General features: G+C 72.3%; 51 protein-coding genes and 1 pseudogene (2 of these 52 running past the window's edge). 31 read left to right on the top strand and 21 right to left on the bottom strand.

Annotation, left to right across the window (positions count from 1 at the left end; translation table 11 throughout):
* Both ctaD and coxB read right to left on the bottom strand, forming a co-directional pair.
* Window positions 1-722, bottom strand: partial view of a cytochrome c oxidase subunit I gene (ctaD, locus tag ACH4OW_RS00470; protein ID WP_360137507.1) — the 5' portion only. It extends 1,009 nt beyond the left edge of the window; 722 of the gene's 1,731 nt are visible here — the first part of the coding sequence; it begins with the start codon at window positions 720-722; its stop codon lies beyond the left edge, outside the window.
* On the bottom strand, window positions 719-1,681 hold the full coding sequence (gene coxB / locus ACH4OW_RS00475) for a cytochrome c oxidase subunit II (RefSeq protein ID WP_360137504.1): 963 nt from the start codon (window positions 1,679-1,681) through the stop codon (window positions 719-721). The genes ctaD and coxB overlap by 4 nt, the downstream gene beginning before the upstream one ends.
* 281 nt (window positions 1,682-1,962) lie before the next feature.
* Between coxB and ACH4OW_RS00480 the strand changes: the two genes are divergently transcribed.
* Window positions 1,963-3,342 (top strand): cysteine desulfurase/sulfurtransferase TusA family protein, encoded by a 1,380-nt coding sequence (locus tag ACH4OW_RS00480; RefSeq protein ID WP_398023790.1) that lies wholly within the window; start codon window positions 1,963-1,965, stop codon window positions 3,340-3,342.
* A gap of 60 nt (window positions 3,343-3,402) precedes the next feature.
* Here ACH4OW_RS00480 and ACH4OW_RS00485 read toward each other — a convergent pair whose 3' ends face one another.
* The gene (locus ACH4OW_RS00485; RefSeq protein ID WP_398023792.1) at window positions 3,403-4,377 is read right to left on the bottom strand and encodes a carbohydrate kinase family protein; all 975 of its coding nucleotides are present in this window, start codon (window positions 4,375-4,377) and stop codon (window positions 3,403-3,405) included.
* Between the two features lie 141 nt (window positions 4,378-4,518).
* On the opposite strand from ACH4OW_RS00485, the gene ACH4OW_RS00490 reads away from it, so the two are divergent.
* Together ACH4OW_RS00490 and ACH4OW_RS00495 are read left to right on the top strand one after the other, a co-directional pair.
* A complete protein-coding gene (locus tag ACH4OW_RS00490) occupies window positions 4,519-4,743 on the top strand; it encodes a hypothetical protein (protein ID WP_398023794.1) in 225 nt (74 codons plus the stop codon).
* 111 nt (window positions 4,744-4,854) lie between these two features.
* Window positions 4,855-6,399 carry a hypothetical protein gene (locus ACH4OW_RS00495; protein ID WP_360138846.1) on the top strand — a complete coding sequence of 515 codons (1,545 nt, stop codon included), beginning with the start codon at window positions 4,855-4,857 and terminating at the stop codon, window positions 6,397-6,399.
* A 122-nt stretch (window positions 6,400-6,521) separates the two neighbouring features.
* Here the strand turns inward: ACH4OW_RS00495 and ACH4OW_RS00500 are convergent, their stop codons facing one another.
* Window positions 6,522-6,875 carry an iron-sulfur cluster assembly accessory protein gene (locus tag ACH4OW_RS00500; protein ID WP_003982392.1) on the bottom strand — a complete coding sequence of 118 codons (354 nt, stop codon included), beginning with the start codon at window positions 6,873-6,875 and terminating at the stop codon, window positions 6,522-6,524.
* Between the two features lie 298 nt (window positions 6,876-7,173).
* On the opposite strand from ACH4OW_RS00500, the gene nadA reads away from it, so the two are divergent.
* The 3 genes and pseudogenes from nadA to ACH4OW_RS00515 all read left to right on the top strand — a co-directional run bounded on the left by nadA (window position 7,174) and on the right by ACH4OW_RS00515 (window position 9,057).
* Window positions 7,174-8,361 (top strand): quinolinate synthase NadA, encoded by a 1,188-nt coding sequence (nadA, locus tag ACH4OW_RS00505; protein ID WP_398023797.1) that lies wholly within the window; start codon window positions 7,174-7,176, stop codon window positions 8,359-8,361.
* Window positions 8,362-8,550: 189 nt separating this feature from the next.
* Window positions 8,551-8,809, top strand: a pseudogene (locus ACH4OW_RS00510) (type II toxin-antitoxin system Phd/YefM family antitoxin).
* Window positions 8,806-9,057 carry a type II toxin-antitoxin system RelE/ParE family toxin gene (locus ACH4OW_RS00515; protein ID WP_398023799.1) on the top strand — a complete coding sequence of 84 codons (252 nt, stop codon included), beginning with the start codon at window positions 8,806-8,808 and terminating at the stop codon, window positions 9,055-9,057. The pseudogene ACH4OW_RS00510 and the gene ACH4OW_RS00515 overlap by 4 nt, the downstream one beginning before the upstream one ends.
* A gap of 39 nt (window positions 9,058-9,096) precedes the next feature.
* On the opposite strand, the gene ACH4OW_RS00520 is transcribed toward ACH4OW_RS00515, so the two are convergent.
* The gene (locus ACH4OW_RS00520) at window positions 9,097-9,327 is read right to left on the bottom strand and encodes a hypothetical protein (RefSeq protein ID WP_398023801.1); all 231 of its coding nucleotides are present in this window, start codon (window positions 9,325-9,327) and stop codon (window positions 9,097-9,099) included.
* 343 nt (window positions 9,328-9,670) lie between these two features.
* On the opposite strand from ACH4OW_RS00520, the gene ACH4OW_RS00525 reads away from it, so the two are divergent.
* Genes ACH4OW_RS00525 through ACH4OW_RS00540 form a run of 4 tightly spaced genes read left to right on the top strand, consistent with a single transcriptional unit; the run spans window position 9,671 to window position 11,271 of the window.
* On the top strand, window positions 9,671-10,513 hold the full coding sequence (locus tag ACH4OW_RS00525) for a Scr1 family TA system antitoxin-like transcriptional regulator (RefSeq protein WP_398023804.1): 843 nt from the start codon (window positions 9,671-9,673) through the stop codon (window positions 10,511-10,513).
* Entirely contained in the window at window positions 10,492-10,698 is a 207-nt protein-coding gene (locus tag ACH4OW_RS00530) for a DUF397 domain-containing protein (protein WP_398023806.1), read from the top strand. Before ACH4OW_RS00525 ends, ACH4OW_RS00530 begins: the two co-directional genes overlap by 22 nt.
* A 5-nt stretch (window positions 10,699-10,703) precedes the next feature.
* Window positions 10,704-10,988, top strand: coding sequence for a DUF397 domain-containing protein (locus ACH4OW_RS00535; protein ID WP_398023808.1), 285 nt, complete (start codon window positions 10,704-10,706; stop codon window positions 10,986-10,988).
* A gap of 4 nt (window positions 10,989-10,992) precedes the next feature.
* Window positions 10,993-11,271 (top strand): DUF397 domain-containing protein, encoded by a 279-nt coding sequence (locus tag ACH4OW_RS00540; RefSeq protein ID WP_398023811.1) that lies wholly within the window; start codon window positions 10,993-10,995, stop codon window positions 11,269-11,271.
* Between the two features lie 53 nt (window positions 11,272-11,324).
* Here ACH4OW_RS00540 and ACH4OW_RS00545 read toward each other — a convergent pair whose 3' ends face one another.
* The 5 genes from ACH4OW_RS00545 to ACH4OW_RS00565 all read right to left on the bottom strand — a co-directional run bounded on the left by ACH4OW_RS00545 (window position 11,325) and on the right by ACH4OW_RS00565 (window position 17,904).
* Window positions 11,325-14,474, bottom strand: coding sequence for an efflux RND transporter permease subunit (locus ACH4OW_RS00545; RefSeq protein ID WP_398023813.1), 3,150 nt, complete (start codon window positions 14,472-14,474; stop codon window positions 11,325-11,327).
* Window positions 14,475-14,661: 187 nt separating this feature from the next.
* On the bottom strand, window positions 14,662-15,348 hold the full coding sequence (locus ACH4OW_RS00550; RefSeq protein ID WP_360138871.1) for a response regulator transcription factor: 687 nt from the start codon (window positions 15,346-15,348) through the stop codon (window positions 14,662-14,664).
* Window positions 15,345-16,655 (bottom strand): sensor histidine kinase, encoded by a 1,311-nt coding sequence (locus ACH4OW_RS00555; RefSeq protein ID WP_398023815.1) that lies wholly within the window; start codon window positions 16,653-16,655, stop codon window positions 15,345-15,347. Before ACH4OW_RS00555 ends, ACH4OW_RS00550 begins: the two co-directional genes overlap by 4 nt.
* A gap of 94 nt (window positions 16,656-16,749) precedes the next feature.
* Window positions 16,750-17,028, bottom strand: a complete 279-nt coding sequence (locus ACH4OW_RS00560) for a hypothetical protein (RefSeq protein WP_398023818.1) — start codon at window positions 17,026-17,028, stop codon at window positions 16,750-16,752.
* A gap of 75 nt (window positions 17,029-17,103) precedes the next feature.
* Entirely contained in the window at window positions 17,104-17,904 is an 801-nt protein-coding gene (locus tag ACH4OW_RS00565) for a PspA/IM30 family protein (protein WP_360138880.1), read from the bottom strand.
* A gap of 306 nt (window positions 17,905-18,210) precedes the next feature.
* Between ACH4OW_RS00565 and ACH4OW_RS00570 the strand changes: the two genes are divergently transcribed.
* Together ACH4OW_RS00570 and ACH4OW_RS00575 are read left to right on the top strand one after the other, a co-directional pair.
* Window positions 18,211-18,807, top strand: a complete 597-nt coding sequence (locus tag ACH4OW_RS00570; protein WP_360138883.1) for a DUF3043 domain-containing protein — start codon at window positions 18,211-18,213, stop codon at window positions 18,805-18,807.
* An 86-nt stretch (window positions 18,808-18,893) separates the two neighbouring features.
* Window positions 18,894-19,631, top strand: coding sequence for a methyltransferase domain-containing protein (locus ACH4OW_RS00575; protein WP_360138886.1), 738 nt, complete (start codon window positions 18,894-18,896; stop codon window positions 19,629-19,631).
* Window position 19,632: 1 nt separating this feature from the next.
* On the opposite strand, the gene ACH4OW_RS00580 is transcribed toward ACH4OW_RS00575, so the two are convergent.
* Window positions 19,633-21,264 carry a DUF4157 domain-containing protein gene (locus ACH4OW_RS00580; RefSeq protein WP_398023822.1) on the bottom strand — a complete coding sequence of 544 codons (1,632 nt, stop codon included), beginning with the start codon at window positions 21,262-21,264 and terminating at the stop codon, window positions 19,633-19,635.
* A gap of 217 nt (window positions 21,265-21,481) precedes the next feature.
* On the opposite strand from ACH4OW_RS00580, the gene ACH4OW_RS00585 reads away from it, so the two are divergent.
* Window positions 21,482-23,293 carry an ABC transporter ATP-binding protein gene (locus ACH4OW_RS00585; protein ID WP_360138891.1) on the top strand — a complete coding sequence of 604 codons (1,812 nt, stop codon included), beginning with the start codon at window positions 21,482-21,484 and terminating at the stop codon, window positions 23,291-23,293.
* A gap of 15 nt (window positions 23,294-23,308) precedes the next feature.
* Window positions 23,309-24,406 (top strand): trypsin-like peptidase domain-containing protein, encoded by a 1,098-nt coding sequence (locus ACH4OW_RS00590; RefSeq protein ID WP_360138894.1) that lies wholly within the window; start codon window positions 23,309-23,311, stop codon window positions 24,404-24,406.
* A gap of 57 nt (window positions 24,407-24,463) precedes the next feature.
* Here the strand turns inward: ACH4OW_RS00590 and ACH4OW_RS00595 are convergent, their stop codons facing one another.
* Window positions 24,464-24,670 carry a hypothetical protein gene (locus ACH4OW_RS00595; protein WP_360138897.1) on the bottom strand — a complete coding sequence of 69 codons (207 nt, stop codon included), beginning with the start codon at window positions 24,668-24,670 and terminating at the stop codon, window positions 24,464-24,466.
* A gap of 233 nt (window positions 24,671-24,903) precedes the next feature.
* Here ACH4OW_RS00595 and ACH4OW_RS00600 point away from each other — a divergent pair, with 233 nt between their 5' ends.
* The 6 genes from ACH4OW_RS00600 to ACH4OW_RS00625 all read left to right on the top strand — a co-directional run bounded on the left by ACH4OW_RS00600 (window position 24,904) and on the right by ACH4OW_RS00625 (window position 30,932).
* The gene (locus ACH4OW_RS00600) at window positions 24,904-26,151 is read left to right on the top strand and encodes a bifunctional adenosylcobinamide kinase/adenosylcobinamide-phosphate guanylyltransferase (RefSeq protein WP_360138900.1); all 1,248 of its coding nucleotides are present in this window, start codon (window positions 24,904-24,906) and stop codon (window positions 26,149-26,151) included.
* Between the two features lie 63 nt (window positions 26,152-26,214).
* Window positions 26,215-26,922, top strand: a complete 708-nt coding sequence (locus ACH4OW_RS00605; protein WP_398023825.1) for a class I SAM-dependent methyltransferase — start codon at window positions 26,215-26,217, stop codon at window positions 26,920-26,922.
* A gap of 10 nt (window positions 26,923-26,932) precedes the next feature.
* Window positions 26,933-27,979 (top strand): nicotinate-nucleotide--dimethylbenzimidazole phosphoribosyltransferase, encoded by a 1,047-nt coding sequence (cobT, locus tag ACH4OW_RS00610; protein WP_360138906.1) that lies wholly within the window; start codon window positions 26,933-26,935, stop codon window positions 27,977-27,979.
* 92 nt (window positions 27,980-28,071) lie between these two features.
* Window positions 28,072-29,841, top strand: coding sequence for a phosphatidylglycerol lysyltransferase domain-containing protein (locus tag ACH4OW_RS00615; protein ID WP_398023828.1), 1,770 nt, complete (start codon window positions 28,072-28,074; stop codon window positions 29,839-29,841).
* Window positions 29,838-30,533, top strand: a complete 696-nt coding sequence (locus ACH4OW_RS00620; RefSeq protein WP_360138912.1) for a hypothetical protein — start codon at window positions 29,838-29,840, stop codon at window positions 30,531-30,533. The genes ACH4OW_RS00615 and ACH4OW_RS00620 overlap by 4 nt, the downstream gene beginning before the upstream one ends.
* Window positions 30,534-30,593: 60 nt before the next feature.
* Window positions 30,594-30,932 carry a hypothetical protein gene (locus ACH4OW_RS00625; protein ID WP_398023830.1) on the top strand — a complete coding sequence of 113 codons (339 nt, stop codon included), beginning with the start codon at window positions 30,594-30,596 and terminating at the stop codon, window positions 30,930-30,932.
* Window positions 30,933-30,976: 44 nt separating this feature from the next.
* On the opposite strand, the gene ACH4OW_RS00630 is transcribed toward ACH4OW_RS00625, so the two are convergent.
* The gene (locus tag ACH4OW_RS00630; RefSeq protein WP_360138915.1) at window positions 30,977-31,714 is read right to left on the bottom strand and encodes a hypothetical protein; all 738 of its coding nucleotides are present in this window, start codon (window positions 31,712-31,714) and stop codon (window positions 30,977-30,979) included.
* Between the two features lie 78 nt (window positions 31,715-31,792).
* Between ACH4OW_RS00630 and ACH4OW_RS00635 the strand changes: the two genes are divergently transcribed.
* Together ACH4OW_RS00635 and ACH4OW_RS00640 are read left to right on the top strand one after the other, a co-directional pair.
* Window positions 31,793-32,611 (top strand): adenosylcobinamide-GDP ribazoletransferase, encoded by an 819-nt coding sequence (locus ACH4OW_RS00635; protein WP_398023833.1) that lies wholly within the window; start codon window positions 31,793-31,795, stop codon window positions 32,609-32,611.
* Between the two features lie 41 nt (window positions 32,612-32,652).
* Window positions 32,653-33,300 (top strand): hypothetical protein, encoded by a 648-nt coding sequence (locus ACH4OW_RS00640; protein WP_398023834.1) that lies wholly within the window; start codon window positions 32,653-32,655, stop codon window positions 33,298-33,300.
* Window position 33,301: 1 nt separating this feature from the next.
* On the opposite strand, the gene ACH4OW_RS00645 is transcribed toward ACH4OW_RS00640, so the two are convergent.
* From ACH4OW_RS00645 to ACH4OW_RS00665, 5 genes are all read right to left on the bottom strand, one after another.
* The gene (locus ACH4OW_RS00645) at window positions 33,302-34,174 is read right to left on the bottom strand and encodes an endo alpha-1,4 polygalactosaminidase (protein ID WP_398023836.1); all 873 of its coding nucleotides are present in this window, start codon (window positions 34,172-34,174) and stop codon (window positions 33,302-33,304) included.
* Window positions 34,171-34,866 (bottom strand): spherulation-specific family 4 protein, encoded by a 696-nt coding sequence (locus tag ACH4OW_RS00650; protein ID WP_360138927.1) that lies wholly within the window; start codon window positions 34,864-34,866, stop codon window positions 34,171-34,173. The genes ACH4OW_RS00645 and ACH4OW_RS00650 overlap by 4 nt, the downstream gene beginning before the upstream one ends.
* A 128-nt stretch (window positions 34,867-34,994) precedes the next feature.
* Window positions 34,995-36,458, bottom strand: a complete 1,464-nt coding sequence (locus ACH4OW_RS00655) for a hypothetical protein (RefSeq protein WP_398023839.1) — start codon at window positions 36,456-36,458, stop codon at window positions 34,995-34,997.
* Window positions 36,458-37,954: a GT4 family glycosyltransferase PelF gene (pelF, locus tag ACH4OW_RS00660; RefSeq protein ID WP_398024421.1), complete on the bottom strand. Its 1,497-nt coding sequence runs from the start codon at window positions 37,952-37,954 to the stop codon at window positions 36,458-36,460. Before pelF ends, ACH4OW_RS00655 begins: the two co-directional genes overlap by 1 nt.
* Before the next feature lie 477 nt (window positions 37,955-38,431).
* Complete coding sequence (locus ACH4OW_RS00665) at window positions 38,432-40,534, bottom strand: hypothetical protein (RefSeq protein ID WP_398023841.1); 2,103 nt, start codon at window positions 40,532-40,534, stop codon at window positions 38,432-38,434.
* 363 nt (window positions 40,535-40,897) lie between these two features.
* Here ACH4OW_RS00665 and ACH4OW_RS00670 point away from each other — a divergent pair, with 363 nt between their 5' ends.
* The 6 genes from ACH4OW_RS00670 to ACH4OW_RS00695 all read left to right on the top strand — a co-directional run bounded on the left by ACH4OW_RS00670 (window position 40,898) and on the right by ACH4OW_RS00695 (window position 50,787).
* Entirely contained in the window at window positions 40,898-42,433 is a 1,536-nt protein-coding gene (locus ACH4OW_RS00670; RefSeq protein WP_398023843.1) for a leucyl aminopeptidase, read from the top strand.
* A gap of 313 nt (window positions 42,434-42,746) precedes the next feature.
* A complete protein-coding gene (gene lpdA / locus ACH4OW_RS00675; protein WP_360138938.1) occupies window positions 42,747-44,135 on the top strand; it encodes a dihydrolipoyl dehydrogenase in 1,389 nt (462 codons plus the stop codon).
* A 52-nt stretch (window positions 44,136-44,187) separates the two neighbouring features.
* Window positions 44,188-45,954, top strand: a complete 1,767-nt coding sequence (gene sucB, locus ACH4OW_RS00680) for a 2-oxoglutarate dehydrogenase, E2 component, dihydrolipoamide succinyltransferase (protein ID WP_398023845.1) — start codon at window positions 44,188-44,190, stop codon at window positions 45,952-45,954.
* Between the two features lie 174 nt (window positions 45,955-46,128).
* Entirely contained in the window at window positions 46,129-46,752 is a 624-nt protein-coding gene (locus ACH4OW_RS00685) for a GntR family transcriptional regulator (RefSeq protein ID WP_360138944.1), read from the top strand.
* Between the two features lie 218 nt (window positions 46,753-46,970).
* On the top strand, window positions 46,971-49,637 hold the full coding sequence (aceE, locus tag ACH4OW_RS00690; protein ID WP_398023847.1) for a pyruvate dehydrogenase (acetyl-transferring), homodimeric type: 2,667 nt from the start codon (window positions 46,971-46,973) through the stop codon (window positions 49,635-49,637).
* A gap of 169 nt (window positions 49,638-49,806) precedes the next feature.
* Window positions 49,807-50,787 carry a YafY family protein gene (locus tag ACH4OW_RS00695; protein ID WP_360134958.1) on the top strand — a complete coding sequence of 327 codons (981 nt, stop codon included), beginning with the start codon at window positions 49,807-49,809 and terminating at the stop codon, window positions 50,785-50,787.
* A gap of 13 nt (window positions 50,788-50,800) precedes the next feature.
* Here ACH4OW_RS00695 and ACH4OW_RS00700 read toward each other — a convergent pair whose 3' ends face one another.
* Window positions 50,801-51,736, bottom strand: a complete 936-nt coding sequence (locus ACH4OW_RS00700; protein ID WP_398023850.1) for an SDR family oxidoreductase — start codon at window positions 51,734-51,736, stop codon at window positions 50,801-50,803.
* Between the two features lie 154 nt (window positions 51,737-51,890).
* On the opposite strand from ACH4OW_RS00700, the gene ACH4OW_RS00705 reads away from it, so the two are divergent.
* Window positions 51,891-52,409 (top strand): DUF4240 domain-containing protein, encoded by a 519-nt coding sequence (locus ACH4OW_RS00705; RefSeq protein WP_360135212.1) that lies wholly within the window; start codon window positions 51,891-51,893, stop codon window positions 52,407-52,409.
* A 13-nt stretch (window positions 52,410-52,422) separates the two neighbouring features.
* Here the strand turns inward: ACH4OW_RS00705 and ACH4OW_RS00710 are convergent, their stop codons facing one another.
* Window positions 52,423-52,914 (bottom strand): GNAT family N-acetyltransferase, encoded by a 492-nt coding sequence (locus ACH4OW_RS00710; protein ID WP_360134964.1) that lies wholly within the window; start codon window positions 52,912-52,914, stop codon window positions 52,423-52,425.
* 38 nt (window positions 52,915-52,952) lie between these two features.
* Here ACH4OW_RS00710 and ACH4OW_RS00715 point away from each other — a divergent pair, with 38 nt between their 5' ends.
* Together ACH4OW_RS00715 and ACH4OW_RS00720 are read left to right on the top strand one after the other, a co-directional pair.
* The gene (locus ACH4OW_RS00715) at window positions 52,953-53,873 is read left to right on the top strand and encodes a TIGR01777 family oxidoreductase (RefSeq protein ID WP_398023854.1); all 921 of its coding nucleotides are present in this window, start codon (window positions 52,953-52,955) and stop codon (window positions 53,871-53,873) included.
* 347 nt (window positions 53,874-54,220) lie between these two features.
* Entirely contained in the window at window positions 54,221-55,447 is a 1,227-nt protein-coding gene (locus ACH4OW_RS00720) for an NAD(P)/FAD-dependent oxidoreductase (RefSeq protein WP_398023856.1), read from the top strand.
* 55 nt (window positions 55,448-55,502) lie between these two features.
* On the opposite strand, the gene ACH4OW_RS00725 is transcribed toward ACH4OW_RS00720, so the two are convergent.
* Window positions 55,503-56,214, bottom strand: the 3' end of a protein-coding gene (locus tag ACH4OW_RS00725; RefSeq protein WP_360134973.1) for a regulator. It continues 812 nt past the right edge of the window; only the last 712 of its 1,524 coding nucleotides appear in the window; its start codon lies off the right edge, out of view — the gene reads right to left on this strand; it ends in the stop codon at window positions 55,503-55,505.

Raw genomic sequence — 56,214 nt, forward strand, 5'->3', positions numbered from 1 at the left:
TTACGGTCCGCCTCCAGGGCGAACAGCGCGGCGGCCAGGACCGGGAAGGCCAGCAGGACCAGCACACCGGTCAGCAGGACGTTCCAGGTGAAGATCGGCATGCGGAACATCGTCATGCCGGGGGCGCGCATGCAGATGATCGTGGTGATGAAGTTGACCGAACCGAGGATCGTGCCGAAGCCGGAGAAGGCCAGACCCATGATCCACATGTCCGCGCCCACGCCGGGCGAACGCACCGCGTCCGACAGCGGCGAGTAGGCGAACCAGCCGAAGTCCGCCGCACCCTGCGGGGTGAGGAAGCCGGCCACCGCGATCAGCGAGCCGAAGAGGTACAGCCAGTAGGCGAACATGTTCAGCCGCGGGAACGCCACGTCGGGCGCGCCGATCTGCAGCGGCATGATCCAGTTCGCGAAACCGGAGAACAGCGGCGTCGCGAACATCAGCAGCATGATCGTGCCGTGCATCGTGAACGCCTGGTTGAACTGCTCGTTCGACATGATCTGCGTGCCGGGACGAGCGAGCTCGGCGCGCATCAGCAGCGCCATCAGTCCGCCGATGCAGAAGAACGCGAACGACGTGACCAGGTACAGCGTGCCGATGGTCTTGTGGTCAGTGGTCGTCAGCCAGCTCACCACGACGGAGCCGGGAGACTTTTTACGTGCTGGCGGTGCTGCCGGAGCCGTTGCGGCGGCGGCACCCTGAGGTTCGTTGAGGATGCTCACTTGTTGTTGGTCTCCGCGTTCCTGGCGTGATCCGTCTGCTTGATGCCCGACGGCAGGTAACCGGTCTGGCCCTTCTTCGCCAGGTCCTTAAGGTGCTCCCGGTACTGCTCGGGGGAGACGACCTTGACGTTGAAAAGCATCCGGGAGTGGTCGACGCCGCAGAGCTCGGCGCACTTGCCCATGAAGGTGCCCTCCTTGTTGGGGGTCACCTCGAAGACGTTGGTGTGGCCGGGGATCACGTCCTGCTTCATCAGGAACGGCACCACCCAGAACGAGTGGATGACATCACGCGACGTCAGGACGAACTGGACGGTCTCGCCCTTGGGCAGCCACAGGGTCGGGCCCGGGTTGCCGGTGTCCGGATTCCGCGTGCCCGGAATGCCCTCGTCGTACACGCCATCGGCGCCGGCGGGGACGTTCTTCTTCCACTTGTCCGGGATCGCGTCGAGTTCCTTGGAGTCGATGTTCGTGGTGTCGGCCTTGCCGTCCACGTTCTCCAGGTAGTTGAACGCCCAGCTCCACTGGAAGCCCACCACGTTGATGACGTGGTCGGGCTTCTTCGAAGTCTTGAGGAGTTCGCTCTCATCGCGCGCGGTGAAGTAGAAGAGCACCGCGATGATGATGAACGGAACGATGGTGTACAACGCCTCGATGGGCATGTTGTACCGCGTCTGTGCGGGGACCTCCACCTTGGTCCGGCTGCGGCGGTGGAAGATCCAGCTCCAGATGATCAGGCCCCACACCAGCACGCCCACTGCAAGGGCGGCGGCCCAGGAGCCCTGCCAAAGGGAGAGGATCCGCGGCGCCTCTTCAGTAGCCGGATTGGGCATGCCGAGGTTGGGAAAGTCCTTGTATGTGCAACCGGTCGAGGTTGCCAGGACCAGTCCCGCAGCCAGCACCTGCGGCAGCTTCCGCCGCATCGGGCGCCGCGACGAGCGGTCGGAGCCGTTGGGACTCACGTAGCGCCTTCCCGAGAGTCTCGCCCGCGAGACCGGCTGCGGCCGTCTCGCTGGTCGGTCGCCGGCCCTGGCACGGGCAGGGGTTTGGATGTTTATGCGGACCAAACCCTACTGGACGCTATTTGGGGTCGCGCGGGGAGGGTGCCCAACGCGCCGCACCGCTCCCCGAAGGGGTGGCTGCGGCATCCGGGGGACGGCCCCCCGGCGGCGGAATGCCGGGCTCCGCCGGTCATCTGACGCCGCGCCCGGCACCCGGATGCGAACGCGCTAGCGTCGGGGGCGTGTCCTACTTCGACGCCGCCTCGGCCGCTCCCCTGCACCCGGTCGCCCGTGAGGCCCTGCTCGCCTCCCTCGACGAGGGCTGGGCCGACCCGGCCCGCCCCTACCGGGAAGGCCGCCGCGCCCGGCTGCTGCTGGACGCCGCGCGGGAGGCCGCGGCGGAGGCCGTGGGCTGCCGCCCCGACGAACTCGTTTTCACTCCATCGGGGACGCAGGCGGTGCATTCGGCGATCTCCGGCACGCTCGCGGCGCGTCGGCGTGTCGGCCGCCGTCTGGTCCACTCGGCGGTGGAGCACTCCTCCGTACTGCACGCCGCCGCGGTCCACGAGGCGGCCGGCGGGTCGGTGTCCGAGGTGGGCGTGGACCGTACGGGCCGGGTGGCCGCGGCGGACTTCGCCGCCGCGCTGCATCCCGGCACCGCGCTGGCGGCGCTCCAGTCCGCCAATCACGAGGTGGGCACCGAGCAGCCGGTGGCGGAGGCCGCCGACGCCTGCCGGGCGGCGGACGTGCCGCTGCTGGTGGACGCCGCCCAGTCGCTCGCCTGGGGGCCCGTCGGCGGCGCCTGGTCGCTGCTGACGGGCAGCGCCCACAAGTGGGGCGGCCCGCCGGGCGTGGGGCTGCTGGTGGTCCGCAAGGGCACCCGGTTCGCGCCGCAGGGCCCGCTGGACGAGCGCGAGTCGGGCCGTGTGCCGGGCTTCGGGAACATCCCGGCGGTGGTCGCCGCGGCGGCGTCGCTGCGCGCCGTACGGGCGGAGGCGGCGGCCGAGGCGGTACGGCTACGGGGCCTGGTGGACCGCGTCCGGGCGCGGGTGGCCGCGTCGGTGCCCGACACGGAGGTCGTCGGCGACCCGGTGAACCGCCTCCCCCACCTGGTCACCTTCTCGTGTCTCTATGTCGACGGGGAGACCCTGCTGCACGAGCTGGACCGCGCGGGGTTCTCCGTCTCCTCCGGGTCCTCCTGCACCTCCAGCACCCTCACACCGAGCCATGTGCTGCGGGCGATGGGCGTGCTCTCGGAGGGCAACGTGCGGGTGTCGCTGCCGCCGGGCACCGCGGAGGCCGACGTCGACCGTTTCCTGGCGGTCCTCCCGGAGGCGGTCCGCTCCGTACGGGAGAAGCTGGGCGCCCCGGCCGCCGGGGTCGCCCCCTCCCCCGCCGCGGAACACGTCGTCGACGCGCTGGGCAAGCGGTGCCCGGTGCCGGTGATCGAGCTGGCGAAGGTGATCGGGGACGTGCCGGTGGGCGCCACGCTGACCGTCCTGGCGGACGACGAGGCGGCGCGGCTGGACATCCCGGCGTGGTGCGGGATGCGGGGCCAGGAGTACGTGGGCGAGCGGGCGGCGGAGCGGGGCACCGCGTACGTCGTGCGGCGCCTCGTGTGACCGCCGGTCACGGCCCGTGGCGCGGCGCCCCCGGCGGGCCGCCGCGCCACGGGGACCGGGTCAGGCCAGGTGGGCCCGGACGTCCTCGGCGGCCTCGTGGCCGTACGCCTTGGTGAAGCGGTCCAGGAAGTGGCTGCGGTGCAGCTCGTACTCCTGCGTGCCGACGGTCTCGATGACCAGGGTCGCCAGCATGCAGCCGACCTGGGCCGCGCGCTCCAGGCCGACATTCCAGGCGAGGCCGGACAGGAAGCCGGCGCGGAAGGCGTCGCCGACGCCGGTCGGGTCGGCCTTGGTCTTCTCCTCGGCCGTGCCCACCACGATGTCCGGCTCGCCGGCCCGCTGGATGCGGACGCCGTCGGCGCCCAGCGTCGTGACGCGGGTGCCGACCTTGCCGAGGATCTCCTCCGCGGTCCAGCCGGTCTTGTTCTCGATGAGGCTGGCCTCGTACTCGTTGTTGAACAGGTAGGCGGCGCCGTCCATCAGGGTGCGGATGCCCTCGCCGTCCATCCGGGCGATCTGCTGGGAGAAGTCGGCCGCGAAGGGGATGCCGCGGGTACGGCACTCCTCGGTGTGGCGGACCATGGCCTCCGGGTCGTCCGCGCCGATCAGGACGAGGTCCAGGCCGCCGACGCGCTCGGCGACGGAGTGCAGCTCGATCAGCCGCGCCTCGCTCATCGCGCCGGTGTAGAAGGAGCCGAGCTGGTTGTGGTCGGCGTCGGTGGTGCACACGAAGCGCGCCGTGTGCTTGACCTCGGAGATGCGGACCGAGCGGGTGTCCACGCCGTGCCGGTCGAGCCAGGCGCGGTACTCCTCGAAGTCGTTGCCCGCGGCGCCGACCAGGATCGGCGAGGTGCCCAGCTGGCCCATGCCGAAGCAGATGTTGGGGCCCACGCCCCCGCGCCGTACGTCGAGTTCGTCGACCAGGAAGGAGAGGGAGATCGTGTGCAACTGGTCGGCGACCAGCTGGTCGGCGAAGCGGCCGGGGAAGGTCATCAGGTGGTCGGTGGCGATGGAGCCGGTGACTGCGATACGCACGACGGGTCTGCTCCTGCGGGAGGCGGAAGGACGGGACGGACGTTGGCCAACGGTACCGGGTCGCCCGATCCGCTCCCACCTGCCAAAACTACCCAATAGTAGGGCTTTCTTCGCGGGGCGCGGGATGCGTACGGTGCCCGTATGACCAACCATGTGAAGGGCGTCACACCCCGCCCTGCCGCCTCGCCCGGTTTCCCCGCCGAACCGGAGTCGATGGACCAGCTGCTGGGCGACTGCGCGCGGATGGCTCCGCACTGGCGCAGCGGCCCCCGGACGCCCCGGACCCCCGCCCGCGAGCTGCACGGCATCCGCGTCCCCGCCTCCTCCGCCGCCCTGGTCAGGGGCATGTCCGAGTACGGGGACTGAGACACCGGCGCCGATCCCGGGGAACCGCGAACGCACCGGGCCCGTCCAACCGGCGTCCTCCCCACGGAGGAGTACACGTCAGTTGTTCAGCGGAGCCGAAGGAGCGATGCGGTGAGCACCGAGGACACTCCCCCCGCGTCCGGCGGGGAGAATTCCAGCCACGACACCCAGGAGACCACCGCACGGCGCCGGCGCAGCCCGCTGATCGTCGCCTCGATGGCCGCGGCGGTCCTGCTGGTCGGCGGCGGCGCGGCGTACTGGGCCTCGTCCGCCTCCGGCGGCGGCGAGAGCGGCGTCGGCGCCGCGGCGAAGAACACGCCGCCGCCGCTGGCCCTGGACGGTTACGCGCAGGGCGGCGGCTCGCGCAGCGGCATCGCGCCCGGCGAGCCCGACCCCACGGGCGCCGGATACCGGGCGACGGGCACCCTGCCCAAGGGGCCCGGGTCGGCGCCCGTCTACCAGCCCAAGGGCGAGGTCAGCCAGGCCGCGGTGGCCCGGCTGGCCGAGGCCCTGGGCCTGGACGGGAAGGTCCGGTCGGACGGCAACTCCTGGAAGGTCGGCGGCCTGACGCGGGACGCGCGCAGCCCCGTCCTCCAGGTGGCCAAGAGCGGTTCCGGCGCGTGGACGTACTCGCAGTACGGCACCCCCAACGGGACCGGCTGCGCGGAGACCGCCCCCGCCAAGGGGGCCGGCGGTTCCCAGGCGAGCGGCCCCGGCTGCCCGTCCCACCAGGGCGGCGACGCCAGCACCCAGGACGACGGCAGCGGCAAGGGCGCCGTCTCCCAGGAGAAGGCCAAGCAGGCGGCGCAGCCGGTGCTGGACGCGCTCGGCCAGAAGGACGCCAAGCTGGACGCGAGCGGCCTGTCCGGCGCCGTACGGACCGTGAGCGCCAACCCCGTGGTGGGCGGGCTGCCCACGTACGGCTGGCAGAGCGACATCCAGGTCGGCTCGGACGGCCAGGTCGTCGGCGGCAGCGGCCAGTTGGCCCAGCCGGTCAAGGGCGACACGTACCCGGTGCAGAGCGCGGCGAAGACGCTGGAGCGGCTCAACCAGACGCACGGCGGCGCGAACTCCGGCACCGGCGGCTGCGCGACGGCCGAGCCGCAGAAGCAGGACGGCAAGGACGCCGAGCCGTGCGCGGGCAGCGCCTCCGCGCGGAAGCCCGCCGAGGTGACCGGCGCGGTCTTCGGGCTCGCGGTGCAGTACGTCAACGGCCGGCAGGCGCTGGTGCCCTCGTGGCTCTACCAGGTGCGGCAGCCCGGCGGCGGTACGGTCACGCACCCCGCGGTGGACCCGGCGTACGTCAAGGGCGGCAACGGGGGCAGCGGCGGCTCCGGCAGCGGGACCGCGCAGCCGCCGGACAGCGGCAAGCCGTCGGGCAAGGCGGGCGCGATGGGCCTGGAGTCGTACGCGGTGAGCCCGGACGGCAAGTCGCTGACGCTGTACTTCTGGGGCGGCGTGTGCAGCACGTACTCGGCGACCGCCGTGCAGACCGGCTCCAGCGTGCAGGCCGAGGTCATCGGCAAGGAGAAGAAGCCGAACCAGATCTGCGTGAAGATGGCGAAACTGTTCACCCAGACCGTGCCGCTCGACAAGCCGCTGGCCGGACGGGACGTGATCGACGCGTCGACGGGCAAGGAGGTGCCGCAGAAGTAGCGGCAGCCTCCGCGGCCCGCGAATACGACGGCCAGCGGATACGACAACGGCGGCGCTCCCCACCGGGGGCGCCGCCGTCGTACGCGCTCTGCTCCTCAGCCGACCCTCGGGTCGGTCGCGGGTCAGTTGAAGGAGTCACCACAGGCGCAGGAGCCCGTGGCGTTCGGGTTGTCGATCGTGAAGCCCTGCTTCTCGATGGTGTCGACGAAGTCGATGGAGGCGCCGCCCAGGTACGGGGCGCTCATCCGGTCGGTGACGACCTTGACGCCGCCGAAGTCCTTGACGACGTCGCCGTCGAGGGACCGCTCGTCGAAGAAGAGCTGGTAGCGCAGGCCGGAGCAGCCGCCGGGCTGGACGGCCACGCGCAGCGCGAGGTCGTCGCGGCCCTCCTGCTCCAGCAGGGCCTTCACCTTCGACGCGGCCGCGTCGGACAGGATGATGCCGTCGCCGACGGTGGTCTCGTCCTGAACGCTCATCTAGATCTCTCCCGGGTTGTACGGACCGCTTGCCCTCGGCTGCAACCGATGGGGCCCCGGATTAATTCCGGCTGGGCGCGACGTGTTGTTGGCCTTCCACGTTCATGCTCGCACACCGGCGGCGGGTCGCGGGGCGGCCCGGGCACGGGGATGCGTCACATCGACGCGATGGCCATCGTCAAACTGACGTGAAGCGGCTATGATAGATAGCGTCAAATAGACGAAAAGGTCTCCGGTGCACGTCCGCACCGGCCCCACCGGTGCGGCTCCGCCGCGCTTATATCTGCGAAAAGAGAGGGTGCGTGTTGTGACCACCGCCCAGCCCTTGGATGTCCAGCCGACCCCGCTCGCGCTGCTGCTCCTCGGCCGCGAGGCCGACCCCAAGAGCGAGCGCGGCGTGGACTGCCCCGGCGACCTGCCGGCACCGTCCGACCCCGGACTCGTCGAGCGCGCCCGCGCCGCCAAGGCGAAGCTGGGCGACAAGGTCTTCGTCCTCGGGCACCACTACCAGCGCGACGAGGTCATCGAGTTCGCCGACGTGACCGGCGACTCCTTCAAGCTGGCGCGCGACGCGGCGGCCCGCCCGGACGCCGAGTACATCGTCTTCTGCGGCGTGCACTTCATGGCCGAGTCCGCCGACATCCTCACCTCCGACGACCAGCAGGTCGTCCTGCCCGACCTGGCCGCCGGCTGCTCCATGGCCGACATGGCCACGGCCGAGCAGGTCGCCGAGTGCTGGGACGTGCTCACCGACGCCGGCGTGGCCGAGCAGGTCGTCCCCGTCTCGTACATGAACTCCTCCGCCGACATCAAAGCCTTCACCGGCAAGCACGGCGGCACGATCTGCACCTCCTCCAACGCCAAGCGCGCGCTGGACTGGGCCTTCGAACAGGGCGAGAAGGTCCTCTTCCTGCCCGACCAGCACCTGGGCCGCAACACCGCCGTACGCGACATGGGCATGTCCCTGGACGACTGCGTCGTCTACAACCCCCACAAGCCCAACGGCGGCCTGACCGCCGACCAGCTCCGCGCCGCCAAGATGATCCTCTGGCGGGGCCACTGCTCCGTCCACGGCCGGTTCTCGCTCGAATCCGTCGAAGACGTACGGGCCCGCATACCCGGCGTGAACGTCCTCGTACACCCCGAGTGCAAGCACGAGGTCGTCGCCGCCGCCGACTACGTGGGCTCCACGGAATACATCATCAAGGCCCTGGAAGCCGCCCCGCCCGGCTCCAAGTGGGCCATCGGCACCGAACTGAACCTCGTCCGCCGCCTGGCCAACCGCTTCGCCGCCGAGGACAAGGAGATCGTCTTCCTCGACAAGACGGTCTGCTTCTGCTCCACCATGAACCGCATCGACCTGCCCCACCTCGTCTGGACCCTCGAATCCCTCGCCGAGGGCAAGGTCGTCAACCGCATCCAGGTGGACCACGAAACAGAGAGCTTCGCAAAGCTGGCCCTGGAACGAATGCTGGCACTGCCGTAGCGGAGCGCGCCTTCGGCGCGCGGAGAGCCGTGGCCCGTGGGGCCCGTACCGGACTAAGGGCCCGGGGCGGGCCCCACGGGAATATTGCTTCCAGGCCCGCTTCCGGACCCGGCGGGGCGGCCCTCGCCCGCAAGCCCTCCCCGGACCAGCGCGAAGCGTACAGTTCTGTGCATGGGTGACACTCTGTGCATGGGTGACACTCTGCCGATCACCGAAGCGCGCGCCCGGTTCGGGTCACTGGTGCGCCGCGCCTCCCACGCGCGCGAGCGGATCACGATCACCGATCACGGCCGGCCGGCCGGCAGCCGTACTGATAAACCCCCAGGAACTCGCCGACCTGGAAGACGCCCTGGCGCTGGCGCGGTATCGCGCGCGGCAGGTATCCGGTGAGGCCGCGAGCGTCCCGCACGACGAAGTACGCGCCAGGCTCGGACTGTCACACAGTTGACGTACGAGATCACCTGGGACCCGGCCGCCATTGACGCGGCTGCCCCGTTCCTGACGGACGATCCCGACGGGCTGCGCCAGCTGATGGACGCCGTCGACCTGCTCGCCGCCCAGCCGCGCCCGGCAGGCACAGCGGAGTACGGCTCACCTGACCTGCGACGCATGCATGTCGGTCGCTACCGAGTGCTGTACGAGGTCACCGAAGCCGCCATCACCATCGTGATCATTCAGCTCGGCCGACTCGGCTGACGCGGCGAACGCTGCCCCGCAGGTCTCAGGCATCAGGTCTCACAGATAGATCTGCCGTCGACACCCACAGCAGAACGTCTTGCCCCCGCACCTCTCAGTCGCCCCGTGCTCGCAAGGCTGCGCTTCCTCCTGCACCAGCCGGGCCCCACGACTGACCGCAATGCGCAGCACGTCACGCAGCGCGCGGCGCAGTTCCCGAGGCCCGGAGTCGCCCGCCACCACCCCCTCCGCGGCCTGCAACAGCTCCTCCTCCGCTTCGTCAGCGATCAAGGACAGCAGACTCTCCGAGTCATCCGTACTGAGGTAGCACGCCCCACCCGCAGGCGTGGTCCACGGCAGGAGGCGCAGCGGCGCACCGCACCGGTTACCGGTCATCACGCCGCCACCCCGGCGACGCGGCGCGGCGCCCGGACAGCGGGCACGTACCGCCCGGCCGGGCGCGACCGGGGCTGTCGGCGCACGATGCGATGAAACATGAATTCTCGCCTTCTTCGGCATCACTGAACACCCGGCGACTACCGTGTGCACCGCCATCGTCACCGTGTGACGTGGATCTCAACAGGGCCGTTCCGTCCCACCGTTGAGAATGGGACGGCAGAGAGGCGCACCCCCCATGAAGTTCACGCCCCGAGACCTGAACCCCTACGTATCCGCCCGCCACTACTTCGGCTCCGAACAACGCCGCCTCCGCGAGACCGCGAAACTGTCGCTGGTGCAGCTGGCTGACGTGGTCAACTCCAGCAAGAGCACACTGGCCCGCATCGAAACAGCGGAACTGATGCCACCCCCCGACCTCCCGTCCAGGCTGGACGCAGCCTTCGGCACGGACGAGCACTTCCACGGCCTGTACCAACTCGCACGACGGGAGGCGCATCCGGACCAGTACCGGCGCTTCATGGACCTGGAGGCACAGGCCGAGACGATCGAGAACTACGAGCCGCAGGTCGTCCCAGGGCCACTCCAGACTGAGGCGTACGCCCGAGTGTTGTTCAAGAGCCTCGACTGCTGGACCGCCGAGCAAATCGAGGAGCATGTTGCTGCTCGGATGTCACGGCAAGCACAGCAGTCTGAGGCGCCTCCCTACCGGTGGGCGATCATCGACGAGTCCGTCATCCGAAGGCAGGCGGGCAGCAGAGAATGCATGTACGAACAGCTGGCTTCACTGTTGGAGCAAGTGGATACTCCACACAGTAAAGTTCAGGTGGTGCCGTTCAATGCAGGCCTGCACACCCTGATGAGCGGCGCACTGACTTTGCTGACGCTCCCCAACGGCTCCTCGGTGGCCTACGAAGAAGGCATCAAAACCAGTCACCTCTACGAGGCGGCGGACGCGGTGAGGTTGTGGCGGCGGCAGTACGAGGTGTTGCGCGCCATCGCCCTCTCGCCGGCGGAGTCGGCCAATCTGATCCGCAAAGCGATGGAGGCTTACCAGCCATGCGAAACACCCCCGAGCTGAGCACCGCTCGCTGGCGCAAGAGCAGCTACAGCAACGCCAACGGGGGCAACTGCGTCGAGATCGCCGACGACCTGCCCGGCACCATCCCCGTACGCGACAGCAAAAACCCCCGCGGCCCCATACTTACCTTCCCAGCCACCTCTTGGACCGCCTTCATCGCAAGCCTCAAAACAACAGAGGAGTGAAGGCCATGCCGCTCCCCCTCGACATCAGCGCAGCCCACTGGCGCAAAAGCAGCTACAGCAACACCAACGGAGGAAACTGCGTCGAGATCGCCGAAGACTTCATCGGCGCGGCCCACTGGCACAAGAGCAGCCACAGCAACACCAACGGTGGCAGTTGTGTCGAGGTCGCCGACGACCTCCCCGGCACCGTCCCTGTACGCGACAGCAAGAACCCCCACGGCCGCATACTCACTTTTCCGTCCACCTCTTGGGGCGCGTTCATTGCCTCCCTCAAGACGGCAGAAGGTTAAGTCCATGCAGCGCCCACTCGATACCGGCGCAGGCCGCTGGCGCAAGAGCAGCTACAGCAATGCCGGCGGGGGCAACTGCGTCGAGGTCGCCGACGACGTTCCCGGTGCAGACCGCTGGCGTAAGAGCAGCCACAGCAACACCAACGGTGGCGAATGCGTTGAGGTAGCCGAGGACTTCCCCGGCACCATCCCCGTACGCGACAGCAAAACCCCCCACGGCCCCATACTCACCTTCCCCGCCGCCTCCTGGGGCGCGTTCATCACGGCCCTCAAGGCAGCCTGACGCGCGTCAGCCCGTCCCAGATGCCTCCTGGGACGGGCTGAGCCGTGTGCGGATCAGACTCCCGCCGCCTCCGGCGTGCGGGTTTCGCCGGATGCGCCGGCCCTTCGGGCCGACCGCTTCGCGGCCCGTCGTTCCTTGCGGAGTTCGATCATCGCGTAGAGCGTCGGGACGAGCAGCAGCGTGAGCAGGGTGGAGGTGATCAGGCCGCCGATGACGACGACTGCCAGCGGCTGGGAGATGAAGCCGCCGTCGCCGGTGACGGCGAGGGCCATCGGGAGGAGGGCCATGATCGTGGCGAGGGCCGTCATGAGGATGGGGCGGAGGCGGTGGCGGCCGCCTTCGATGACGGCTTCGACGATGCCGTAGCCCTGGGCGCGGTACTGGTTGATCAGGTCGATCAGCACGATCGCGTTGTTGACGACGATGCCGATGAGCATCAGCATGCCGATCATCGCCGGGACGCCCATCGGGGTGCCGGTGGCGATCAGCAGGCCGAGTGCGCCGGTGGCCGCGAAGGGGATGGAGACGAGGAGGATGAGGGGCTGGATCAGGGAGCGGAAAGTCGCCACCAGGAGCATGAAGACGATGGCGATGGCGGCCAGCATCGCCAGGCCCAGCTTGGCGAACGCGTCGGTCTGGTCCTGGGAGACGCCGCCGATCTCGGCGGTGGCGCCCTCCGGCAGCTTCAAGTCCTTGATCTTGGACTGGAGCTGGGCGGTGACCGCGCCGGTGTTGTCGCCGGTGGGCTTGGCGGTGACCGTCGCGGACCGGGCGCCGTCGATGCGGGTGCTCTGGACGGGGCCGGCGACCGTACGGATCGTGGCGAGGTCGCCGAGTTTCGCCGGGCCGGCGGGCGTCGGTACGGCCAGGTCGCGCAGGGCGGCCTCAGAGGTGACCGGGTGGGCGGACTTGATGACGATGTCCCGTTCGGTGTCGCCGATCATCGCCTTGCCGCTGGTGGTGCCGCGTACGGCCTGGGCGACGACCTGGCCGAGGGTGGCCTGGCTGTAACCGGCGGCCGCCGCCTGCGCGTTGGCCTGGACGGAGATGCGGGGCACGCTCTGCGCCAGGTCGCTCTGTACGTCGGTGACGTGGTCGAGGCCGGCGACGGTGGCCCGTACTTGCTCGGATGCCTTTTTCAGTACGTCCGCGTCGGCGGCCTTGACGACGACGCTCAGGTCCTGGTTGCCGAAGCCGCCGCCCCCGGTGGAGACGGTGGTGTCGCCGATGTCCTTGCCGAGTTTGTCGAGTTCGGCGCGGAGCTTGTCGGTGACCTTGCCGGAGTCGGCCGATTCTTTCAGCTTGAGCTGGTACGACGCCTGGTTGGCGCCGCTGCCGCCGCCGAAGGCCGCCATGAAGCCGGAGGAGCCGACGGTGACCTGGTAGTCCTCGACCTCGGTGAGGTCCCCGAGGACGCGTTCGATCTTCTTTGCCTGCGCGTCGGCGGCCGCCAGGCTCGTACCGGGCGCCAGTTCCTGCTTGACGCTCAGGGTGTCCTGGTCGCCCTGGTCGAAGAAGTTGGTCTTGAGGAGGGGGGCCATGCCGAAGGTGCCGAGGAGGACGACGACGGCGATGACGACGCTGGTGACGCGGCGGCGGGTGGCGAAGCGGAGTACGGGGACGTACAGGCGCTGGAGCGGGCTGTTGCTCTCCTTGGCCTCGGCGGCCCGGCGCAGCTCCTCGGGGTCGGTGCCCTCGGGGATCTTCGGGGCGCGCAGGAACCAGTAGGAGAGGACCGGGACGACGGTCAGGGAGACGAGGAGGGAGGCGAGGAGGGCCACCGTGACGGTGATGGAGAAGGAGCCGAACAGGGCGCCGACCATGCCGCCGACCACGCCGATGGGCAGGAAGACCGCGACGGTGGTGAGGGTGGAGGAGGTGATCGCGCCGGAGACCTCGCGGACGGCGGTCAGGATGGCCTGCTGCCGTTCCTCGCCGTAGCCGAGGTGCCGTTTGATGTTTTCCAGGACGACGATCGAGTCGTCGACGACGCGGCCGATGGCGATGGTCAGCGCGCCGAGGGTGAGCATGTTCAGCGACAGGTCGCCGGTCCACAGCACGATCAGCGTGATGACGACGGACAGCGGTATGGAGACCGCGGTGACCAGCGTCGAGCGCAGGCTGAGCAGGAAGACCAGGATGACGATCACGGCCATGACCAGGCCGAGGAGACCTTCGGTGGTCAGCGAGTCGATGGACTTGGAGACCGCGGGGCCCTGGTCGGAGACGACGGTGACCTCGGCGCCCTTGCCGAGCGCGGCGCGGATCTTCGGCAGCTTGTCCTTGACGGCGCCGGATATGTCGACGGCGCTGCCGTCCTGGCCCATGGTGACCATGACGGCCAGGCTGGGCTTGCCGTTGGTGCGGGTGATGGAGGTGGGGGCGGCCTGCTCCTCCTTGACGGTGGCGACGTCGCCGAGGCGTACCGGCTTGCCGGCCGAGGCGCCGCCGGGGCCCGCCGCCGGGGTGACCGTCAGGTCCCGGATCTGCTGCGCGGAGGTGAAGCCCGAGCCGACCTGGACGGTGTTGCTCCGGCCCTTTTCGGCGAACGAACCGGCGGGTACGGACGTGCCGTTCGCCTCCAGGGCCTGGCCGAGGGCCGCGGCCGTGAGCCCGGCCTGCGCCAGCTTGGCGTCGTCGGGGGTGACGGCGACGATGCGGTCCCGGACGCCGTCCACGGAGACCTGGCCGACGCCCTCGATGTTCTTGAGGTCCGGCACCACGCTGCGGTCGAGCTGGGCGGCCAGCGCCTGCTGGTCCTTGCCGGTCGCCGAGACGGCGAGCACGACGGCCGGGATGTCGTCCGTCGAGCCGGCCACGACCTGCGGGTCCACGTCCTTGGGCAGCTTGGCGCGGGCCCGGTTGACGGCCTGCTGCACGTCGGCGACCAGCCGCTTGGAGTCGTTGCCGTAGTCGAACCGGGCCATGATGACGGCCGAGCCCTCGCTCGCCGTCGAGGTGACGCCCTTGATGCCGTCGACCGCCTGGATTCCGTCCTCCAGGGGCTCGATCACCTGCTTCTCGACGACGTCGGGCGAGGCTCCCTGGTAGGGCGCCAGCACGGACACCATGGGGAGTTCGATGGTGGGCAGGAGCTGCTGTTTGAGCTGGGGGATCGCGATGGCGCCGAAGGCGATCGCGACGATCGACATCAGCGCTATCAGGCCCCGTTGTACGAGGCTGAGTCGGGACAGCCAGGACATGGGTGGGGTCTCTCTTCTGTTCTGTACGGCGTGGTCGTACGGCGTTCTCGGCGGACGGGCACCACTGGCCCGACTAAACGATCCGCCACGCCCCACCCGGTTTTCCTCGCTCCCAGGTCGGTTTCCGCCCCACCGCCGTACAACGTTCGGAGTACGGCGGTCTCCACCCCCTACTGCACCCGTGGGCCTACCGCACCCGTGGGCGCACCAGCCCCGATTCGTACGCGACGACCACCAGTTGCGCCCGGTCGCGGGCGCTCAGCTTGGCCATGGCCCGGTTCACGTGCGTCTTGACGGTGAGCGGGCTGACCGCGAGCTGCTCGGCGATCTCGTCGTTGGACAGGCCGCCCGCGACCAGCACCAGCACCTCGCGTTCGCGGCCGGTGAGCGTGTCCAGTCCGGCGGCGCCGCGGCGGCCCGGCCCGTCGTCGGCCGTGTCGCCGCCCTGCGCGAGGAACCTGGCGATCAGCCCCTTGGTGGCGGCCGGGGACAGCAGCGCCTCGCCGGCGGCCGCGATCCGGATGGCGTTGAGCAGTTCGTCCGGCTCGGCGCCCTTGCCGAGGAAGCCGCTGGCGCCCGCCCGCAGCGCCTGCACCACGTAGTCGTCGACCTCGAACGTGGTCAGGATGACGACGCGTACGGCGGTCAGGTCCGGGTCCGCGCTGATCATGCGGGTGGCGGCGAGGCCGTCCACGCCCGGCATCCGGATGTCCATCAGGACGACGTCGGCGCCCTTGGCGCGGGTCAGCTCGTACGCCTGGGCGCCGTCGGACGCCTCCCCCACCACCTCCATGTCGGGTTCGGAGTCGACAAGGATGCGGAACGCGCTGCGCAGCAGTGCCTGGTCGTCGGCGAGCAGTACTTTTATGGTCATCCGGTCTCCCCCGTGCGGCAGGTGCGGGCGGGCGCTTCGGCCCGTGCGGTCTGGGTCGTCTGGAGCGGCAGGCGTACGCGGACCCGGAAGCCGCCGGCCGGGCGGGGGCCGGTCTCGACGGTGCCGCGCAGCGCGGTGACCCGTTCGCGCATGCCGATCAGGCCGTGGCCGCCGCCGCGCTCCTCCGTGCTGTCCGGCCCCGCTTCGCCGGCGGGCGTGCCCGTGCCGTCGTTCAGGACGGTCACGGTCAGATCGCCGGGGGAGCGGACGATCCGCACCGTCGCGCGGGCGCCCGCGCCGGCGTGCTTGTGGACGTTGGTCAGCGCTTCCTGGACGACGCGGTAGGCGGTGAGGTCGACGGCGGCGGGCAGCGCGTCCTGCTGCTGCGGGACGTCGAGGTCGACGGGCAGTCCGGCGCGTACGAAACCGTCCACGAGCTGGTCCAGTACGCCCAGGCCCGGCGCGGGTTCGGTGGGCGCCTTCGGGTCGTCGGACTGGCGCAGCAGGCCGACGGTGGCGCGCAGTTCGTCCAGTGCCGAGCGGGATGCCTCGCGGACGTGCGCGAGCGCCTGCTTGGCCTGGTCGGGGCGGCTGTCCATGACGTGCGAGGCGACCCCGGCCTGCACGTTGACCAGGGCGATGTGGTGCGCGACCACGTCGTGCAGCTCGCGGGCGATCCGCATCCGCTCCTCGGCGACCCGGCGCCTGGCCTCCTCCTCGCGGGTGCGTTCGGCGCGTTCGGCCCGTTCCCTTATGGCGGCGACGAAGGCGCGCCGGCTGCGTACCGCGTCCCCGGCCGCAGCGGCCATGCCGGTCCACGCGAAGATCCCCAGGTTTTCCTGGGCGTACCAGGGGCGGGCGCCGAAGAGCATCGCGGCGGCGGTGAGCACGACGACGGTCAGCGCGCCGACGCGCCAGGTGGTGGAGCGGTCGGTGCGGGCCGCGAGGGTGCACAGGGCGATGACGACGGCGCAGGCGACGGGGGCGCGCGGCGCCTGCGCTTCGAGGATCAGTTCGAGGACGGTGCAGCTGCCGGTGACCGCCAGGACGCTGCGCGGGAAGCGGCGGCGCAGCACCAGGGCGCCGCTCGCGGTGACGGCGAGGACCACGGTGGTGGCGGTCAGTTCGCGCTCGCCGAACCGGGGGCCGTGCGGGCCGTGCGGGTGGGCCACCGCGCCGACCAGGATCGCCACGAGGACGGCGAGCGCCAGTACGGCGTCGAAGGCACGCGGGTGGGCGCGGGGCCAGGCGAGCGGCCCGGTGCCCGGACGCGGACCGGCCTGCCCGCGGGCGGCGGAGGGAGTCACGGAGACAAACGGTAGCGCCCCGGACCCGCGCGGGGTCCGGGGCGCTGCCTGCGCTGGAGGTGGTGCGGGCCGCCCGGTGCGTCCGGGCGGCTTCTCAGCCCGGGATCAGGCCGTCGTCGCTGAGCATCTGCCTGACCTCGTCGAGGCTCGCGTCCTCGGCGGGCAGGATCAGCTCGGACGGTTCCAGGGAGTCGTCGGGCAGCGGGGTGCCGAGGCGGCGCACCGCGTCCAGGAGAGCCCCGAGGGTGCGCCGGAAGCCTTCCTGGTCGCCGCTCTCCATCTCGTCGAGCAGCTCGTCGTCCAGCTTGTTCAGCTCGGCGAAGTGCGCGTCGTCGAGCCTCACCTGCCCCTCCCCCATGATCCGTACGATCACGACGGTCTCCTTCTGGTCCGGTGCGACGCTCTTCTCCGGTGCGGCGGTCCCGACGAGGCTAACCGCCGCCGCCGCTCACTGCTTGTCGAAACGCGGCTGCCCCGGCTGCGCCTGCGGGGCCTGCTGCCCCTGGCCCGCCTGGCCGCCCTCGATGGCCTGCTTGTCGGCGCCCGGGCCGGCCAGCTCGGCCTTCATCCGCTGGAGCTCCAGCTCGACGTCCGTACCGCCGGAGAGCCGGTCCAGCTCGGCGGTGATGTCGTCCTTGGCCATGCCGGTCGGGTCGTCCAGCGCGCCGGAGGCGAGCAGCTCGTCGATCGCGCCCGCCCTGGCCTGCATCTGCGCGGTCTTGTCCTCCGCGCGCTCGATGGCCATGCCGACGTCGCCCATCTCCTCGGAGATGCCGGAGAACGCCTCGCCGATCCGGGTCTGGGCCTGGGCGGCGGTGTACGTGGCCTTGATCGTCTCCTTCTTCGTGCGGAAGGCGTCGACCTTGGCCTGGAGGCGCTGGGCGGCGAGGGTGAGCTTCTCCTCCTCGCCCTGGAGAGTCTGGTGCTGCGTCTCCAGGTCCGTGACCTGCTGCTGGAGCGCGGCCCTGCGGGACAGGGCCTCGCGGGCGAGGTCCTCGCGGCCGAGCGAGAGGGCCTTGCGGCCCTGGTCCTCCAGCTTGGAGGACTGGCCCTGGAGCTGGTTGAGCTGGAGCTCCAGGCGCTTGCGGGAGGTCGCCACGTCGGCGACGCCGCGCCGGACCTTCTGGAGCAGCTCCAGCTGCTTCTGGTACGAGTAATCAAGGGTCTCGCGCGGATCCTCGGCCCGGTCCAGGGCCTTGTTGGCCTTCGCGCGGAAGATCATCCCCATCCGCTTCATGACACCGCTCATGGGCCTCGCGCGCCCCCTTCTGACCGAGTTACATCGGGCTTAGGCTCCAGCACATCTACAGACCCCACAGTACGGGCCTTGGTTCCATTACCGCACTGTTCGGGCCCGGATGCGCTCCTCCTACAGGACGATCAGGGACGGGCTCTCCTCCGGCGCAAGGTGTAGGGACGGCTCAGGGGAACTCCTACATGCCCGCTCCGTCCCGATACGTCCCCGACGTGGCGCCGACGGCAGGCCCGCGCCGTTGCCGGATCGTTCCCCATGCCGCTGTGGTCCATGCACCGCCAAGCCGTACCCTTGGGTTTTGTGTTCCGAAGCCGTTCGAAGGATGAGCAGGCCGCGACCACCAAGGTGACCGCGTCCCAGCCCCAGCAGCCCCGTGACCCGCAGGCCCCGAAGGGCCGCCCGACGCCGAAGCGCAGTCAGGCGCAGTCGCAGCGCCGCACGCGCGCGCAGACGCCGGCCAACCGCAAGGAGGCGGCGAAGGCGTCGCGTGAGGCGCGTCGCGCCGACATGGCGCGGCAGCGCGAGGCGCTGGCCAACGGTGACGAGCGGTTCCTGCCGGTGCGCGACAAGGGCCCGGTGCGCCGCTTCGCCCGGGACTTCGTCGACTCGCGCTGGTGCGTGGCGGAGTTCTTCCTGCCGATGGCCGTGATCATCCTGGTGCTGACGATGCTGCGCCAGCCGCAGATCCAGAACATCGCGCTGCTGCTGTGGCTGTTCATCATCGTGCTGATCGTGGTCGACTCCTTCGTGCTGTGGTTCGCCCTGAACCGGCGCCTCAAGCAGCGCTTCCCGAACGAGAACCACAAGGGCGTCAAGCCGTACGCCCTGATGCGTACGCTCCAGATGCGCCGGCTGCGCCTGCCGAAGCCGCAGGTCAAGCGCGGAGAGCGGCCCTGAGCGCGACCCCCGCGGGCTTTGCCGGGGGCGCCGGGCAGTGGCTCGGCAACCTCGGCGGACTGCGCAACACGGTGCGCCAGGAGCTGGTGGCCCGCCAGCTGGAGGAGCAGATCTCCGCGCGCTTCCCGGTCGGGCAGCGGCTGCGGGTCCTCGACGTGGGCACCGGCCAGGGCACCCAGGCACTGCGCCTGGCCCGCGCCGGCCACAAGGTCACCGGCCTGGAGTCCGACCCGGCGATGCTGGCGGCGGCCCGCGCGGCGCTGGCGGAGGAGCCGGCCGGCATCCAGGACCGGGTGGAGCTGATAGAGGGCGACGGCCGGGACACCGGCGTGCACTTCCCGCCCGGCGCCTTCGACGTGGTGCTGTGCCACGGCGTGCTGATGTACGTGCCGGAGCCGGACCCGATGCTGGCCGGGCTGGCGCGCGTACTAGCCCCCGGCGGGCTGCTGTCGCTGCTGGTGCGCAACGCCGACGCGCTGGCGCTGCGGCCCGGCCTGTCGGGCGACTGGGACACCGCCCTGGCGGCCTTCGACTCCCCCGACTACACCAACCGCATCGGCTTGAAGGTGCGGGCCGACCGCCTGGCGGCGCTGACCGCGACGCTGGACGGGATCGGCGCGCCGCTGGCGACCTGGTACGGCGTGCGGGTCTTCACCGACATCGCGGCGGACGACGTGCCGCCCCCGGCCGCCGGCGAGCTGGAACGGCTGCTCGCCGCCGAGGACCGGGCCGGGCGCACCGACCCGTACCGCGCGGTCGCGGCACTGCTGCACCTGTGCGGCGTGCGGGGCGGTCCCGGCGGCGAGGCGCGCCAGGGCGGGTGATTCAGCGGCGGCGCCGGGGCTCGACGGTGACGACGTCGTAGCCCGGGTCTTCCGGTTCCTGGCCGCCGTAGCCGCCGTAGCCGCCGTAGGCACTGTAGGACGACTCGCCGCCGTACGACTGGCCGCCATAGACCTGGCCGCCGTACGACTGGCCGCCGGGCCCGACGGTGACGACGTTCGCGCCGCCGTACGACTGGCCGCCGTAGCCGCCGTACGCCTCGCCCCCGTACGCCTCGCCCCCGTACGCTTCGCCCCCGTACGACTGGCCGCCGGGCCCGACCGTGACGATCTCCGGACCGGCCTGGCCCGCGGCTGCGGGGGCCGCGTACTGCTCGGCCCCGGGACCGTAGTAGGCGCCGCTGGTCCACTGCGGGCCGTACATGTCCATGAAACGGCTCTCGCTGCTGGCCGCCCGGCGGCCGCCGTTGCACTCGTGGCACAGGACGCGGAGGTTTCTGATCTGGCTCCCCGCCGCATTGGCGTCGGCCAAGCTGATCGCCTCGGCATCGCGGTAGATGTTCTCCCCCAGCGGCACGGTCCACTTCATGGGGTCCACCGAGCGGTGCACGTTGGCGATGATGCCTTCCACGTGATCGATCTCGTACCAGTTGTGCTCCTTGATGCTGCGCGCTGCCGCCTTACTGAGGACCTTCTTCCGGCACAGACAGCACTCGTAGCGGTACGTGCCGGTCCGCGAACTCAGCTTGCTGGGCGCCGTCGCCAGTACCGCGGCCACGACGCCCTCCTCCCACTTGAGCCGCTTGCGGGTGCCGTCCCAGAGTTTCTCGCCCCTCGGTCCGCGGCGCGGCGGGGGGAGCCGGTTGGCCGCTTGCAGGGGATCCACTTGGCGGGTGCTGCCGGCAGCACCCGCGCGGGTGCGTGAGTGGGTGCGCGGCTCGTTCTCGGCCTCGATCCGCTCTCTCTCGCGCTGGGCGTGCGAACGGCCGGAGCGCCGGAACATGCGCTGGACGGGCACGTCGGCGCCCGGAGCGGCCGCGGGCGCCGTGACAGCGGGGAGCAGCCGCTGTATGTCGGCCGTCGGCGCACTGGCGTTCTCCATGGCGGCGGCCTGCATCTCCTCCGGCGAGTGCGGGTCCGAGATGCTCATCCCGTTGGCCTGTTCGACGCCCGATACGGGCCCTGCCACCTGCTGGATGGTGTGCGCCACCTCGTGCAGCACCTTCCTCCGCGTCATGGCGCCGTCGAAGACCATGTGGTTGCCGTGCGTGTACGCCTCGGCTCCGATGTCCCGTGCGGACTGCCGGGCCTGCGCGTCGGTGTGCGTGACCAGGTGGGAGAGGTCCACGCCGTAGACCGATTCCGCCTCCTTGCGCAGCGGGCCGTCGAAGCGCCGGCCGGCCGAGTTGAGGACGTTCGCGACGGTCGAACGCTGGATGTGCGGTGCGTGGCCGCACCCGTCTCCGCACCCCGCGTGCTGGTCCTGGTCCTGGGCGAGCCGCTGCACGACGGCGGCATTGCCCGCGGTCTGCTGGAGTCGCGCGACCTGCGCGGCCGTCAGCGGCCCCGTCGCCGCGACGGCCCGCCGGACGGCCGGAACGTTCCGCGCGGCTCCCGCCGGTCGTACGGGCCGGCCGGGAGCATCGCGCTGGTTCCGCTCTCGCTCTGCGTGCATACGTCCGTCCACTCCGTCGCTGCCCAAGGGGCGTCCTGCGTCGATCGCCTCGGCCCTCTGTCTACGACAGGGAGGAGTCGCGCGTGAAGAGCCTTAAGGGCAGTCCTGCCGCCCTTGCGTGCCAGAGGGATTGGGGCAGGAGACAGGACGATCGAAGAGGACACGGAAAGTCCGGGTAAAGGTAAGGTAATCGCCGCTTTCCCGCGTCCTGTCCTACGTGACCACCGAACCCGCCCCCGAAGGGCCACCGCCCCCCAGACTGCCCGTCCGCAGAACCTGGCAGGTGCTGTACGGCCACATCCGGCCGCACCGCCCGGCCATCGCCCTGGGCGGCTTCCTGACCCTGGTCGGCACGGCCACCGGCCTCGCCCAGCCGATGGCCGCGAAGGTGCTGGTCGAGCGGCTGGGCGGGGGCGGGTCCATCACGGCGCTGCTGGTGCTGCTGACCGTCCTGGTGGTGGCGGGCACGGCCGTCGAGGCGTTCGGCGCGTACGTACTGGAGCGCACGGCGGAGTCCGTCGTCCTGGCCGCGCGGCGCCAACTCGTCGCGCGGCTGCTGCGGTTGCGGATGCCCGAGGTCGACCGCAGCCGGCCGGGCGACCTGATGTCGCGGGTCACCTCGGACACCACGCTGCTGCGCGCGATCACCACCCAGTCGCTGGTCTCGGCCGCGACCGGCAGCGTCACCCTGATCGGCTCGGTCGTGCTGATGGCGCTGCTGGACCCGGTGCTGCTCGGCGTCACGGTCGGCGTGATCGTGCTGATCGGCAGCTCGCTGGCGCTGGTGATGCCGCAGATCTCGAAGGCGACGAAGCGGGCGCAGGAGGCGGTGGGGGCGATATCCACCGCGCTGGAGCGGACGTTCGGTGCGTTCCGTACGGTCAAGGCGTCGGGCGCGGAGCCGCGGGAGGCCGCGGCCATCGAGGCGGCGGCGCGCGAGGCGTGGCGCGGCGGCCTGCGGGCCGCGAAGTGGCAGTCGGTCGCGATGACCTCGGTGGGGCTGGCGGTCCAGCTGTCGTTCCTGGCCGTGCTGGGCGTCGGCGGCGCGCGGGTGGCCTCGGGGGCCAGTGACATCGCCACCCTGGTCGCGTTTCTGCTCTACCTCTTCTACCTCATCGACCCGATATCCCGGCTGGTGGAGGCGGCGTCCTCCTATCAGGTGGGGTCGGCGGCGGTCGCCCGGATGGCGGAGGCCGAGGCGCTGGAGACGGAGCCGGCGCCGGAGTCGCAGCCGGCGGGGACCGTGCGCGACTCCTCCGCGGCCCCCGCGAGTGTCGCCTTCGAGAAGGTGACCTTCCGTTACCGCCCCGAGCTGCCGCCGGTCCACCACGGCGTGGACTTCGCGGTGCCCGGCGGCGGCATGACCGCGTTCGTCGGCCCGTCGGGCGCGGGCAAGACCACCGTCTTCGGGCTGCTGGAACGGTTCTACGAGGCGGACGGCGGCCGGGTGCTGGTCGACGGCACGGACGTACGGGACTGGCCGCTGGACCGGCTGCGGTCGATGATCGGCTACGTCGAGCAGGACGCCCCCGTGCTGGCCGGCACCCTGCGCGAGAATTTGCTGTTCGCGGCGCCGGACGCCACCGGCGAACAGCTCGAACGGGTGCTCGCACGGACCCGGCTGGACGGCCTGGTCGCGCGGCTGCCGGACGGCCTGGACACGCCGGTGGGGCACCGCGGGAGCAAGCTGTCGGGCGGGGAGCGGCAAAGGGTGGCGATCGCGCGGGCGCTGCTGCGCGAACCGCGGCTGCTGCTCCTGGACGAGGCGACCTCGCAGCTGGACGCGGTCAACGAGATGGCGCTGCGGGAGACCGTCGCGGAGGCCGCCCGTACGACCACGGTCCTGGTGGTGGCGCACCGGCTGTCCACGGTCACGCTCGCGGACCGGATCGTGGTGATGGAGGCGGGGCGGGTGCGCGCTGTGGGTACGCACGAGGAGCTGGTGGCGGCCGATCCGCTGTACGGGGAGCTGGCGGCCACGCAGTTTCTCGCCACGGCGCCGGATATCCGGGCGGACCGGACGCCCTGACGGGACACTCCAGACATGACGCCTTCACTGACCTCCCGTCACGGGGCGGTGACCGCCGCGGCGGCCGCCCTGTGCGCGACCGCTCTTCTGGCCGGCTGCTCCGGTTCCGGCACCGAGTCCGCCGCGGACGCCACGTCGTCGGCATCCAAGGCCGCCACCTCCCCCGCCAAGGCGGCGGCCCCCAGCGTCAGCGTCGACCTGCAGAACGCCTACCAGAAGGTGGTCAAGGACGTCCTTCCGTCGGTCGTCCAGATCACCACCGGGGAGGGGCTGGGCTCCGGGGTGGTGTACGACGCGCGCGGCCACGTCGTCACCAACGCCCACGTCGTCGGCCAGGAGAAGAAGTTCAAGGTCACCACGGCGCGCGGCAGCCGTTCCCTGAACGCGACGCTGGTCGCCTCCTACCCGGAGCAGGACCTCGCCGTCATCAAGATCGACGACGCGCCGAAGGACCTGAAACCCGCGACCCTGGGCGACTCCGCCAAGGTCGAGATCGGGCAGATCGTGCTCGCCATGGGCAGCCCGCTGGGCCTGTCCGGCAGCGTCACGCAGGGCATCGTCTCGGCGACCGGGCGCACCGTCAGCGAGCCCAGCAGCGGCGGCGGCACGGGCGCGACCCTCTCGAACATGGTGCAGACCTCCGCCGCCATCAACCCGGGCAACAGCGGCGGCGCGCTGGTCAACCTCTCCGACCAGGTCATCGGCATCCCGACGCTGGCCGCCACCGACCCGCAGATGGGCGAGGGCGCGGCGCCCGGCATCGGCTTCGCCATCCCCGCCTCCACGGTCCGCAACATCGCCGACCAGATCATCAAGAACGGCAAGGTCACCAACTCGGGCCGGGCGGCGCTCGGCATCACGGGGCGCACCATCGTCGGCGAGGACTTCGAGGGGGCCGGCGTCAGCGTCGTGAGCGTCAAGGACGGCGGCCCGGCGGACAAGGCGGGCATCGAGGCCGGCGACATCATCGTGAAGTTCGACGGGACGGCCGTCAGCACGATGCAGGCCCTGTCGGAGGCGCTGGCGGGCAAGAAGCCCGGCGACAAGGCCGACGTCACCGTCGACCGGGACGGCTCGCAGAAGACGGTGCAGGTGACGCTGGGGACGATCTAGCGGAAGCCGGGAGGTGCCCGCCGGGCCGCGGCGCGGCGGGCACCGGTGCCGTGCCGCTCAGCCCGCGTCGGCGTGCAGGCTCATCGCGTAGATCTCGGAGCCGTCCTCGAAGAGCGTCACCCGGTCGGCGCCTCCCTCAAGAAGGTCCTTCCACACCTCGCCGATCCAGGACTCCGCGTCCCCCTGCGTCGAGAATTCCTCCGGCTCGACCGAGGGGCTCGTCTCCGAACCGTCGGCCTTCTCGAACCGCCACGTCCACACCATGTCCGCCTCCTGGGTCCCACCGAGTGCCTGCTCGTGCCGTAGCGCCGCGCACCGGAGCCCGGTGCCGTGCTGCTCCTGTCCTGCGCCGGTGCTCCGTACGGACGCCGTACGTGCGGCGTATTCCCCGCGAACGCGCGGCGTACGTCCCGCGTACGTGCTGTTCCGCAGCCTAACGGCCGTGTCGAGACCGGCCCCCGCGCGCTGCGGCCGTCCGGCTGGGAGAAAATCGACGGGTGGAACTGACTCTCCTCGGCACCGGAGCCCCCCAGGGGCTGCCGCGCCCCGGCTGCCCCTGTGCCGCCTGCGCCACCGCCGTCGGTGGCGAGGCGCGGGCGGCGACCGCGCTGCTCGTCGACGGGGCACTGCTCCTGGACCTGACCCCGGGGCCGGCCTTCGCGGCGGCCCGCGCCGGGCACTCGCTCACCGCCGTACGGCAGGTGCTGCTCTCGCACCCCCACGACGGGCCCGCGATGGAGGTGCCGGCCGGGCTGCCGCAGCCGGGGCGGGTGGCGGACGGCCGGGAGCTGGCGCTGCTGGACGGGCACCGGGTGCGGGCGGTCGCCGTGGACGTGCCGGGCACCGGGTACGAGGTCGGCGGCGCCGAGGGCGAACGGCTGCTGTACCTGCCGCCCGGCGCCGCGCCGGCCGGTCTCGGCGAGGCCGAGGGGCACGGCAGGGGCGGCGGCCCGTACGACATGGTGCTGCTGGACGTCCTGGGGCGGCCGGACGCGCTGGCGCGGCTGCGGGCGAGCGGCGCCGTGGACGCGGCGACCGACGTACTGGGCGTCCACCTGGACCACCACGTGCCGCCAGGCCCCGAGCTGCACCGGCGGCTGGCGGCGGCGGGCGCGCGTACCGTCCCGGACGGCACGTCGCTGGTGGTCGGCGAGTACCACGCGGTGCCCGACCTGCCGCGCCGCACGCTGATCCTGGGCGGCGCGCGCAGCGGCAAGTCCGCGGAGGCGGAACGCCGGCTGGCCGCCTTTCCCGACGTCCTGTACGTGGCCACGGGCGGCACCCGCGACGGCGACGCCGAGTGGGCCGCGCGGGTCTCGCTCCACCGCGAGCGCCGCCCGGCCTCCTGGCGTACGACCGAGACCTGCGACCTGCTGCCGCTCCTGGAGGGCGGTGCCCGCACGGAGGACCGGCCTTCCGGTGACGGCTCCCCGCTCCTCGTCGACTGCCTCGCGCTGTGGCTCACGCACGCCATGGACGAGGTCGGCGCGTGGGACGACGGGAAGTGGGCGGCGAGCGGCGAGCGGGAGCTGCGCGCGCGGGTGGACGAGCTGGTCGCGGCGGTGCGCGACACCCGGCGCCCGGTGGTCGCGGTGAGCAACGAGGTCGGCTCGGGGGTGGTGCCGGCGACCGCGTCCGGCCGCCGTTTCCGCGACGAACTGGGGCGGCTGAACGCCGCGTTCGGAGCCGAGTGCGAGCACGTCCTGCTGGTCGTCGCCGGTCAGGCGCTTGCGCTGCGCGGATGACGCGCGCCGGCCGGCGCCCGTGTCCTCTTGCCCACGCCGCCGGGGCCGGGTGGGCTGGGCCCCGTGACCGATACGGACGGCCCGGCGACCGGTAGCGCCGACTGCTTCGACCTCGCCGTGCGCGCGTACCTGCGGCGGCATCCGCTGGCGACGGTCGTCGCGCTCGGCGAGGGGCTGGGGACCGGGTTCTGGCGGCTGGACAACGGGAGCCTGGAGTGGCTGACGGTGGAGCTGCCGGAGGCCGCCGCGATGCGCCGGATACTGATGCCGGACGGGCCCCGGCGGCGGACGATCGCCTGTCCTGCGGCCGGCACCGACTGGCCGTCGGCCGTCCGCGCGCCGGAGCACGGCGTCGTGGTGGTCGCGCGGGGCCTGCTGATGTTCCTCCCGCCGCCCGGGGTACGGGCCCTGCTCGCGGTGTGCGCGGAACGCTTCCCCGGCGGCGCGCTGGTCTTCGACACGGTGCCCCGCCGGTGCGCGGGCCGGGCCGGGCCCCGTGGCGGCGCCGCCACGGAACGGGACGCGCCGCCGCTGCTCTGGGGCATGGACGCCGCCGACCGGCCGAAGCTGGCGAGCGCCCACCCGAACATCGTCGCGGTCCGTGAGGTGCCGCCGCCGGACCGCGGGCCGCTCGCCGGCCGCCTGGCGCGGTGGCGCGGCCGCGTACCGCTGCTGCGCTCCGCCGCCCCCGCGGTCACCGAGATCCGCTTCGGCCGCCCCGGGAGCGCCCCGGCCGACCCGGAGCGGGCCGCCGGGCGCCGTTCCCGGTAATCTGCGCCGAATGAGCGCCCTGAACCTCGATGACTTCGCCCACCTGATCGAGCGCCCCGACGGCGGTGTGCGCCGCGACGCCGAGGAGCGCCGGGCGCGGCTGGCGGTGCCGCCGGGGGCGCTGGGCCGGCTGGACGAGCTGGGCGAGTGGCTGGCCGCCGCACAGCAGCAGGTGCCGGTGCGGCCCATCGAGCGGGCACGCGCCGTGCTGTTCGCGGGCGACCACGGCGTGGCGTCGCTGGACGTCTCGGGCCGCCCGGCCGGGAGCACGAAGAACCTCGTGAAGGCCGTACTGGACGGTACGAGCCCCGCCGCGATCCTGGCGCGCCGGGCCGGGGCCCAGGTGCGGGTCGTGGACATGGCGGTGGACTGCGACCCGGCGGAGCTGCCGGAGGCGGTCACCCGGCACCGGGTGCGCCGCGGCTCGGGCCGGATCGACATCGAGGACGCACTGACGCCCGAGGAGACGGAGCGCGCCTTCCGGGCGGGCATGGCGGTCGCCGACGAGGAGGCGGACGCCGGTACGGACCTGGTCGCGCTCGGCGACCTGAGCGTGGGCGGCACCACCCCGGCGAGCGCGCTGATCGCCGCGCTGTGCGGCACCGACGCCTCGGTCGTCACCGGGCGCGGCGGGGCCGGCATCGACGACCTGGCCTGGATGCGCAAGTGCGCGGCGATCCGTGACGCGCTGCGCCGGGCCCGGCCGGTCCTCGGCGACCAGCTGGAGCTGCTGGCCGCCACCGGCGGCGCCGACCTGGCCGCGATCACCGGGTTCTTGCTACAGAGCGCGGTCCGGCGCACGCCGGTGATCCTGGACGGGGTGGTCTCGGCGGCCTGCGCGCTGGTGGCCCAGCGGGTGGCGTTCCGGGCGCCGGACTGGTGGCTGGCCGGGCAGGTCAGCGGCGAGCCGGCGCAGGCCAAGGCACTCGACCGGATCGCACTCAACCCTTTGCTCGATCACGGCGTCACTGCTGGTGAGGGGACAGGGTCACTGCTCGCCCTGCCACTGGTGCAGGCGGCCGCGGCCCTGTCGGCAGAACTGCCCGTACGCGACTGAGCGGTGCGGGCCGGCCACGGCCGGCCCGCACCCGAACAGGCCGGATTCACGCGAATCCGGGCATCGGCGGCGCCCCCATATGATCCAGCTTCATGGGAGAAGTCCGTTTGAGCCCGGATGAGGACCGCACCCGCGGTCGGTGGTCACAGCGCGGCGCCGCGTTCGCCGTGTGGTACCTGCGTGCCGTCACCTTCATCAACTTTCTCAGCGCCGTGTGGGCGTCGTTCGGCCAGGACATCCGCCGCCACAACGTCGCCGAGTTCTTCACCCCGTACCTGCTCACCGCGGGCTTCGCGGCCGGCGTCTGCTCGCTGTTCCTCGCGGTCACCATGCGGCGCCGCAAACGTGCCGCATGGATACTCAACCTCGTACTGTCCGGGCTCTTCCTGGTGCTGTTCGCCCTGGCGATGGTGGCCGTGCCGGAGTTCCGCCGGCACGGGCAGAACTGGTTCTCCTTCGCCGTGACCCTGCTGTTCGTCGTGTCCCTGGTCGTGGGCCGCACGGAGTTCTACGCCAAGGGCGACCGCGCCAACCCCAAGCTGGCCGCGGCCGTCGCGCTCGGCGGCCTGCTGGTCACCTCGCTGCTCGCGGCGCTCTTCGTGACCCTCGCCAACACCGCGCGGGACGGCCACCACGCCACCTTCGCCGACCGCTGGCGCTACGGCGTGATGCGGCTGGTCTCCATCGCCGCCGACGAGGAGCGCTTCCCCGGCATCGCCACGCCGAACTGGGTCAACGTCGTCATCAACATCATGAGCACGGTCCTGCTGCTGCTCGTGCTGTGGGCCGCCTTCCGCTCCGTACGCAGCACCGACCCGATCACCCCCGAGGACGAGGAGCGGCTGCGCGGCCTCCTGGCCCGCCAGGGCGACCGGGACTCCCTGGGCTACTTCGCGCTGCGCCGCGACAAGAGCGTCATCTGGTCCCCCTCCGGCAAGGCCGCCGTCACCTACCGCGTCGTCGGCGGGGTCTCGCTGGCCTCCGCCGACCCGATCGGCGACCCCGAGGCGTGGCCGGGCGCCATCGACCTGTGGCTCGCCGAGGCCCGCGCGCACGGCTGGACGCCGGCCGTGATGGGCGCGAGCGAGGAAGGCGGCACGATCTACGCGCGGCACGGCCTGGACGCGCTGGAACTGGGCGACGAGGCCATCGTGGACACCGAGGAATTCACGCTGGACGGCCGGGCCATGCGCACCGTCCGGCAGGCGTACAACCGCGTCAAGCGGGCCGGCTACACCGTCCGCATCCGCCGCCACGAGGACATTCCCGAGGCGGAGATGGACCGGCTGCTGAAGCTGGCCGACGACTGGCGCGACGGCGAGACCGAGCGCGGCTTCTCGATGGCCCTCGGCCGGCTCGGCGACCCCGGCGACGGGCGCTGCGTGATGCTCGAATGCGCCGACGCGGACGGCGAGCTGCGCGCGCTCCTGAGCTTCGTGCCGTGGGGCACCAAGGGGCTGTCGCTGGACCTGATGCGCCGCGACCGCGACTCCGAGAACGGCCTGATGGAGTTCATGGTCCTGGAGCTGATCCAGCGGGCGAAGGAGGTGGAGATCACGCAGGTCTCGCTGAACTTCGCGATGTTCCGCTCCGTCTTCGAGCGCGGCGCGCGGCTCGGCGCGGGCCCGGTGCTGCGCCTGTGGCGCTCGCTGCTCAGCTTCTTCTCCCGGTGGTGGCAGATCGAATCGCTCTATCGCGCCAACGCGAAATACCGGCCCATCTGGGAGCCCCGGTACATGCTCTTCGAAAAGAGCACCGACCTGCTGCGCATCGGTCTCGCCGCCGCCCGCGCCGAAGGCTTCCTGGAAGCCCCCGGCCTGCCGAAGTGGCTCAACCGCAAACACCTGGAGACGAAGAGATGAGCGAGCCGGCCCTGCGCCGCGCCGTGCGTGCCGAGTGGGGCCTGCTGGTCAGGACCGTATGGTCCGGCCTGCGCACGAAAAAGCTGCTGGCGATCCCCATGACGATCACCGCCATCCTGCTCACCTCCCTCTTCCAGGTCGTCCAGAACCAGTCCTGGGGCTACCGGTTCATCCAGAACATCGGCTCCGTCCAGGCCGACGAGCACCTGTGGCTGGCGCTGCTGCGCACCCCGCTGTCGCTGTTCGTGCCCGCGCTGGACCTGCCGGTGTGGGGCGCGCTGGCGCAGCTCCTGCTCGTCTTCGGCATCTGCGAGATCTGCCTGGGCCGGGCCCGGACGCTGGTCATCGCGTACGCGGCCACGCTCGCCGGGACGATGTACGCGCGGATCGGCATCTGGCTCGGACCCGACAACCCCATCGGCCTCCCGCCGACCGATGCCTTCGTCCACGACACCGGCCCCTCGGCGGCCGTGGTCGGCCTCGGCATCTTCGTGTGCTGGGTCTACCGGGCCTGGTTCACCTGCGCACTGGTGGTGCTGGCGATGGTCTACGAGGTCGTGTTCATCAAGAACAACCTGGCGGGCCGGGAGCACATCGCCGCCGTCGTCGCGGTGCTGGCGCTGTGCGGGGTGTGGGAGGTGCTGCACCGGCGCAAGCCGCCGGGCGAGCAGCGGGTCAGGGCCGGCGTCTAGCACGTACCGGTCACCGGAATGGCGGCTGTCGGGAGGGCAAGCGGCGTCCGCGGTGAGTTGATGGGCGAGGGACTGCTGTCCCTCGACGTCACGTACTCGGGGAACCACCCGAAAGGAACCGCGATGCTCAAGCGTCTCGCTGCCGCCCTAGGCTGTCTCTCCCTCGCCCTCGGCGGCGCCATGGCCATAGCCCCGACCGCCCAGGCCACCCCGCAGGCTTGCTACTACTACGTGCTGGAACAGCACCCCGGCGCCAACGAAGAGGTCGCCGAACGGGCCTGCCGCATCGGAGGCAAGGGCGGTACGGAGCACTTCCGTGCCTGTTACGCCGAACTGCGGAGGGACTACGTCCCCGCGCTGGTGGCCGGCGAAGCCTGCCGCCGCGCGGCCCGGGCCTGACGGCGAACGCGCGCCCACTGAGACCCGGAACGGCACGACCGGGCTCAGTGGGTCGGCGCCCCGCCGATGACGTGGTTCACCCGGCGGCGCAGCCCGTTCCAGCGCCGGTCGTGCCGGAAGGCGCGTACCTTCGCCTTGGCGCGGGCCTTGGGGCGCCGCCGGTAGAACCGTTTCGCCCACGGAGAGTTGGGCCGGGCCAGCCGGACGGCCCCGAACAGCGCGACGAACGGCACGAACACCCCGATCACCGCCAGCCTGCCCTTGCCCTTGAAGAGCGCCACCAGCGCGAACAGGAAGTTGATCCCCACGGTCCGCACCACCTGGAACCGGTTGTGGAACTCGTCGGGGTCCAGCTCGTTCACCCCGAACGGCAGGGCGCCGCCGAGGATCAGCGCCACCAGCGCGGCCGTGACGATCACGATCTCCACGCTCTTGGTGCCCTGCTCGCTCCAGTACACGTCGTCCAGGTGCAGGATCAGCGCGAACTCGTCCAGCACCAGCCCGACGCCCATCCCGAACAGGACCGCCGCTATCCCGGCCCCGTACCCGTGGCGGCCGCCGGCGATGGCGGTGAACCCGCCGATCACCATGAGCACCACCCCCGGCACGACGTGGTGGATGTGCAGCCCGCCCGGCGAGATGTTGCGGAAGGGGCCCTTGCCCGCCCGGATCAGCCGGGTGATCATCCGGGTCACGGCGAAGGTCGCCACGAAGGAGACGAGTGCGAGCAGCAGGGGGAACTTCCCCGGCTCGATGATGTTGCGGAACCACCAGTGACCCATGCCACGTACTCCCCATTTGTCGCGTATAGGGGCAATTTAGCGCCGTACGGTCCGGGACGGCCGGGTTAGCCTGCCGCGATGAACGACGCCGCCGCCCCCTCAGGACCCTCGCCTTCCCCCACCCTCGGGGACGCCATGCGCTTCGCCTTCGGCACCCTCACCGTGCTGCCGGTACGGCTCCGCCGCTGGGACCGGCCGGCGGCCCGCGGCGGCATGCTGTGCGCGCCCGTGGCGGGCCTGGTCGTCGGCCTGGCGGCAGCAGCCCTCGGCACCCTGCTGCTCCTCCTGGGCAGCGGCCCCCTGCTCGCCGCCGTCGGCACGGCCGCCGTCCCCGCCGCCCTCACCCGCGGCCTGCACCTGGACGGCCTCGCCGACACCGCCGACGGCCTGGGCAGCGGCAAACCCGCCGCGGACGCGCTGCGCATCATGAAGCAGTCCGACATCGGCCCGTTCGGCGTCATCACCCTGCTCTTCACCCTGCTCGCCCAGGTCGCGGCCCTCGCCCACCTGTACGAACAGGGCTGGGCCCACGGCGCGGCGGCCGCCGTCGTCGCGGCCGTCACGGCCCGCTGCGCCCTCACCCTCGCCGCCCGCGCCGGCGTCCCCCCGGCGCGCCCCGAAGGCTTGGGCGCCGCCGTGGCCGGCACGGTACCGCCGCGCGGGGCGGGCGCCGCCGCCCTCGCCGTCGTCGCCCTCGCCGCGGCCGCCGGCACCCACGCCGGCCCGCCCGGAGCCCTCCACGCGACCCTGGCCGCCCTCCTCGCCCTGGCCGCGGGCGAGGCGACCCTGCGCCGCTGCCGCCGCCGCTTCGGCGGCATCACCGGCGACGTCTTCGGCGCCATCGCGGAGCTGGCGGGGGCGGTGGCGATGGTGGTGCTGGCATTGGGGCCGCGGTAATCGCGGTGCGGCACGCGGCAGGCATCCCGCACACTTGCCCGGTGATCATTGCGCAGCCCGTCCTGGAGATCTACGGCTCCGACGACTTCACCCTCTGGCCCGTCGCCGAGACCGAGCCTTACGGCTTCCTGCCGCTCAGCGACCGGCTCGGACCCGCCGAGGTCGGCACAGCGGTGATGCGCATCGCCGACTGCAACAACGTCGAGACCGAGGACGACGGCCGCCCACCGCGGCCCGCCGACCCGCTCGGCGGCTTCCTGCACGGGCTGCTCACCATGGACAACCTCTTCGCGCCCGGCGGCCTGCGGATCACCGATACCGCGACCGGCACGACGCTGCTGCCGGGCTGCTGCAACGGGTTGGAGGAGTGGCGCGACTGGTTCGACGTCGTCGACAGCAGAGGCTGGGCCTCTTTCGGTCACGACCCCGCTCCGCTCGCCGAACGGCACGGTGACATCGTCCGATTGACCGTCGACGCCGAGCAGGAAAACAGCCCGGTGATCGAGCTGCCCGTCGGCGACCTGCGCCGGCTGCTCGCCGGAGCGGAGCGCGACCTGACCGGCTTCCTCAGGCCGGCCGCCGCCTGGGCCGCCCGGCACCTGCCCGACCACGCCGGCCCCGTCACCTCCGCCCTCGGCCGCGCCCTGGACCTGCCCGCCCCGGCGGCACCGCCGGCGGCCGGTCAGTGATTCAGCACGCCTTCCGCCAGGCGTCCAGGTGCAGCCGCTTCTGCATGGAGCTGAGGTGCAGGCGCTTCGTGGAGGTGCAGAAGCGGTCGGCCGGGAGTTCGTATTCGACATGGAAGACGGCCTTGTCCGCCTTGATGAACGGGGTCATGGCCGCGCACTCGTCGTACTGGGCGCACTGTTCGTTGACGGCGAAGTCGAAGTCGCCGACGAGCTGGGGGATCTGGTCGAGGTCGTTCTTGAGGCCGACGGACAGGCCGCGGTCGTGGGCCAGCTTGGCGATCATGCGGTTGAAGGCGAGCTGGTGGCCGGCCGTCAGGTCGAAGCCGGTGTCGTTCTTGTAGCCGTCGACGTTGTCCGGCTCGACGGCGTCGAAGCCCTTGTCGCGGCACATGTCGAAGCGCTTGGCCATCAGGGGGCGCAGCACGTCCAGGCGGCGGATGTCGAGCCACTGCTCGCCTTCCCAGCCGTTGTCCTCGCCGATGACGTCCTTGGGGAAGTGGCGCGCGTCCGGGCGGAAGTTCTCGTAGGCGCCGACGCTGATGTAGCAGATGGCCTTGCGGCCGCGCTTGTGGAGTTCGGCGACCGTGGCCGCCTTCTGGTTGAAGCCGTCGATGTCGTAGACGGGGGCGTCGACGGAGAGGTCCAGCTTGCCGGTGAGCTGCCACTGCCAGGCGGTGCCGGGCTCGGGGTGCCAGATGGGGCGGGGCTTGCCGCCGCCCGGGCTGCCGGGACTGCCCGTGCTGCCGGTGCCGCTGCTCGTGCCGGGGCTGGGCTTGTCGTGCGGTTCTGACGGGATCTGGGAACAGGCGGTGGTGACGAGCAGGAGCGCTCCGAGGAGGAGCAGGAGTCTCTTGCGGAGGCGCGGGGGGTTCATCGGGGTGTCTCCAGGTAGGGCGGGAGTGCGTCCCAGGGGTGCGGCACGGTGCCGGGGACGGCGCAGTGCACGGCGGCACCGCGCCGCGAGGCGAGTTCGGCGGCGGCCCGCGCACAGGTTTCGGGCACGCCGTGGATGAGGTGGCAGAACCGCTCGGGCGGGTGGTGGGCGGTCCACGCCGGGATCTCCGCGGTCTCGTACGCCGTCCAGGTGTCTTCGAAGGTGACGAGCAGGTCGGCGAAGTCGAGGTAGCGGGGGTGCGGGTGGAGTCCGTGGTTGAGGACGACGGTACGGGCTCCGGCCGCGCGCGCGGCGACCGTCAGGCGGCTGTAGTGCGCGAGGAGCCCGGCGTCGGCGGCGGCCTGGTCGAAGAACGCGCCGTCGGCCGCGTACCAGTCGCGGTGCCGCAGCAGGTCCTGGACGACGTCCGCGTGCGGGCGGCGGCCGTAGTCGGTGTCGGTGTAGCCGAGGGTGCGGACGCCCGCTTCCCTCAGCAGCCCGGCGACCTCGGCGAAGTGCGGGTCGGGGGCGGTGCCGGGGCCGTTGGCCGGGTTGAGTACGACGCCGTACAGGGCGGGTGCCGCCGCGATCAGCCGCCGCCAGGCGTCCGGCCGTTCCGCCGGGTGCTCGTAGAGCGGGACCAGCAGCTGGCGGGAGGGCGGGGCGGGCTGTCGCGGGGGCGGCCGGGTCATGGACGGGGCTCCTGTCAGGACATCAGGAAATGACGAAATACGGTGGGATCCTGAGGATATGGGTGGGGGTGCGGGGTCCCGGCACCGGCCCACGGACACCTGCCGGTGACCAACTCGGGCCTCGTGCCTCAGCGGTGGGCCGTGACACGGGCGAGCAGGGTGGAGCCGAGGGCGGCCAGGACGAGTGCGGCGGTGCCGCAGACCGCCAGCTGGCCGGCGGCCGGGGACAGCGGCCCGGTGGCCAGGACGACGGTCTGGGCGATCGCGGCCGCGCCGCACACCGCCGCCGCGACCGGCACGGCACCGAACGCCTGGAGGAGCAGCGCGATCCACAGCACCGTGCCCAGGCACAGCAGCCCCAGGGCGTGTGACGCGTCCGCCGGCGGACCGCCCTGCCACAGCAGGGTTCCGGCCGCCCCGAGGAGCGCGAGCACGGCGAGGTAGCAGAGCAGGCACCAGGCCAGCGCTCCGGAGGTGGCGCGCCAGAAGCCGGCCAGGGTGGTGCTGGTGCGCAGTCCGGCCAGGGCGCGGCTGCGGTAGCGGTACAACAGCCATTCGGCGGGTCCCATGCTGAGCGTGAGGGCCACCGCCGCGGGCGCGGCGACCTGGGCCTTCGCCCCGTACCGCAGGACGTCGCCGAGCGCCGTGTGCAGCACCAGGACGCCGACGGCGAGGCCGAAGAGCCCGTACGGCACGGACGCGACCGCGCGCGGCGCCGGTCCGTCGGTGCGCGGCTCGCGGCGGCAGCGCAGGACGGTGACGGCGGCCAGCGCGACCGCCGTGCCGAGCGAGAGGACGAGCAGGGCGGTCCGTACGGGGTCCGGCGGCACGTACACCGCCATCAGCGCGGCGCCGAGCCCGACCGGCGCCAGCGCGCACAGCAGCCACCGCTCGCGGCCGAAGACGAGCAGGGCGGTGGCGGCGCCGAGGTAGCCGGCCTGGCCGGCGGCGAAGGCCACCGAGCCGGGGGCGTCGGCGTCGATGCCGGCGGCCGCCCAGGCGATCAGTGCGCCGGCCACCGCTCCGGCGGGCGCGCCGAGGGCGAGGGCGCGGGCGGCGGGCCACCGTTCGCCGGCGCCCAGCCAGGAGTACGCGCGGTGGGCGAGCGCCTGGTTCCAGGCCCAGCCGGTCAGCGCGCCCGCCAGCAGCGGCAGCGTGCCCGCCGGCAGCCCGCGGGCGTCCGGCGGGCCGGACAGCAGGTGGGAGCCGACGATGTAGGCGAGTCCCGGCAGGGCGAAGACCAGGGCGCGCAGCAGGCAGCCGAGGAGGCTGACCCGCCAGGGGTCGGTGAACGGGCGGTCCGGTTCGGGGTACGTGCGCGGGACGCGGTCCCACAGTTCCTCGGCGAGGGCGAAGGAGTTATCGCGCCCGTAGGTGAGCTTGATCTGGTCGTCGCTCATGCCGTCGGACTCGATGATGGCGGCGATCTCGTCGGGGTGCACGGCCCCGGCGATCAGGTCGCCCATGCGTTGGGCGAGTTCGTCGACCGGGTCGGGCGCGGCCCAGTGGGGGCGCTGGGGCCGCGGCACGTCCGGGAGGTCGTCCTTGCGGTCCTGGCCCTCGCCGGGGACCAGCCACAGGGATCCGCTCATCAGCCCGCCCCGTCGGCGGCGAGCTGGGTGTTCCACGGTCCGCGCAGCTGGAGGGTCCACTCCTCCCGGGGGTGCTCCGCGGCAGGCCGGTCCGCGCCGTCGAGTTCGCGGTAGATGGTGCGGAAGCCGTCGACCGAGCGGCGCAGCGTGAACTGGTCGATCACCCGCTGCCGGGCCCGGCTGCCGAGTTCGGCGCGCTTCTCCCAGCCGCCCTTGAGCAGTTCGAGGGTGGCCTTGGCCATCGCTTCGGGTTCGCGCGGCGGTACCACGCGCCCGGTGTCACCGACCGCCTCGCGCACCCCGCCGACGTCGGTCGACACGGTGGAACGGCCGCAGGACATGGCCTCTATCAGGCTGAACGGGAAGCCCTCGGAGATGCTGGAGAGCATGACGATGCTGCCGGCCGCGTAGGCGCGGGCCACGTCGTCGATGCGCCCCTCCCAGCCGATCCCGTCGGTCACGCCGAGCGAGGCGGCCAGCTTCTCGCAGCGGGTCTTGTACGCCTCGCCGCCGGCCGGTACCCCGCCGAACAGCCGCAGCCGCAGGTTGGGGACTTCGGCGCGGCACAGCGCGTAGGCGCGGATGAGGGTTTCCAGGTCCTTGATCGGGTCGATGCGCCCGGCCCAGCTCAGCGTCGGTTCGTCCGGCTCCTGTTCGGCGTGCGGGAACAGCTGCACGTCGACGCCGTTGTAGACGGTACGTATCTTCTCGGGCGGGGTGCCGCCGCGCTCCTCCCAGCGGGTGTTGTACTTGTTGCACGGTGTGATCAGGTCGGCGGCCCGGTAGCTCTCGATCGTCAGCTGCCGGTAGAAGCCGAGCATCAGGGCCTTGACCGGCCAGCGCTGGGCGTCGCGGCGGTAGCCGAGGTAGCGCTCGCGCAGGTAGATGCCGTGCTCGGTGAGCAGGAACGGTACGTCGTCGAACTCCTTGGCGGCGAGCGCGGGCAGGCAGGCCAAACCGTTGCTGACCGCGTGCGCGACGCTGTCGGTCGGCACCCGTACGGACAGCGGCCGCAGGGCGTGTTCCAGCAGGTCGGTCGCGGTCAGCGCGTCGTGCACGGTGGGCTTCGCCTCGCGCGTGGCGACGTGCGGCAGGGTCCAGATCCACATCAGGGAGCGCAGCGCCGACTCGGTGCGCAGCGCGGCGCTGAGCCGCCCTTCGCGGGCGAGCGCGGCCAGCGCGTACAGCTCGGTGCCGAAGTCGGTGCAGGACTGCGGGTCGAGCATGGACAGCAGGAAGCGCTCGTAGGTGTCGACGAAGCGGCGGCGCTCGCGGCCCCGGGACAGGCCGTGGGTGCGCCGGCCCGGCGGCGGGCCCCACATGGGGACGGAGGAATGCGCGTAGACGTTGCCCGGCAGGTCCCAGGTCACCGGCTCACGGCCGCTGCCGGTGAGCGCGATGACGTTGAAGCGGACTTCGGGCATGCCCCGTACGAGCTGGTCGCACCAGGTGGAGACGCCGCCGTGGACGTGCGGGTAGGTCCCCTCGGTGAGCATGGTGACGTGCCTGCCGGGCTGTGGTGCGTCGTCGGCCTGCGGACTTCGGCTGCCGACCTCGTACAGGGCTGCGTTCATGGCTATTCCCCCCCGGGATTCAGGTGCTGGGTGGAGCGGTGTGGGGCGCGCGGGCGCGGGTGCTGCGGGCACCGTGCGTACGCGTGGGGCGGCCGGCGGCCGTGCCGGCCCGGTGCAACGTGCGCGTGCGCAGCCGCGGGGACGTGAGCGGGGACGGTGCGGGTGCGCGGCGCCGGTGTGCGGGCGCGCCCGTCGGGCACCGGCGCGGGCACGCCGGCACCCGCGCGTCCGTACGGATGCCTGAACGCGGGTGCGGCGTCACGCGCCGGGGTGCGGGCGCGGTGGTACTGCGGTGCGGGGTGCTGCGGTGCGGAGTACTGCGGGACGGGGGCGGCGGGAGAACGCCGACCGCCCGGCGCGCCCGGTCGGGGTCGCGGACCGGGCGGTGCCGAGAACGCGTCAGGCGGTCGTCGGGAGCTTGAGCGTGACGACCGCTCCGGGCGACTGCGCTGTGGCCCACTCCGAAACCCGTCCGGCATAACGAGTGCCGAATTCCTTGGTCCCATCAGAGAGTTGTGTGGTGGTTCCGTCCGGCATCGTAGCCGGAGCGGCCACCCCCGACGGCGACGTGATGGTGACAACGTCGCCAATTCTGTACGCCGTCACCGAACCGGCGTCCAGCGCCCGCTGCCAGGCCGCACGCTGCTGCATCTCGCGTCCGATGTCCCGGTGCCGCTGGTTGACGACCGGCGTGCTGTCGGCGAAAAAGCCGCGATAGTCGGCCAGAACTTTGTCCAGAACCGGATAGGCGATGCGGCCCTCGGCCAGGTTCGACTGATGGATGTAGTGCGGCCGCGGGTCGTTGGCCAGAGCATGACCGAGGGCGGTCCGCGTCTCCTGCGGGACGATGTACGAGGCGTAGCCCGTCGACGTCGGCAGGGGCGCCGGGAGGCAGGTGGAGTTGGGGTCGGTCTCGCAGATCCCGCTGCCGCCGTCGGCCTTGCTCGTGTAGATCCAGTTGTACTCGTCGGTCTCCTCGGCCGCCGTGCCCACGTTGTAGAACACGTTCATCGGGTAGCGCGGGACGGTCAGCGCCGAGCCGACCGCCCGCTGCACGGACTCCCGCGAGTTGTCGCTCGCCACCCACTTGGCGCCGGTCGCCGCGAGCGCGGGCGCGAGGTTGGGGTTGTCCTGCGGCTGCTGCGGCAGGGACTTCAGACCGGAGTGCTCGCCGGTCACCAGCTCCGCGGCGTCCACGTCCAGGCCCCTGGCCACGCCCCAGGCGTGGTTCTTGTCGATCTCGGAGGTGATCTCGCTGCGGCTCACCCACCGGGTGGCGCCGAACAGGTCCTTGGAGCAGCGCCAGGGGACGACCGAGGTGTCCTGGACGCAGCCGAGGAAGGGGTGGGTCCAGGTGTGATTGACCCAGCGGTACTCGGCCTTGTCGGCGAGCAACCGGTCGGCCAGCGCGTCCACGCCGCCGTGCTCGTACTTCCACTCCTCGCCCGAGCCGGCGTTGTAGACCATGTCGAGCCGGTAGTTCCGTTCGCGCTGCCACTGGGCGGCGTACGCGGCGTCCGCCTCCGTCATCCGGATCGGCGTGGTCTCCGGGACGCCGGGCGCGCAGTCGAAGTCGCCCGGCGTGCAGTTGTTCGCGGTGTCCCAGCGGGCGTCCGGCGCGAAGACGTCGTCGACCTGCACGGAGAAGTAGTTGCGGCTCTGGCCGAGGTGGACGCCCTGGGTGAGCCAGTCGACGATGCCCCGGGCCAGCAGGCGGAACTGCTGCTGGTAACGATTCTGCGCGAAGGTGACGACCAGTTCGCGGCGCCCGTCGTGGGCGTACTCGCCGACCAGCGAGCCGCGCGCGGAGCTGCCGGGCACCGCCGCGTCCAGATACGGGGTGAACGTCGCGCCGGCCGGCGGGTTGGCGACCGGCTGCGCGATGTAGCCGTACGCCTCGGAGACCTGCGCGTCGGCGTCCTCGAAGGGCACCTGGCCCTTGAGGTAGCCGAAGGGGCCCGCCTTGCCCGCGTCGGTGGTACGGGTGGCGAAGCCGTCCAGTACGCCCGCGTAGCCGCCGTCGTCGGGCGTGCGCAGGCCGACCGCGGGCCGGGCGTAGGTGTACGCGTCCACCTGCGGGATCTTGTACGTCGCCTCGTACGCCTTGAGGGCCGCCAGCTCTGTGGAGGCGGCGCTGCCGAAGGGGTCGTCGTTCGGCAGCACGACACCCTGGAACTTCGCACGCGGCCTGCCGTCCACGGTGTCGCTGAGGAACGCCTCGTCGATCACCGGGCGGCTCGGGGCCGTCAGGTCGACGGTGGTGTACGGGATTCCCTGGCTGCGCAGTTCGGAGGCGATGGCCTCGGTGGAGTCGCTGCCGTCGGACACGACCAGCACCCGCAGGTCGACGCGCGGCTCGGCGGCGGCCGCGGCACCCGGTCCGGCCGGCGCGGCCTGCGCGGCGGGCAGCCCCACCGCCAGGGGTAACGCGGTCAGGATCGCGGTGGCGAGTACGGAAACGGCTCTGGCCGGCCGTCCGGCCGACGTGACGTTGCTGCCCATGGGCGCAGTCCCTTCCCCCCGGAAGTCCCCCCTGCCTCCGGAAGCACACCGGGCAGGCTCGTGCACATCATGCGAAGGTTCGGGGCCGTGTATCCCACAGTCGCCCCGACTGTGACGCACGTCTCATTCGCCGCGTGGCGGTTGACCGGGAGGCCGTGGTGCCGACCGGCCCGGTGCCGGCGGAACGGGCAACTCCTCCGGCAGGAGAAGACGTTCGGGGCCCCCGGGACAGGTGTTGCAGGTGTGACAGGGCGGGCCGATACGGCATCAAGCGGTCACGTACGGCGGGCCCGAGCGTAGGCTCGGCCGCAGCAGCGCCCTCGGCGCGAACGGATTCCCGGACGGAACAGGACTTTCATCACCGTGACTGCACTGACCCTCAGCACATCCTCCGCCGCGACGTTGCGCGCGGACGCCGTCGTCGTCGGCCTGGCCAAGGGCGCCAAGGGCGCCGTGCTGGCCCCCGGCGCGCAGGCCGTGGACAAGGCGTTCGACGGCAAGCTCACCGCCGTACTGGAGACCCTCGGCGCGAGCGGTGCCGAGGGCGAGATCACCAAGCTGCCCGCCACCGGCCTGAAGGCGCCGGTCGTGCTGGCCGTCGGCCTGGGCGAGGCCCCCGCGGCGGACGAGGACTACGACCTCGACACGCTGCGCCGCGCCGCGGGCTGCGCCGCCCGCGCCCTGGGCGGCACCAAGAAGGCCGGCTTCGCGCTGCCCGCCGAGGACGCCGAGTCCGTGGCCGCGGTCGCGGAGGGCGCCCTCATGGGCGCGTACGCCTTCACCGCCTACCGGAGCAACGGCGACGCCAAGGCCGGCCGCGGGAAGGCGGACGCCAAGTCCGCGCCGCTCGCCGAGGTGGCGCTGCTCGGCGCCAAGCCGCGCGACAAGGCGCACAAGGCCGCCGCCGAGCGCGCCGAGGCGCTGGCCGCCGAGGTCAACCGCGCCCGCGACCTGATCAACACCCCCTCCAACGACCTCACCCCGAAGACCTTCGCGGCGCAGGCCCAGGCCGCCGGCAAGGAGTTCGGCCTCAAGGTGGAGGTGCTGGACGAGAAGGCGTTGAAGAAGGGCGGCTACGGCGGCCTGATGGGCGTCGGCCAGGGCTCGGACAACCCGCCGCGGCTGGTGCGCGTCGCCTACACCCACCCGAAGGCCGAGAAGACCCTGGCGTTCGTCGGCAAGGGCATCACCTACGACTCGGGCGGCATCTCGCTCAAGCCGGCCGGCCACAACGAGACCATGAAGTGCGACATGAGCGGCGCCGCCGCGGTGTTCGCCGCGGTCGTGGCCGCCGCCCGGCTGGGCCTCGCGGTCAACGTCACCGGCTGGCTGGCGCTCGCCGAGAACATGCCGTCGGGCAACGCGATGCGCCCCGGCGACGTGCTGACCATGTACAACGGCAAGACCGTCGAGGTGCTGAACACCGACGCCGAGGGCCGCCTCGTACTGGCCGACGCGCTGACCCGCGCCTCGGAGGAGCGTCCCGACGCGATCGTGGACGTCGCGACGCTGACCGGCGCGATGGTGCTGGCGCTGGGCAACCGGACCTTCGGGATCATGGCCAACGACGACGCCTTCCGCGCGAGCCTGCACGAGATCGCGGAGGAGGCCGGCGAGCCGGCCTGGCCGATGCCGATGCCGTCCGAGCTGCGCCGGACCATGGACTCCCCGGTGGCCGACCTCAAGAACATCGGCGAGCGGGCCGGCGGCGGCCTGCTGGCCGGCGTCTTCCTCCAGGAGTTCGTGGGCGAGGGCATCACCTGGGCGCACCTGGACATCGCGGGCCCGGCCTTCCACGAGAGCGCGCCCTTCGGCTACACCCCCAAGGGCGGCACCGGCTCCTCGGTCCGCACCCTGGTGCTGCTGGCCGAGCGCACCGCGGCCGGCGACCTCGGCTGACGCCACTCCGGTTGCTCCTGCTTTGTCCGTACGGCTCCGGGCCCGGCGCCCGGGGCCGTACGCGCGTGTTCGCCCTCGACGAAATCCGCACGCCCGTACGCCGGAGTAACCGCACGCGTACCACCCCGGGACGGCCGCCGCGCCGCCCCACAGCCCGGCCCGCCGTCCCGCCCGCCTTCAACAAGTGCGAAGATGGGTTCTTGGCAGGACAGGGCCCCCCTTACCCAGGGCCGAACCAACCAGCGGCCGATCAACAGCCGCCGCCCGGTCACCGAAGACCGGCTCCGGCGTACCCATGCATGGAGGACGTGACGTGGCGAACGACGCCAGCACCGTTTTCGACCTAGTGATCCTCGGAGGCGGTAGCGGCGGTTACGCCGCTGCCCTGCGCGGGGCGCAGCTGGGCCTGGACGTCGCCCTGATCGAGAAGAACAAGCTCGGCGGCACCTGCCTGCACAACGGCTGTATCCCCACCAAGGCCCTGCTGCACGCCGGCGAGATCGCGGACCAGGCCCGCGAAGCCGCGCAGTTCGGTGTCAAGGCCTCCCTTGAGGGCATCGACATCGAGGGCGTCCACAAGTACAAGGACGAGATCATCTCGGGCCTGTACAAGGGCCTCCAGGGCCTGGTCGCCTCCCGCAAGGTGACCTACATCGAGGGTGAGGGCCGGCTGTCCTCCCCCACCTCCGTCGACGTGAACGGCCGGCGCGTCGAGGGCCGCCACGTCCTGCTGGCGACCGGCTCCGTGCCGAAGTCCCTGCCGGGCCTGGAGATCGACGGCGACCGGATCATCTCCTCGGACCACGCGCTCAAGCTGAACCGCGTCCCGAAGTCCGCGATCGTGCTGGGCGGCGGCGTCATCGGCGTCGAGTTCGCCTCCGCGTGGAAGTCCTTCGGCACCGACGTGACCATCGTCGAGGGCCTCAAGCACCTCGTCCCGGTCGAGGACGAGAACAGCTCCAAGCTGCTGGAGCGGGCCTTCCGCAAGCGCGGCATCAAGTTCAACCTCGGCACCTTCTTCGACAAGGCCGAGTACACCCAGGACGGCGTCAAGGTCACGCTGGCCGACGGCAAGACCTTCGAGGCCGAGGTGCTGCTGGTCGCCATCGGCCGCGGCCCGGTCTCCCAGGGCCTGGGCTACGAGGAGGCCGGGGTCGCCATGGACCGCGGCTACGTCCTCGTCGACGAGTACATGCAGACCAACGTGCCGACGATCTCGGCCGTCGGTGACCTGGTCCCCACCCTCCAGCTCGCGCACGTCGGCTTCGCCGAGGGCATCCTGGTAGCGGAGCGGCTGGCCGGTCTCAAGACCGTGCCGGTCGACTACGACGGCGTGCCGCGCGTGACGTACTGCCACCCCGAGGTCGCTTCGGTGGGCATCACCGAGGCGAAGGCCAAGGAGCTGTACGGCGCCGACAAGGTCGTCGCTCTCAAGTACAACCTCGCGGGCAACGGCAAGAGCAAGATCCTCAAGACCGCGGGCGAGATCAAGCTCGTCCAGGTCAAGGACGGTGCCGTGGTCGGCGTCCACATGGTCGGTGACCGTATGGGCGAGCAGGTCGGCGAGGCCCAGCTGGTCTACAACTGGGAAGCACTGCCGGCCGAGGTTGCGCAGCTCATCCACGCGCACCCGACGCAGAACGAGGCGTTCGGCGAGGCCCACCTGGCCCTGGCCGGCAAGCCTCTCCACTCCCACGACTGATCCCGGTCCGGGCGCGACCACATCCGCATTTTCGTAAGGAGCAAGAGAAACCATGGCGGTTTCCGTAACCCTTCCGGCGCTCGGCGAGAGCGTCACCGAGGGCACCGTCACCCGCTGGCTCAAGGCCGAGGGTGAGCGCGTAGAGGCCGACGAGCCCCTGCTGGAGGTGTCGACCGACAAGGTCGACACCGAGATCCCCGCCCCCGCCTCCGGCGTGCTGGCCTCCATCAAGGTGGCCGAGGACGAGACCGTCGAGGTCGGCGCCGAGCTGGCGATCATCGACGACGGCAGCGGCGCGCCCGCGGCCGAGTCCGCCCCGGCGCAGTCCGAGGCGCCCGCCGAGGAAGCCCCGGCCCAGCCGGAGCCTGCCGCGGCCCCCGCCCAGGAAGCCCCGCAGCAGGAGGCCCCCGCGGCCCCCGCCGGCGGCGCCCAGGGCACGGACGTCGTCCTCCCCGCGCTCGGCGAGAGCGTCACCGAGGGCACCGTCACCCGCTGGCTCAAGGAGGTCGGCGAGGAGGTGGCCGAGGACGAGCCGCTGCTGGAGGTCTCCACCGACAAGGTCGACACCGAGATCCCCGCCCCCACCGCCGGCACCCTGCTGGAGATCCTGGTGGGCGAGGACGAGACCGCCGAGGTCGGCGCCAAGCTGGCCGTCATCGGCCAGAAGGGCGCTGCCCCGGCGCAGGCCGAGGCTCCGGCCGCCCCGGCCCCCGCCCAGGAGGCCCCGAAGCAGGAAGCCCCCAAGCAGGAGGCTCCGGCTCCGGCCCCCCAGGCGCCCACCACCCCGGCCCCGCAGGCCGTGACCACCCCGGCTCCGGACCCGGTTCCGGCCGCCCCCGCGCCGGCTCCGGCCGCCGCGCCCGTCACCCCGGCCCCGGCCGCGGGTGAGGCGGACGCCGCGTACGTCACCCCCCTGGTCCGCAAGCTGGCCCAGGAGAGCGGCGTGAACCTGGGCTCGGTCAAGGGCACCGGCGTCGGCGGCCGCATCCGCAAGCAGGACGTCATCGCCGCCGCCGAGGCCGCCAAGCAGCAGGCCGCGCCGGCCGCTGCCGCAGCCCCGGCCGCGTCGAAGGCCCCGGCCATCGAGGCGTCGCCGCTGCGCGGCCAGACCGTCAAGATGCCGCGGATGCGCAAGGTCATCGGCGACAACATGATGAAGGCCCTGCACGGCCAGGCGCAGCTGACCTCCGTGGTCGAGGTGGACATCACCAAGATCATGCGGATGCGCAACAAGGCCAAGGACGCCTTCGCGCAGCGTGAGGGCGTCAAGCTCTCCCCGATGCCGTTCTTCGTCAAGGCCGCCGTCCAGGCGTTGAAGGCCCACCCGGTCGTCAACGCCCGGATCAACGAGGACGAGGGCACGATCACCTACTTCGACACCGAGAACGTCGGTATCGCGGTGGACGCGGAGAAGGGCCTGATGACCCCGGTCATCAAGGGTGCGGGCGACCTGAACATCGCCGGCATCGCCCGCAAGACCGCGGAGCTGGCCGGCAAGGTCCGCACCAACAAGATCAGCCCGGACGACATGTCGGGCGCGACCTTCACGATCAGCAACACCGGCTCGCGCGGTGCGCTGTTCGACACGGTCATCGTGCCGCCGAACCAGGTCGGCATCCTGGGCATCGGCGCCACCGTCAAGCGCCCGGTGGTCGTCGACCACCCGGAGCTGGGCGAGACCATCGCCGTGCGCCACATGACCTACCTGGCTCTCTCCTACGACCACCGCCTGGTGGACGGTGCCGACGCGGCCCGTTACCTGACGACGGTCAAGCAGATCCTGGAGGCCGGCGAGTTCGAGACCGAGATCGGTCTCTGAGCGCGGTAGCCACCCCGTAGGTGTGCAGGGTCGGCCCCGGTTCGTACAAGTCCGTACGAGCCGGGGCCGACCCGTTTTCGTTGCGCGGATAATGGCCCTTCCGCGCGCCCGCACCGCCCGGCCCGAGTTCCGGTACCGTGCCGTCGCCCTCCGTACGCTCTGAAGGAGCACGTCATGACCCCGCCCGTCGTCCATTCGCTCCGCGAGCAGATCCGCGAGCACATCCTCGAAGGGATCGTCCGCGGCCGCTGGCAGCCCGGCGAGCGGATCGTGGAGCGGCGGATCGCGGTCGAGCTGGAGGTCAGCCAGACGCCCGTACGGGAGGCGCTGCGCGAGCTGGAGTCGCTCCAGCTGATCGAGTCGGCCCCGAACAAGGGCGTACGCGTACGGAACCTGACCGCGGACGACCTCAAGGAGAGCTACCCGGTGCGGGCCGGGCTGGAGCAGGTGGCCGCCGAGCTGGCCGCGGGGCGGCTGGCCGAGGACACCGAGGCGCTGGACCGCGAGGTGGCGGCGCTGTGCGAGGCGGACCGGCACGGGGACGGCGAGGCGCAGGTGCGGCACACGGTGGCCTTCCACCGCGAGATCGTGCGCGCCGCCCGCAACGCCGTCCTGCTGCACACCTGGGAGTCGCTGGGCGTCGAGGTGTGGACGACGCTGTCGATCCGCTGGTTCAGCCCGGAGCCGCGGTCGCACGCGCGGGACCACCAGGAGATCGTGGACGCGTTCCGGCGGCGCGACCCGAGGATCGGCGAGCTGTTGAAGACGCACGTACTGAGCTGCGCGCCCCGGGTCTGACGCGCAGGTCGGCGGCCGTTCCTCCCTTCGATTCGGAGCCGCAGGCAGCCTGGCACCCCGTGCCTAAAAGGCTGGCACCCCGTGCCGACCTGCGGTTTTTCCTTCAACTTGCGTTGATCGATCATCGATCAGAGGCGTATCGTCGTACCCGGGGCGCGACACCCCTGCCTGCCAAGCACTCATCGCACCTCCCTCCTCCGTCCGGAAAGGGGCCACCCATGCCCGATCCCGTACGCATGCCGTACAGCCAGCTCGACCAGGTCCCGGACCGCGACCCGGAGGAGACGGCCGAGTGGCGCGAGTCCCTGGACGCCGTCACCAGGGCAGCCGGTCCGCACCGCGCCGCCTACCTGATGCGCCGCGCCGTGGAGCACACCGGCGCCCCGGGCCTCGCGCCGCTCGAAACCGACTACGTCAACACCATCCCGACCGCCGCCGAGCCCGAGTTCCCGGGCGACGAGGCGATGGAGGCCCGGATCACGGCGTGGAACCGCTGGAACGCGGCCGCCATGGTCACCCGCGGCTCCCGCCTCGGCCTCGGCGGCCACATCGCCACCTTCGCCTCGGCGGCCTGGCTCTACGAGACCGGCTTCCAGCACTTCTTCCGCGGCAAGGAAGCCGACGGGAGCGGCGACCAGCTCTACATCCAGGGCCACGCCTCCCCCGGCATCTACGCCCGCGCCTTCCTCGAAGGCCGCCTCACCGAGGACCAGCTCGACCGCTTCCGCCAGGAGGCGGCCGGCGACGGCCTGCCCTCGTACCCGCACCCGCGGCGCCTGCCCTGGCTGTGGGAGTTCCCCACCGTCTCCATGGGCCTGGGCCCGCTCTCCGCGATCTACCAGGCGCGCTTCAACCGCTACCTGGAGCACCGCGGCATCAAGGACACCTCGAACTCCCACGTGTGGGCGTTCCTCGGCGACGGCGAGATGGACGAGCCCGAGTCGACCGCCGCCCTGGCGCTGGCCGGCCGCGAGGGCCTGGACAACCTGACCTTCGTCATCAACTGCAACCTGCAGCGTCTGGACGGCCCGGTCCGCCCCAACTACAAGATCGTGCAGGAGCTGGAGGCCCAGTTCCGCGCGGCGGGCTGGAACGTCATCAAGTCCCTGTGGGGCCAGGCGTGGGACGAGGTCTTCGCCCAGGACACCGACGGCGCGCTGCTGCGCCGCCTGCGCGAGACCCCGGACGCGCAGTTCCAGACGTACGCCACCCGCGACGCCGCCTACCTGCGCGAGCACTTCTTCGGCTCGGACCCGTCGCTGGGCCGCATCGCCCAGGGCCTCTCGGACGCCAAGCTGCTGGAGCTGTTCCAGACCTCCCGCGCCGGCCACGAGCCGCGCAAGGTGTACGCCGCGTACAAGGCCGCCGTCGAGCACAAGGGCGCGCCGACCGTCATCCTGGCGCAGACCGTCAAGGGCTACACCCTCGGCGAGGGCTTCGAGTCCCGTAACGCCAACCACCAGATGAAGAAGCTCACCGGCGAGCAGTTCCGCACCATGCGCGACCTCCTGGAGCTGCCGATCCCGGACAGCGCCCTGGACGCGGACGTGGTGCCGTACGCCCACCCCGGCGCCAACTCCCCGGAGATGGAGTACCTGCGCGAGCGCCGCGCCGCCCTCGGCGGCCCGGCCCCCGCCCGCAAGGTCGTGGCCAAGCCGCTGCCGATGCCCGCGGACAAGGTGTTCGACGCCCTCAAGAAGGGCTCGGGCTCGCAGGAGATCGCCACCACCATGGCGTTCGTCCGCCTGGTCAAGGACCTGATGCGGGACAAGGAGACCGGCAAGCGCTGGGTGCCGGTCGTGCCCGACGAGGCCCGTACCTTCGGCATGGAGTCGCTGTTCCCGTCCGCCGGGCTCTACTCCCCCGTCGGCCAGACCTACGACCCGGTCGACCGCGACCAGCTCCTGTACTACAAGGAAGCCAAGGACGGCCAGATCCTCAACGAGGGCATCACGGAGGCCGGTTCGCTGGCCGACTTCACCGCGGCGGCGACCTCGTACGCCACCCACGGCGAGCCGATGATCCCCTTCTACATCTTCTACTCGATGTTCGGCTGGCAGCGCACCGCCGACCAGTTCTGGGCGCTCGCCGACCAGCTAGGCCGCGGCTTCGTCATCGGCGCCACGGCCGGCCGTACGACGATGACCGGTGAGGGCCTCCAGCACGCGGACGGCCACTCGCACCTGATCGCCTCCACCAACCCGGCGGCGCTCTCCTACGACCCGGCGTTCGCGTACGAGGTCGCGGTGATCGTCAAGGAGGGCCTGCGCCGGATGTACGGCCCGGACGCCGAGGACATCTTCTACTACCTCACGGTCTACAACGAGACCAAGGTGCAGCCCGCCATGCCGGCGGGCGAGGGCATCGAGGAAGGCATCCTCAAGGGCCTGTACCGCTTCAAGGAGGCCGAGCCCGCCGCCGCCGACGCGCCGCGCCTCCAGCTGCTGGCCTCCGGCACCGCCATCCACTGGATCCTGGAGGCCCAGGAGATCCTGGCCCGCGACTGGGGCGTGGCGGCGGACATCTGGTCGGCGCCGTCCTGGACGGAGCTGCGCCGCGACGCGCTGGAGTGCGACGCCGCCCGCCTGGAGGGCGAGGACCGTATCCCGTACGTCACCCGTGCGCTGGCCGGTGCCCCCGGTCCGGTCGTGGCGGTCAGCGACTGGATGCGTGCCGTTCCGGACCAGATCGCCCCGTGGGTCGAGCAGGACTGGACCTCGGTCGGCACCGACGGCTTCGGTCTCTCCGACACCCGCGAGGCCGCCCGCCGCCACTTCGGCGTCGACGCGCAGTCGGTCGTGGTGCAGGCGCTGGCCGCGCTGGCCCGCCGCGGCGACGTGAAGGCGGAGACGGTCAAGGAGGCCAAGGAGCGGTACGGGCTGTAGCCCGGCCCGGGCGCGGCGGCACCGGCCGCCGCGCCCGCACCACGCGCCGGGTTCCGCCCGGCGCCCCCCGCTCCCGTGCGGAGACCACCTCAACCGCGCCCGGGGTCTCCGCACGGGATCTTCATCGGGGCGGTACTCGGGACGGCTTCGAGGGCGGCATGATGCAGGCATGCGTGCTGCCCGGCTGATCAAAATGGTGCTACTGCTCCAGTCGCGCGCCTCGATGACCGGCGCCGAACTGGCGCGGGAGCTGGAGGTGTCGGAGCGCACCGTCTCCCGCGACGTCCTCTCCCTCTCCGAGGCCGGAGTGCCCGTCTACGCGGACCGCGGCCGGGCCGGCGGCTACCGCCTCGTCGGCGGCTACCGCACCCGGCTGACCGGCCTCGGCCGCAGCGAGGCGGAGGCCCTGTTCCTGTCCGGCGTGCCCGCCGCACTGCGCGACATGGGCCTCGCCGACGCCGCCTCCGCCGCCCGGCTCAAGGTCTCCGCCGCGCTGCTGCCCGAGCTGCGGGACGCCGCGGACGGCGCCGCCCAGCGCTTCCACCTCGACGCCCCCGCCTGGTACCGGGAACCGGCCACCCCGGAACTGCTGCCCGCCGTCGCGGACGCCGTCTGGGACGACCGGCGCGTGTCCACCCGCTACCGCCGCAAGGACACCGAGGTCGAGCGGGAGTTGGAGCCGTACGGCCTGGTGCTCAAGGCGGGCGTCTGGTACCTCGCGGCGCGGGCCGGCGAGGACCTGCGCGTCTACCGCGTCGACCGCTTCGCGTCCGTCACCCTCCTCGACGACCGCTTCACCCGCAGCCCGGACTTCGACCTGCCCGCCTTCTGGGCGGAGCGGGCCGCCCGGTTCGCCCGCTCGATCCTGCGGGACGAGGTCGTCGTACGGCTGACGGAGGCGGGCACCCGGCAGCTGCGGCACGTCACCGACCGCGCCGGCGCCGAAGAGGCGCTGGCCGCGGCGGGCGAACCCGACGAGCAGGGTCGGACCACCGTCACCCTGCCCGTCGAGTCCCTGGACGTCGCCTACGCCCAGCTGCTCGGGCTCGGCCCGGAGGCGGAGGTGCTGGCGCCGGCCGAGTTGCGGAAGCGTTTCGCCACGGCGGCGGCGCGTCTGCACGGGCTGTACGGGGAGCCCGCAGGCCACTGATCCGCCGGGCCGCCTACCGGTACCCGGTCGTGTCCGCCGGCCTGCCCGCCTGCTCGACCTCGGTGAGGTAACGCCAGGCGTCCGGGGCCGAACCGTCCACGTCCGTGAACCCGTACTCCTTGGCCAGCCCGCCGCTGGAGAGCGCCTGCCCGTTGAAGCGCGCGACGTCCGGGTCGGCGGCCAGCGCCGCCACCGCCCGGCCGACGTACACGGGCGTCTCCGAGATGGCGAAGTGCGGGTTCTGCTCGCAGCCCGCCCGCCAGTTCTCCTCGGTGACCTTGAAGTACGTGTCCAGCATGGCCTCCGACCGCAGCCAGCCCGGCGTCACGCACACCGCCGTGCACCCGTACTCCGGCAGTTCCTCGGCGAGCCCCTTCGCCATCCTGATCGGCGCGCTCTTGGCCAGGTCGTAGTAGAAGGGCTCCCGGTAGCGCCGGTTGTACTCCTCCGTACCGTCCGTCACCTCCACCACCAGCCCGCCGGGCCGGCGGATCAGCAAGGGCAGCGCGAAACTGCTGGTGACGATGTGGCTCTCCACCCCCAGCCGCAGGACGCGCAATCCCTTCTCCAGGTCGTGCTCCCACATCTTCTTCCCCCACCCGACATGCACGTCCCCGCCCCACAGGTCGTTGACGAGGATGTCCAGCCGCCCCTGCTCACGGTCGATACGCCCGGTCAGCGCCCGCACCGCCTCCCGGTCCAGATGGTCCGTCGGCACCGCGATGCCGGCGCCTCCCGCCGCCGTCACCAGCTCGGCGGTCCCCTCGATCGTCTCCGTCGCCCGGCCGACCTCGCTCACGTGCCCGCGGGTCGTACGGCCGGTGGCATAGACCGTGGCACCGGCCCGGCCCAGCTCCACCGCCATCGCCCGGCCCGCGCCCCTGGTGGCCCCGGCGACCAGCGCGACCTTGCCGGCCAGCGGCCGCGGTGTGTCCTTCGCCTCGGTCATGGTTCGTTTCCCTTCACGCATGACATGACCCTCGCGTGGAAAGCCGACACCTTGTGTCCGCATTACCCGAAGGAATGTGCGTGGATAACGACACCGTCGCATCTGGGGTAGTCCGCGTGCGATGCCGCCCGGCAGGAACGATGCTGGACCCGTGATGGACGAGACGGAGTTCTGGGAGCTGATCGACGGCTCCCGCGAGGCTGCCGAGGGCGACCCCGAGGAGCAGGCGGACGCACTGGTCGAGCGGCTGGTGGCGCTCGACCCGGACTCCGTGACGGACTTTGCCCGGTACTTCGAGTCCCGCTACAACCGCGCGTACAGCTGGGACCTGTGGGCCGCGGCCGCCCTTCTGCTGGGCGGCGCGAGCGACGACGCCTTCGACTACTTCCGCTGCTGGCTGATCGGCCAGGGCCGGGAGGTCTTCGAAGGCGCGCTGCACGACCCGGACAACCTCGCCGACCTGCTGGACACGTTCGACGACGAGGTCGACGGCGACGCGGAAGAGCTGGGCTACGCGGCCGACGAGGCGTACGAGCAGCTCACCGGCGCCGAGATGCCGGACCTCGGCCTGCCGCCCCAGCCGCCCGAGCCGCTCGGCACCTACCTCGACCCCGACGACGACCGGGCACTGGCGGACCGCTTCCCCCGCCTGTGGGACCGCTTCGGCGTCTGAGCGCCACCGCCCCTCAGAGCAGCGCCTTTCCCATCATCACGTCGTCCACGTACGCGCCGTCCAGCAGGAACTCCCCGGGCAGCACGCCCTCCACCTCGAAGCCCGCCGACTCGTAGAGCCTGCGCGCCGGGGCGTTGTGCCCGAGGACGCGCAGGGTGATCCGGCGGGCCCCCTCGTCCAGCGCACGCGCGCAGGCCGCGTCCAGCAGCGTCCTCGCCACGCCCCGGCCGCGCGCCCAGGTGTCCACGGCCAGCCCCTGGATCTGGCGTACGTGGGCGTTGCACGGCAGCGGAGTCGGCGGCACCACCCGTACGTAGCCCGCGACCCGGCCGGCGATCTCCGCCACGAGCAGGTCCTCGGGGCGGTGCCGGTCGTCGAAGAACCGCTCGTACGGGGGCTTCGGACGGGGTGTCACCGCGTGCAGCGCCGACCACGTACGGCGGTCCAGGACCGCGAGTGTCTCCTCGTCGGCGAGCGCGGCGGAACGGACGAACGAATCGGACATGCGTGCCACTGTGTCATGTGCGGACCGCCGGGGGCAGTATGGCTGCCATGCGGATCGCGATCACCGGCTCGGCCGGTCTCATCGGCACGGCACTCGTCCGCTCCCTGCGGGAGCCCTCACCGGACGCCGGGGGCGGCCACGACATCGTCCGCCTCGTCCGGCACGCACCACGCGCCGCCGACGAGGTGCGCTGGGACCCGAAGCGCCAGACGGTGGACACCTCCGGGCTGGCCGGCTGCGACGCCGTCGTGCACCTCGCGGGCGCGGGAGTCGGCGACCACCGCTGGACCGACGCGTACAAGCGCGAGATCAGGGACAGCCGCATCCTGGGCACGGCGGCGCTCGCCGAGGCCATCGCCTCCCTGGACACGCCGCCGCGGGTCTTCGTGTGCGGCAGCGCGATCGGCTACTACGGCGACACGGGCGACCGGCGTACGGACGAGTCGGCGCCGCCCGGCCACGACTTCCTGGCCCGCCTCTGCGTCGACTGGGAGGCGGCCGCCGCACCGGCCGCCGAAGCCGGTATCCGTACGGTCTTCGCGCGCACCGGGCTGGTCGTGGGGCGCCGGGGCGGCGCCTGGGGGCGGCTGTTCCCCCTCTTCAAGCTCGGCCTGGGCGGCCGGCTGGGGAACGGCGGCCAGTACTGGAGCTTCATCTCCCTGCACGACCACATCGCCGCCCTGCGGCACCTCGTCACCACGGACGGCCTCACGGGACCGGTCAACCTCACCGCCCCCGAACCGCTCACCAACCGCGAGGTCACGGCCGCCATGGGACACGTCCTCCACCGCCCCACCCCGTTCCCCGTCCCCGCGGCGGCCCTCCGCCTGGCCCTGGGCGAATTCGCCGACAACGTCCTCGCCAGCCAGCGCGTCATCCCCCAACGCCTCCTGGACACGGGCTTCACGTTCGCCCACCCCACGGTGGACGAGGCGATCCGGGCGGCGCTGACGGAGTAGGCGGCACCGGCCCGGCCGGCGTGGGCGGCGTTGGGCGGCTGGGCGGCGTTGGTGGCCGACGTGGGCGGCGTTGGGCGGCTGGGCGGCGTTGGGCGGCTGGGCGGCGTTGGTGGCCGGCGTCGGTCGCCGTGGGCGGCAGCGGCTCCGTACCGCTCCCGCTCCGCCCCCTACGCTTCCTCCTCGCGGCACTCCGTGCCACTCCGTGCACCCGTGCGCTGTCTACGCGCGATCGCGCCCCCACCGCCCCGGTTCTTAGGGTTCCAACCTCACGAACTCGGCATCCCGCGCGCCGGAGCGGGGCAGGAGCCCCAGTAGCGCCGGCACCGGGACCGACCTCGGGAGGGCACGTGCTGCGCACCGCATCGACCGTGGACGTCGTCATCGTCGGGGCCGGCCTCGCCGGTCTCGCCGCCGCCCACCATCTGACCAGCGCGGGAGCCACGGTCACCGTGCTGGAGGCCGCCCCGCGCACCGGCGGCCGGACCACCACCGATCACCTGGACGGCTTCCGGCTGGACCGTACCGGCCAACTACTCGTCACCTCGTTTCCCGAACTCCGCACCACCCCCGGCCTCAGCGGCCTGATCCTGCGCCACTTCACCCCCGGGCTCTGCGTCCACAACGGCCAGCGGGCACTGCGCATCGGCGCCCCCCGGAGCACGAGGGGCGCACTTTCGGCCGCGCGCGCCCTGTCGCGCGCCGAGCGCCGCGCGGACCGCCCCACGGCCGAGGCGCTGACCGCCCGCCCCGTCTTCCCCCCGTACGTCCCCGACGGGTTCCTCCGCCCCCTTCTGACCGCCCTGCTCTGCGACCCGCAGCTCACCGGCTCCAGCCGCAACGCCTCCCTGGCCCTGCGCTCCTTCGCCCGGGGCCGTCTGTGCCTGCCCGCCGGCGGGGCCTCCGCCCTCCCCGACCTCCTCGCCGCCTCCCTTCCCCCCGGCACCGTGCGGACCTCCGTACTCGCCGTCTCCGTCTCGACCACCAGCGTCGGCACCGCCGACCACGGTCAACTCCCCTGCCGTGCCGTGCTCGTGGCCACCGGCGCGCGCGATGCGGCAGGGCTGCTCCCGGGGCTGCGGGTCCCCGATTTCCACCCGGTGACCATCGTGCACCACACCACTGACAGTCCCCCGCTCCGCGAGCCGACGCTGCTCCTGCCCACCACCGGCCCGGTCGCGCACACCTTCGTCGCCAGCGAGGCCGACCCCTCGCGCGCCCCGGCGGGCCGCACCCTGGTCACCAGCACCGTGCTGGGCACGCCCGCGACACTGCCCGCCGGCGCGCTGGACAAGTCCGTACGGCCCCAGCTCGACCGGATCTACGGGACGTCCACCGACGCCTGGGAGCTGCTGGCCGTCCACCACGACCCGGAAGCGGTCCCGGCCATGCCCGTACCGCACGATCCGCACCGGTCCGTACGGCTGCTGGCGGGCCTGTACGTGTGCGGCGACCACCGGGACACCGGCACCGTCCAGGGCGCGCTGCGCTCCGGCCGCCGGGCCGCCACCGCCGCGCTCGCCGACCTCCAGCTGCCCCCGTTCCGCGAACCCTGCGAACTGTCCGCCGCCGCCTGACGCACCGGCGGGGGCGGGGCCGCCACCGCGCCCCGCCCCCGCCGGTCCCCGCCCGTCAGCCCTTCATGGCCGCCACCCGGTCCCGGTACCCGCGCACCGCGGCCGCGTCCCGGTACGGCTCCAGCCGGCGTTCGAACTCGCGCACGTACTCATGCGCGCGCACCGACCGCATCTCGGACGCCTGGAGCGCCGCCTCCGCGCCCAGGGCGCACGCCTGCTCCAGCTCGCCCAGGCCGAGCCGCGCCGTCGCCAGCACCACCCGGCAGAACAGGCGGCTTCGCGCGAAGCCGGCGCCGCGCAGTTGCAGCGAGCGCTCCGCGTGCTGCGCCGCGGCCCTGAACTGCTGGAGGTCGCGGTGGCAGTGCGCCAGTTCGTCGGCGAGCTGCGCCTCGTCGAAGAAGCGCGCCCAGTACGGCGTGTCGTCCCCGGGGCGCGCCGTCTCCAGCGCCCGTTCCGCCCGCGCCAGCGAGGCCGTGCACGCCCGTACCTCGGTCAGTACGCCGTGCCCGCGCGCCTCCGCCGAGTGCAGGAGCGCCTGCACGACGGGGGGCGCGTTGCTGCCGACCCCCTGCTGGGCCACCCGTGCCAGCTGGACGGCCTCCCGGCCGTGCCCCAGGTAGACGGCCTGCCGGCTCATGGTCACGAGGACGTACGAGCCGTACGCGCGGTCCCCTGCCGCCTGCGCCAGCCGCAGCGCCTGGACGAAGTAGCGCTGGGCCAGGCCGTGCGCGGCGATGTCGTACGACGTCCAGCCGGCCAGCCGCGTC

Origin of the sequence: Streptomyces sp. NPDC017056 (genome assembly GCF_044332485.1) — a bacterium.
Lineage (GTDB): Bacteria > Actinomycetota > Actinomycetes > Streptomycetales > Streptomycetaceae > Streptomyces.

Coding starts and splice junctions, on each gene's coding strand:
- ACH4OW_RS00490 (WP_398023794.1), top strand. CDS start 4,519: ATGACCAACCATGTGAAGGGCGTCACACCCCGCCCTGCCGCCTCGCCC.
- ACH4OW_RS00500 (WP_003982392.1), bottom strand. CDS start 6,875: ATGAGCGTTCAGGACGAGACCACCGTCGGCGACGGCATCATCCTGTCC.
- ACH4OW_RS00525 (WP_398023804.1), top strand. CDS start 9,671: ATGAAGTTCACGCCCCGAGACCTGAACCCCTACGTATCCGCCCGCCAC.
- ACH4OW_RS00530 (WP_398023806.1), top strand. CDS start 10,492: ATGCGAAACACCCCCGAGCTGAGCACCGCTCGCTGGCGCAAGAGCAGC.
- ACH4OW_RS00535 (WP_398023808.1), top strand. CDS start 10,704: ATGCCGCTCCCCCTCGACATCAGCGCAGCCCACTGGCGCAAAAGCAGC.
- ACH4OW_RS00540 (WP_398023811.1), top strand. CDS start 10,993: ATGCAGCGCCCACTCGATACCGGCGCAGGCCGCTGGCGCAAGAGCAGC.
- ACH4OW_RS00545 (WP_398023813.1), bottom strand. CDS start 14,474: ATGTCCTGGCTGTCCCGACTCAGCCTCGTACAACGGGGCCTGATAGCG.
- ACH4OW_RS00550 (WP_360138871.1), bottom strand. CDS start 15,348: ATGACCATAAAAGTACTGCTCGCCGACGACCAGGCACTGCTGCGCAGC.
- ACH4OW_RS00565 (WP_360138880.1), bottom strand. CDS start 17,904: ATGAGCGGTGTCATGAAGCGGATGGGGATGATCTTCCGCGCGAAGGCC.
- ACH4OW_RS00580 (WP_398023822.1), bottom strand. CDS start 21,264: ATGCACGCAGAGCGAGAGCGGAACCAGCGCGATGCTCCCGGCCGGCCC.
- ACH4OW_RS00590 (WP_360138894.1), top strand. CDS start 23,309: ATGACGCCTTCACTGACCTCCCGTCACGGGGCGGTGACCGCCGCGGCG.
- ACH4OW_RS00595 (WP_360138897.1), bottom strand. CDS start 24,670: ATGGTGTGGACGTGGCGGTTCGAGAAGGCCGACGGTTCGGAGACGAGC.
- cobT (WP_360138906.1), top strand. CDS start 26,933: ATGAGCGCCCTGAACCTCGATGACTTCGCCCACCTGATCGAGCGCCCC.
- ACH4OW_RS00615 (WP_398023828.1), top strand. CDS start 28,072: ATGGGAGAAGTCCGTTTGAGCCCGGATGAGGACCGCACCCGCGGTCGG.
- ACH4OW_RS00620 (WP_360138912.1), top strand. CDS start 29,838: ATGAGCGAGCCGGCCCTGCGCCGCGCCGTGCGTGCCGAGTGGGGCCTG.
- ACH4OW_RS00625 (WP_398023830.1), top strand. CDS start 30,594: ATGGGCGAGGGACTGCTGTCCCTCGACGTCACGTACTCGGGGAACCAC.
- ACH4OW_RS00630 (WP_360138915.1), bottom strand. CDS start 31,714: ATGGGTCACTGGTGGTTCCGCAACATCATCGAGCCGGGGAAGTTCCCC.
- ACH4OW_RS00635 (WP_398023833.1), top strand. CDS start 31,793: ATGAACGACGCCGCCGCCCCCTCAGGACCCTCGCCTTCCCCCACCCTC.
- ACH4OW_RS00645 (WP_398023836.1), bottom strand. CDS start 34,174: ATGAACCCCCCGCGCCTCCGCAAGAGACTCCTGCTCCTCCTCGGAGCG.
- ACH4OW_RS00650 (WP_360138927.1), bottom strand. CDS start 34,866: ATGACCCGGCCGCCCCCGCGACAGCCCGCCCCGCCCTCCCGCCAGCTG.
- ACH4OW_RS00655 (WP_398023839.1), bottom strand. CDS start 36,458: ATGAGCGGATCCCTGTGGCTGGTCCCCGGCGAGGGCCAGGACCGCAAG.
- pelF (WP_398024421.1), bottom strand. CDS start 37,954: ATGCTCACCGAGGGGACCTACCCGCACGTCCACGGCGGCGTCTCCACC.
- ACH4OW_RS00665 (WP_398023841.1), bottom strand. CDS start 40,534: ATGGGCAGCAACGTCACGTCGGCCGGACGGCCGGCCAGAGCCGTTTCC.
- sucB (WP_398023845.1), top strand. CDS start 44,188: ATGGCGGTTTCCGTAACCCTTCCGGCGCTCGGCGAGAGCGTCACCGAG.
- ACH4OW_RS00685 (WP_360138944.1), top strand. CDS start 46,129: ATGACCCCGCCCGTCGTCCATTCGCTCCGCGAGCAGATCCGCGAGCAC.
- aceE (WP_398023847.1), top strand. CDS start 46,971: ATGCCCGATCCCGTACGCATGCCGTACAGCCAGCTCGACCAGGTCCCG.
- ACH4OW_RS00695 (WP_360134958.1), top strand. CDS start 49,807: ATGCGTGCTGCCCGGCTGATCAAAATGGTGCTACTGCTCCAGTCGCGC.
- ACH4OW_RS00700 (WP_398023850.1), bottom strand. CDS start 51,736: ATGACCGAGGCGAAGGACACACCGCGGCCGCTGGCCGGCAAGGTCGCG.
- ACH4OW_RS00705 (WP_360135212.1), top strand. CDS start 51,891: ATGGACGAGACGGAGTTCTGGGAGCTGATCGACGGCTCCCGCGAGGCT.
- ACH4OW_RS00710 (WP_360134964.1), bottom strand. CDS start 52,914: ATGTCCGATTCGTTCGTCCGTTCCGCCGCGCTCGCCGACGAGGAGACA.
- ACH4OW_RS00715 (WP_398023854.1), top strand. CDS start 52,953: ATGGCTGCCATGCGGATCGCGATCACCGGCTCGGCCGGTCTCATCGGC.